The organism is Phocaeicola fibrisolvens, from assembly GCF_025567125.1.
Lineage (GTDB): Bacteria > Bacteroidota > Bacteroidia > Bacteroidales > Bacteroidaceae > Phocaeicola > Phocaeicola fibrisolvens.
Genome location: NZ_JAOQJI010000002.1, coordinates 113,186 through 170,856 on the forward strand (window position 1 = coordinate 113,186; position 57,671 = coordinate 170,856).

Annotated in this window: 52 protein-coding genes, 2 pseudogenes and 1 riboswitch (2 of these 55 running past the window's edge); of the genes and pseudogenes, 30 read left to right on the top strand and 24 right to left on the bottom strand. The window is 49.7% G+C overall.

Features of this window, described 5'->3' with window-relative positions; translation table 11 throughout:
* On the top strand, positions 1 to 854 hold the 3' portion of the coding sequence (locus tag OCV81_RS01270) for an ATP-binding protein (protein WP_004320523.1). It extends 421 nt beyond the left edge of the window; the window shows 854 of its 1,275 coding nt (coding positions 422-1,275); the start codon falls outside the window, past its left edge; the stop codon is at positions 852 to 854.
* Positions 855 to 859: 5 nt separating this feature from the next.
* Here the strand turns inward: OCV81_RS01270 and OCV81_RS01275 are convergent, their stop codons facing one another.
* Positions 860 to 1,513, bottom strand: a complete 654-nt coding sequence (locus OCV81_RS01275) for a M23 family metallopeptidase (protein ID WP_004320525.1) — start codon at positions 1,511 to 1,513, stop codon at positions 860 to 862.
* Positions 1,514 to 1,732: 219 nt separating this feature from the next.
* Here OCV81_RS01275 and OCV81_RS01280 point away from each other — a divergent pair, with 219 nt between their 5' ends.
* From OCV81_RS01280 to OCV81_RS01360, 17 genes and pseudogenes are all read left to right on the top strand, one after another.
* On the top strand, positions 1,733 to 2,491 hold the full coding sequence (locus OCV81_RS01280) for a DUF4099 domain-containing protein (RefSeq protein ID WP_004320528.1): 759 nt from the start codon (positions 1,733 to 1,735) through the stop codon (positions 2,489 to 2,491).
* Positions 2,492 to 2,509: 18 nt separating this feature from the next.
* Positions 2,510 to 2,734, top strand: a complete 225-nt coding sequence (locus OCV81_RS01285; RefSeq protein ID WP_004320530.1) for a hypothetical protein — start codon at positions 2,510 to 2,512, stop codon at positions 2,732 to 2,734.
* Positions 2,735 to 2,750: 16 nt separating this feature from the next.
* On the top strand, positions 2,751 to 4,328 hold the full coding sequence (locus OCV81_RS01290; RefSeq protein ID WP_004320531.1) for a hypothetical protein: 1,578 nt from the start codon (positions 2,751 to 2,753) through the stop codon (positions 4,326 to 4,328).
* A 3-nt stretch (positions 4,329 to 4,331) separates the two neighbouring features.
* Entirely contained in the window at positions 4,332 to 5,720 is a 1,389-nt protein-coding gene (locus OCV81_RS01295) for a toprim domain-containing protein (protein ID WP_004320533.1), read from the top strand.
* Positions 5,717 to 6,214 carry a PH domain-containing protein gene (locus OCV81_RS01300; protein WP_004320535.1) on the top strand — a complete coding sequence of 166 codons (498 nt, stop codon included), beginning with the start codon at positions 5,717 to 5,719 and terminating at the stop codon, positions 6,212 to 6,214. Before OCV81_RS01295 ends, OCV81_RS01300 begins: the two co-directional genes overlap by 4 nt.
* A complete protein-coding gene (locus tag OCV81_RS01305) occupies positions 6,195 to 6,884 on the top strand; it encodes a hypothetical protein (protein WP_004320537.1) in 690 nt (229 codons plus the stop codon). Before OCV81_RS01300 ends, OCV81_RS01305 begins: the two co-directional genes overlap by 20 nt.
* 13 nt (positions 6,885 to 6,897) lie before the next feature.
* Entirely contained in the window at positions 6,898 to 7,581 is a 684-nt protein-coding gene (locus tag OCV81_RS01310) for a hypothetical protein (protein WP_004320540.1), read from the top strand.
* Positions 7,582 to 7,594: 13 nt separating this feature from the next.
* Entirely contained in the window at positions 7,595 to 8,260 is a 666-nt protein-coding gene (locus tag OCV81_RS01315) for a hypothetical protein (RefSeq protein ID WP_004320541.1), read from the top strand.
* A gap of 25 nt (positions 8,261 to 8,285) precedes the next feature.
* Complete coding sequence (locus OCV81_RS01320) at positions 8,286 to 9,116, top strand: M23 family metallopeptidase (RefSeq protein ID WP_148327860.1); 831 nt, start codon at positions 8,286 to 8,288, stop codon at positions 9,114 to 9,116.
* Between the two features lie 23 nt (positions 9,117 to 9,139).
* Positions 9,140 to 9,421, top strand: a complete 282-nt coding sequence (locus tag OCV81_RS01325) for a hypothetical protein (protein WP_004301295.1) — start codon at positions 9,140 to 9,142, stop codon at positions 9,419 to 9,421.
* 8 nt (positions 9,422 to 9,429) lie between these two features.
* On the top strand, positions 9,430 to 11,229 hold the full coding sequence (locus OCV81_RS01330; protein ID WP_004320545.1) for a hypothetical protein: 1,800 nt from the start codon (positions 9,430 to 9,432) through the stop codon (positions 11,227 to 11,229).
* A gap of 27 nt (positions 11,230 to 11,256) precedes the next feature.
* The gene (locus tag OCV81_RS01335; RefSeq protein ID WP_004320548.1) at positions 11,257 to 13,518 is read left to right on the top strand and encodes a MutS N-terminal domain-containing protein; all 2,262 of its coding nucleotides are present in this window, start codon (positions 11,257 to 11,259) and stop codon (positions 13,516 to 13,518) included.
* Between the two features lie 12 nt (positions 13,519 to 13,530).
* Entirely contained in the window at positions 13,531 to 15,087 is a 1,557-nt protein-coding gene (locus tag OCV81_RS01340; protein WP_004320549.1) for a glucosaminidase domain-containing protein, read from the top strand.
* A gap of 272 nt (positions 15,088 to 15,359) precedes the next feature.
* On the top strand, positions 15,360 to 15,968 hold the full coding sequence (locus OCV81_RS01345; protein ID WP_004320554.1) for a hypothetical protein: 609 nt from the start codon (positions 15,360 to 15,362) through the stop codon (positions 15,966 to 15,968).
* Between the two features lie 5 nt (positions 15,969 to 15,973).
* A pseudogene (locus tag OCV81_RS01350) lies at positions 15,974 to 16,474 on the top strand (ArdC family protein); the annotation flags it as partial.
* A 566-nt stretch (positions 16,475 to 17,040) separates the two neighbouring features.
* Positions 17,041 to 18,852 (top strand): reverse transcriptase/maturase family protein, encoded by a 1,812-nt coding sequence (locus OCV81_RS01355; protein ID WP_057258715.1) that lies wholly within the window; start codon positions 17,041 to 17,043, stop codon positions 18,850 to 18,852.
* A gap of 13 nt (positions 18,853 to 18,865) precedes the next feature.
* Positions 18,866 to 20,173, top strand: coding sequence for a zincin-like metallopeptidase domain-containing protein (locus OCV81_RS01360; RefSeq protein ID WP_253280247.1), 1,308 nt, complete (start codon positions 18,866 to 18,868; stop codon positions 20,171 to 20,173).
* Positions 20,174 to 20,225: 52 nt separating this feature from the next.
* On the opposite strand, the gene OCV81_RS01365 is transcribed toward OCV81_RS01360, so the two are convergent.
* From OCV81_RS01365 to OCV81_RS01380, 4 genes and pseudogenes are all read right to left on the bottom strand, one after another.
* Entirely contained in the window at positions 20,226 to 20,600 is a 375-nt protein-coding gene (locus tag OCV81_RS01365) for a hypothetical protein (RefSeq protein WP_004320558.1), read from the bottom strand.
* Between the two features lie 14 nt (positions 20,601 to 20,614).
* Positions 20,615 to 20,869, bottom strand: a complete 255-nt coding sequence (locus OCV81_RS01370) for a hypothetical protein (RefSeq protein WP_004320560.1) — start codon at positions 20,867 to 20,869, stop codon at positions 20,615 to 20,617.
* Positions 20,866 to 21,333 carry a hypothetical protein gene (locus OCV81_RS01375; RefSeq protein WP_004320562.1) on the bottom strand — a complete coding sequence of 156 codons (468 nt, stop codon included), beginning with the start codon at positions 21,331 to 21,333 and terminating at the stop codon, positions 20,866 to 20,868. The genes OCV81_RS01370 and OCV81_RS01375 overlap by 4 nt, the downstream gene beginning before the upstream one ends.
* Positions 21,334 to 21,759: 426 nt before the next feature.
* Positions 21,760 to 22,241: pseudogene (locus tag OCV81_RS01380) on the bottom strand (hypothetical protein).
* A gap of 517 nt (positions 22,242 to 22,758) precedes the next feature.
* Positions 22,759 to 22,950, top strand: a riboswitch (cobalamin riboswitch).
* A 157-nt stretch (positions 22,951 to 23,107) separates the two neighbouring features.
* Between OCV81_RS01380 and OCV81_RS01385 the strand changes: the two are divergent.
* The 10 genes from OCV81_RS01385 to OCV81_RS01430 all read left to right on the top strand — a co-directional run bounded on the left by OCV81_RS01385 (position 23,108) and on the right by OCV81_RS01430 (position 35,251).
* On the top strand, positions 23,108 to 24,076 hold the full coding sequence (locus tag OCV81_RS01385) for a DUF4465 domain-containing protein (protein ID WP_004320565.1): 969 nt from the start codon (positions 23,108 to 23,110) through the stop codon (positions 24,074 to 24,076).
* A 1-nt stretch (position 24,077) separates the two neighbouring features.
* Positions 24,078 to 25,979 carry a PKD-like domain-containing protein gene (locus tag OCV81_RS01390; protein WP_004320567.1) on the top strand — a complete coding sequence of 634 codons (1,902 nt, stop codon included), beginning with the start codon at positions 24,078 to 24,080 and terminating at the stop codon, positions 25,977 to 25,979.
* An 8-nt stretch (positions 25,980 to 25,987) separates the two neighbouring features.
* The gene (locus OCV81_RS01395) at positions 25,988 to 28,042 is read left to right on the top strand and encodes a DUF4971 domain-containing protein (protein WP_004320569.1); all 2,055 of its coding nucleotides are present in this window, start codon (positions 25,988 to 25,990) and stop codon (positions 28,040 to 28,042) included.
* Positions 28,043 to 28,126: 84 nt separating this feature from the next.
* Positions 28,127 to 29,206, top strand: a complete 1,080-nt coding sequence (locus OCV81_RS01400) for a glutaminyl-peptide cyclotransferase (protein ID WP_004320571.1) — start codon at positions 28,127 to 28,129, stop codon at positions 29,204 to 29,206.
* Positions 29,203 to 29,703 carry a transposase gene (locus OCV81_RS01405; protein WP_004320573.1) on the top strand — a complete coding sequence of 167 codons (501 nt, stop codon included), beginning with the start codon at positions 29,203 to 29,205 and terminating at the stop codon, positions 29,701 to 29,703. Before OCV81_RS01400 ends, OCV81_RS01405 begins: the two co-directional genes overlap by 4 nt.
* Positions 29,700 to 31,778 carry a TonB-dependent receptor gene (locus OCV81_RS01410; RefSeq protein WP_004320575.1) on the top strand — a complete coding sequence of 693 codons (2,079 nt, stop codon included), beginning with the start codon at positions 29,700 to 29,702 and terminating at the stop codon, positions 31,776 to 31,778. Before OCV81_RS01405 ends, OCV81_RS01410 begins: the two co-directional genes overlap by 4 nt.
* A 4-nt stretch (positions 31,779 to 31,782) precedes the next feature.
* On the top strand, positions 31,783 to 32,922 hold the full coding sequence (locus tag OCV81_RS01415) for an ABC transporter substrate-binding protein (protein ID WP_004320576.1): 1,140 nt from the start codon (positions 31,783 to 31,785) through the stop codon (positions 32,920 to 32,922).
* Complete coding sequence (locus tag OCV81_RS01420; RefSeq protein WP_004320577.1) at positions 32,923 to 33,903, top strand: FecCD family ABC transporter permease; 981 nt, start codon at positions 32,923 to 32,925, stop codon at positions 33,901 to 33,903.
* The gene (locus OCV81_RS01425; protein ID WP_004320578.1) at positions 33,900 to 34,658 is read left to right on the top strand and encodes an ABC transporter ATP-binding protein; all 759 of its coding nucleotides are present in this window, start codon (positions 33,900 to 33,902) and stop codon (positions 34,656 to 34,658) included. The genes OCV81_RS01420 and OCV81_RS01425 overlap by 4 nt, the downstream gene beginning before the upstream one ends.
* Entirely contained in the window at positions 34,655 to 35,251 is a 597-nt protein-coding gene (locus tag OCV81_RS01430) for a DUF2284 domain-containing protein (RefSeq protein WP_004320579.1), read from the top strand. The genes OCV81_RS01425 and OCV81_RS01430 overlap by 4 nt, the downstream gene beginning before the upstream one ends.
* A gap of 80 nt (positions 35,252 to 35,331) precedes the next feature.
* Here OCV81_RS01430 and OCV81_RS01435 read toward each other — a convergent pair whose 3' ends face one another.
* From OCV81_RS01435 to OCV81_RS01465, 7 genes are all read right to left on the bottom strand, one after another.
* On the bottom strand, positions 35,332 to 36,732 hold the full coding sequence (locus OCV81_RS01435; RefSeq protein ID WP_005680020.1) for an OmpA family protein: 1,401 nt from the start codon (positions 36,730 to 36,732) through the stop codon (positions 35,332 to 35,334).
* A 54-nt stretch (positions 36,733 to 36,786) separates the two neighbouring features.
* Complete coding sequence (gene mobV, locus OCV81_RS01440; RefSeq protein WP_007482776.1) at positions 36,787 to 38,244, bottom strand: MobV family relaxase; 1,458 nt, start codon at positions 38,242 to 38,244, stop codon at positions 36,787 to 36,789.
* Positions 38,245 to 38,461: 217 nt separating this feature from the next.
* Complete coding sequence (locus tag OCV81_RS01445; protein WP_005680022.1) at positions 38,462 to 39,307, bottom strand: helix-turn-helix domain-containing protein; 846 nt, start codon at positions 39,305 to 39,307, stop codon at positions 38,462 to 38,464.
* Entirely contained in the window at positions 39,297 to 39,887 is a 591-nt protein-coding gene (locus tag OCV81_RS01450; protein ID WP_005680023.1) for a hypothetical protein, read from the bottom strand. The genes OCV81_RS01445 and OCV81_RS01450 overlap by 11 nt, the downstream gene beginning before the upstream one ends.
* Positions 39,878 to 40,279 (bottom strand): hypothetical protein, encoded by a 402-nt coding sequence (locus tag OCV81_RS01455; protein ID WP_005680024.1) that lies wholly within the window; start codon positions 40,277 to 40,279, stop codon positions 39,878 to 39,880. Before OCV81_RS01455 ends, OCV81_RS01450 begins: the two co-directional genes overlap by 10 nt.
* Positions 40,276 to 40,722 (bottom strand): hypothetical protein, encoded by a 447-nt coding sequence (locus OCV81_RS01460; RefSeq protein ID WP_005680025.1) that lies wholly within the window; start codon positions 40,720 to 40,722, stop codon positions 40,276 to 40,278. The genes OCV81_RS01455 and OCV81_RS01460 overlap by 4 nt, the downstream gene beginning before the upstream one ends.
* A 27-nt stretch (positions 40,723 to 40,749) precedes the next feature.
* Positions 40,750 to 41,799 (bottom strand): hypothetical protein, encoded by a 1,050-nt coding sequence (locus tag OCV81_RS01465; protein WP_005680026.1) that lies wholly within the window; start codon positions 41,797 to 41,799, stop codon positions 40,750 to 40,752.
* A 238-nt stretch (positions 41,800 to 42,037) separates the two neighbouring features.
* On the opposite strand from OCV81_RS01465, the gene OCV81_RS01470 reads away from it, so the two are divergent.
* Entirely contained in the window at positions 42,038 to 42,649 is a 612-nt protein-coding gene (locus tag OCV81_RS01470) for a recombinase family protein (RefSeq protein ID WP_005680028.1), read from the top strand.
* A 263-nt stretch (positions 42,650 to 42,912) separates the two neighbouring features.
* The gene (locus tag OCV81_RS01475) at positions 42,913 to 43,206 is read left to right on the top strand and encodes an HU family DNA-binding protein (RefSeq protein ID WP_255204174.1); all 294 of its coding nucleotides are present in this window, start codon (positions 42,913 to 42,915) and stop codon (positions 43,204 to 43,206) included.
* Positions 43,207 to 43,293: 87 nt separating this feature from the next.
* Here OCV81_RS01475 and OCV81_RS01480 read toward each other — a convergent pair whose 3' ends face one another.
* The 12 genes from OCV81_RS01480 to OCV81_RS01535 form a co-directional block, all read right to left on the bottom strand.
* Positions 43,294 to 43,674, bottom strand: coding sequence for a single-stranded DNA-binding protein (locus tag OCV81_RS01480; RefSeq protein ID WP_005680031.1), 381 nt, complete (start codon positions 43,672 to 43,674; stop codon positions 43,294 to 43,296).
* A gap of 683 nt (positions 43,675 to 44,357) precedes the next feature.
* Positions 44,358 to 44,615, bottom strand: coding sequence for a hypothetical protein (locus tag OCV81_RS01485; RefSeq protein ID WP_005680032.1), 258 nt, complete (start codon positions 44,613 to 44,615; stop codon positions 44,358 to 44,360).
* The gene (locus tag OCV81_RS01490) at positions 44,599 to 44,958 is read right to left on the bottom strand and encodes a hypothetical protein (protein ID WP_005680034.1); all 360 of its coding nucleotides are present in this window, start codon (positions 44,956 to 44,958) and stop codon (positions 44,599 to 44,601) included. The genes OCV81_RS01485 and OCV81_RS01490 overlap by 17 nt, the downstream gene beginning before the upstream one ends.
* A gap of 11 nt (positions 44,959 to 44,969) precedes the next feature.
* Positions 44,970 to 45,146 carry a hypothetical protein gene (locus OCV81_RS01495; RefSeq protein ID WP_005680036.1) on the bottom strand — a complete coding sequence of 59 codons (177 nt, stop codon included), beginning with the start codon at positions 45,144 to 45,146 and terminating at the stop codon, positions 44,970 to 44,972.
* Between the two features lie 19 nt (positions 45,147 to 45,165).
* Positions 45,166 to 45,459, bottom strand: coding sequence for a hypothetical protein (locus tag OCV81_RS01500; RefSeq protein ID WP_005680037.1), 294 nt, complete (start codon positions 45,457 to 45,459; stop codon positions 45,166 to 45,168).
* A gap of 930 nt (positions 45,460 to 46,389) precedes the next feature.
* Positions 46,390 to 47,688, bottom strand: coding sequence for a sigma-54-dependent transcriptional regulator (locus tag OCV81_RS01505; RefSeq protein WP_148327862.1), 1,299 nt, complete (start codon positions 47,686 to 47,688; stop codon positions 46,390 to 46,392).
* Complete coding sequence (locus OCV81_RS01510; RefSeq protein ID WP_148327864.1) at positions 47,676 to 50,000, bottom strand: hybrid sensor histidine kinase/response regulator; 2,325 nt, start codon at positions 49,998 to 50,000, stop codon at positions 47,676 to 47,678. Before OCV81_RS01510 ends, OCV81_RS01505 begins: the two co-directional genes overlap by 13 nt.
* Before the next feature lie 105 nt (positions 50,001 to 50,105).
* Positions 50,106 to 50,639 (bottom strand): hypothetical protein, encoded by a 534-nt coding sequence (locus tag OCV81_RS01515; RefSeq protein WP_148327866.1) that lies wholly within the window; start codon positions 50,637 to 50,639, stop codon positions 50,106 to 50,108.
* A 6-nt stretch (positions 50,640 to 50,645) separates the two neighbouring features.
* Positions 50,646 to 51,752: a phosphate ABC transporter substrate-binding protein PstS gene (gene pstS / locus OCV81_RS01520; RefSeq protein ID WP_148327868.1), complete on the bottom strand. Its 1,107-nt coding sequence runs from the start codon at positions 51,750 to 51,752 to the stop codon at positions 50,646 to 50,648.
* Positions 51,753 to 52,036: 284 nt separating this feature from the next.
* Positions 52,037 to 53,032, bottom strand: a complete 996-nt coding sequence (locus OCV81_RS01525) for a hypothetical protein (RefSeq protein WP_148327870.1) — start codon at positions 53,030 to 53,032, stop codon at positions 52,037 to 52,039.
* Positions 53,033 to 53,111: 79 nt separating this feature from the next.
* Positions 53,112 to 54,443 carry a hypothetical protein gene (locus OCV81_RS01530; RefSeq protein WP_148327872.1) on the bottom strand — a complete coding sequence of 444 codons (1,332 nt, stop codon included), beginning with the start codon at positions 54,441 to 54,443 and terminating at the stop codon, positions 53,112 to 53,114.
* A 238-nt stretch (positions 54,444 to 54,681) separates the two neighbouring features.
* Positions 54,682 to 57,671, bottom strand: the 3' portion of a protein-coding gene (locus tag OCV81_RS01535) for a TonB-dependent receptor (protein ID WP_262639918.1). 160 nt of this gene lie beyond the right edge of the window; 2,990 of the gene's 3,150 nt are visible here — the last part of the coding sequence; its start codon lies beyond the right edge, outside the window; it ends in the stop codon at positions 54,682 to 54,684.

Genomic DNA, 57,671 nt, shown 5'->3' on the forward strand with positions numbered 1-57,671 from the left:
GTTCGCAGTTTGCCATGCTGAAAAAGGTTACACAGTCTTTGGCAGGACGTACCGCCGTTTTCGAGTTGCTCCCCCTGTCATACTCCGAAATACGGGAGCAGATCACCGATACGCCTCTTGACAACCTGCTGTTTAACGGGTTTTACCCTGCCATTTATTCGGGCCGTAACATACCCAAATTTCTTTATCCGGCGTACATGAAAACCTATCTGGACAAGGACGTGCGCGACCTGCTACAAATCAAGGACATGATGCAGTTCCACACATTCATCAGGCTTTGCGCCGGACGTATCGGATCGCTGTTCAAAGCCTCTGAACTGGCCAACGAAATCGGTGTCAGTTCACATACCGTTACGGCATGGCTGTCCGTCTTACAGGCATCTTATATTGTTTTCCTGCTACCTCCCTATTTCGAGAACACACGCAAACGGCTGACTAAAACTCCCAAGCTCTATTTTACGGATACAGGGCTTGCCTGTCACCTGCTCGGCATCGAATCGCCGGAACAGCTTGCACGGGACAAGATGCGTGGGGCGTTGTTCGAGAACTTCATCGTAACGGAAGCCTTGAAGCGGCGGTATAACCAAGGCAAGGAAAGCAACCTCTATTTTTACAGGGATTCGAACCAGAACGAGGTCGATTTGCTGTTGAAAAAACATTCGGGGCTATACGGTATTGAAATCAAGTCGGCGATGACCTACCATGCGGACTTCGAGAAGGCGTTGAAACAAATGGACGGCTGGGTCAAAGAAACCATACTGGGTAAGGCGGTGGCCTATGCGGGTACACTCGAAAATACTGCTGGAGAAATCAAACTTCTGAATTACAGTCACCTGGATGAGGTGTTGGCTTAACAGCCCTATAACAGTCCAGCTAATGCCGACACACACTCCTGCTGCATGGATTTGATGTAATCGAAGAGAACCGAGGGATTGATATTCTTGCCATTTAGCTTGCAGGTGACGTGCAAGTGCTCGCCTGTACTTCGTCCGGTCGAGCCGGTAATACCGACGGCATCGCGGGGACGGACTACCGTACCCTTGGCGGCCAGCACCCGTGAAAGGTGGCAATAGCTGACGGTGTAATTTCCGTGCCGCAGTGTCACATACTTGCCGGACGTCTTGTCTTGTCCCACTTTGACGACCACCCCCTCCATCATGGCCAATACCTGCTCGCCCCGTGCGTGCAGGTCGATACCCCCGTGAAACTTCCTCTTCCCGGTAAACGGGTCTTTCCGGTAGCCGTATGGCGATGTAATTCTGATGCGCTGCAATGGATAAGACACACTGAGATAACGGTCAATCCACAACTTCTTACTTTCATCGGCAGGTTTTGTCGAAGTCTCCTGTGCAGGAGCCATGCTTTCGGGTGTCGGCTCCGGCTTTTTCATACCCTCCTGCAAGGCTTCTACCTTGTATCTTTCTGGTGTCTTGGCAATCGTGTTGAACTGCGCCTGAACGGGCATCGTGCAGAATGAAATACCCGATATTGCTATCAGTAGAATTTTTCTCATTCGGCAAAGTTATAACGGGAATTTTCATGTCGGAAACAAACTACCGTCATTTCTTGTATTGGTTTGATATTTTGCGTCTATTAGTACGATTTTGATTAGATAATTGTACTAATGAAGATAAAAACAGCATATTACAACCATTTATATAGCTGTATTTTTGTCCGTCATAATAAGATGTCTCTATCTTTGTATAGTACAATTTTATAATATGAATATAGTATGAAAAAAGTTCAGATTGAATTTGATGAATTACCCTTTTCGACACTGGAACGATTCGGTCTTACAAGGGAAATGATCGAGGACTTGCCGATGCGTGTGTTGGAAGACATCTGCAACGGCCGGCATTCTCCCGTGCTTCCCGTGCGTGTCACTGACGAGCATGGCGGGCAAATCGAGAGCCGCAGCCGCTTTGCCTTTATCCGCATGGACGACGGTCAGGTGGATGTGGTGTTCTATCCGGCACTGAAATCCTCTCCACTGGAGCGGTATGACGAAGCACAGCAGAAACAGTTGCTCGACGGCAAGGCGATTGTCGCCGATGTGGAAATGTCGGACGGACGGAGCAGCAAGGCTTTCGTACAGATTGACGCCGAGACGAAACAGGTGATGTATGTCCCCACGCCCATCATCGCACGCAACCTGAAAGTGCTGGCCGAGGTCATGCGCCTCGGTACGGTGGAGGTAAACGGGATGCAGCACGGCGAGCCGCTGACGGTAGTCGTGGGCGGCGAGCCTGCCACAGTGGGCATCGACCTTCATGCCAAGACCGGCATCCGCATCTGTTCGGGCGACGCGCAGCAATGGCGCAACCAACCCAAGCGAGAGTGGGACAAATACACCTTCGGGTGCTACGGCTGCTGGGTCATGGACGATGACGGTAACCTTGACTACGTTTCGGAGGAAGACTACACCGAAGAGCTGTGGAACGAACAGAAGAAGAGCGGCGAGCGCAATCGTGCGACAGCTCTCCATAAGTAAAACATCAATCCGTACATTATGGCACAGAACGAATATTATCCCGAAGACGTACTTGTCGGGAAGATGCAGAGCGGCGAATACGGCTGGCTCGATTACGTCAATCATTTCTCCGCCGACTGGCAGGAGGAATACGCCCGTTACTGCGAGGAAAAAGGGCTTGCAGTCGGCAACGAATCCGCCGCCGAGTTCGTCCGCTTCAAGGACGAACAGTTGGAGGCAGCAATGGAAAGCGGAGACGCATAACGAAAACAATCAGACTATGGCGATACGAACGAATACCAATCCCCGGCAGATGGACTTGCAGCCCGAAATGCGCGATATGCTGATGCGCAACGGGCTTCAAGCCCATGTTGCACTTGACGATGCAGGGTATCGGCTGATCGTGCAGGGACATGACTCGCCCCTGCTGGTCTATCCGATCACCGAACGTCAGATGTTGGCACTCACGGACTGGGGAACGAACACTGCCAACAAGAAGGCCTACAACGTGCTGACGAGCATCGTGGGCAAGGACTTCTATATGCCCAAGAACTTCGTCCATGCCCGCAATGCCAACGGTCGTGTGGCTATGGGGCTGCACGGCTACCGCATCGTCATCGGCGAGTACGGGCGCATGGGGCGTATGGGAATGCCCCCGCCGTTCCTTGGCTGGACACCTCGCAACCAGTTGGGCTTCCACCTTCGCAGGGTCGGCGGCCAACTGTTCTTTCCGGGGCCGTCCATCGTACCCGAACGCCCCGACGGGCGCATGAAGCCCGGCGAACTGCAATCAGGCGGTTACGGCTTCTATTACAAGGGGCATCAACAGGAGCAGCCCGTACAGCAACGGGATGTGCTGCAGGACTTGCAGGCGGCTATCACGCCGATGGTCAGCCGTCCACGCAGCAAGGAACCGGCACGGCCGTACAAGGAGCTTATAGCCTCTCCGGTCTATTTCTCCAACGAGAAATGGGCGGAGTGCCTTGCCTCGCACGGTCTTGTCGTGGATGCGGAAAAGCAGACGCTGACCGTGCAGTCGGAAAGCGTCCAAGCCGATATGGTCTATGACCTGACGGAAGAGGAAGTGAGGACACTGGTTGCCGCACCCATCGAGGAGCAGCCCGTAGAGAAACGTCTGGAACTGCTGAACGGCATTATCGGGGCTGACTTTTCCGACAAAGTGACGATGGAGGCTCTCAACAGCGATCAACGCATCGCTATCGGTCTGCATCCCGAAGTACAGCAGGATTTGAAACAACGCCAACGGCAGGAGCAAGAGGCTTTTATGCCAGTGAAAACCTCGCTGCAACAGCAAGAGGAATCCGTACAGGGAAATATCGGTGCGGTAGTGGACGGGCGTGACCTCCAGTTTTTGAATGAAAACAAGGGATGGTATCGGGAAGAGAAACACGGGCGGGAAGTCGAAGTGAGCCAGATAGCCGTTCAACCGGCACAGACCGAGGGGAAATACAGGATGACCGCCGTTATCGACGGTCAGGCTATCAGCCATGAGATAACCCAACGGGACTACGACAAGTTCCTTGCTGTGGATGACTATCACCGGATGAAGCTCTTTTCCAAGATTTTCAGCGAAGTGGACATGAAAACACGCCCGGAAGCACAGCGGGGTCTCGGCACGAAAATCTTTGCCGCCCTCACCGCAGGTACGGTAGTCGCGGCGGGTGTCGCACACGGCATCCACCATCACTGCCATGCCCCGGAGTTCTACGGCGAGTGTTTCGGCGGTCCGCCACGCCCGTACTTCAAGCCGGGTGTCGATACGCCGAGGGATGTGGCCATCCGTTGTTTCGAGGCAGAGATGAACCGTGAAATCAATGATATGAGAATGGGGAGGTAAACCATGAGAGAGGGCGAACTGACTTATGACGATTTTCTGCGCAGGCTGAACATTCAGGACGTGCTTATCGACGCGGGCTATCACCTGAACCGGCGTGACGGCCTGCGCTATCCCTCGTATGTCCGGTTGGACAGCGAGGGGCGGCGCATCCGCAACGACAAATTCATTGTCACGCAGCAAGGGAAATGTTGTTTCAAACCGCAACAGCAGAAGTCGTATAACATCATTTCCTTTATCAAGGAGCATCCGCATTTTTTCGCGGAATACCATGCCGGTGTGTCTCCCGACCGACTGGTAAACCTTGTCTGCAACCGGTTGCTGAACCATCCCGTCGCTGACCGGGATACCCGGATTATCCAGCCTAAACGGGATGTGAAGCCGTTTGACATGGCGGATTACGACATTCACCAGTTCAATCCGCAGGATCGGGCGACACAAAAGAAGTTCTATCCGTTCTTCAAGCATCGGGGCATCGACCTTTACACGCAATACGCCTTCCACCGGAACTTTTGTCTGGCGACGAAACACCGTGAGGACGGCATGAAATACACCAACCTCGCCTTTCCGCTGACCGTTCCGAAAGATACGGGACAGGTTGTCGGTCTGGAAGAGCGAGGGCGCCCTCGCATGGATGGCAGCGGCAGTTATAAAGGGAAGGCGGAAGGGAGCAATTCGAGCCAAGGGCTATGGATTGCCAGCCCAGCCAAAACTACGCTTACCGAAGCCAAGCATATCTACTGGTTCGAGAGTGCATACGACGCGATGGCCTATTACCAGCTTCATCAGGCCAACGACAAGGATTTGCGGAAAGCGGTCTTCATATCTACCGGCGGTAACCCGACGGTGGAACAGATGCGGGGTGTCCTCACGCTCTCGCTTCCTGCCAAGCAACACATCTGTTTCGATACCGACCTTGCGGGAATCGAGTTTGCCAAGAACCTGCAACAGGAGATGTACCGGGCTGTCCGTTCCACCATCGAGGAGACACCGGAGCGGAAGCCTTATCTGGATTCCGTCGCTGACGGCAAGAACCTCGATGAAGGAGACATAGACCTGCTGCCCGACGCTTTGCGGTCGAGCTACGGGAAATATGAATCCGCATGGGAAGAAGCCATGTCGATGCGTTCGAGCGGCCTGTGCCATCCGGACGACATACGGGAACAGACGGATATCATGAACGGAAATTACAAGGAGTTCCGTGAAGGATTGCGGGAGTTCCTCGGTCTGGACAAGGCGAATGACGCCTCTTTTGTCCGTGAACAGCCTACCTATCCCAACAAGGACTGGAACGAACAGCTTTTGGCCGGGCAGAAACAGGAAGAGACGGTCGATGAGACACAGGCGAGAGAACAGTCACCGGAAGAGGAACAACAAACACACTTTCGCCGATGATGACCGATGCACCCACAGGACATTTCCAAAGCATCGTGCTGCAACCGCACGCCGGACAGTTCGTCATCGACGAGCTGCCCGCAATCGTATTGTGCTGTGCAGCATGGGTGTACGGTGGCATGGAGGGACTGCCTCTGACAGCTCTTGCCGTATCGGTTGCCGCATTGCTTTCTTTGGCATTGCTGTACCGTTTCATCTATCTGCGCCGGACACGCTACCACATCGGTAGCGAGCAGCTTATCAGCAGGCATGGGGTGCTGTCCCGGAAGACGGACTACATGGAACAATATCGTATCGTGGACTTTGTGGAACACCAAAGCCTCATGCAGCAGCTTTGCGGCCTAAAGACGGTACGCATCTTCTCGATGGACAGGAATACACCCCGGCTTGATTTGGTAGGCATCAGACACAACTTCGATGTGGTAACGCTTATCCGGGAACGGGTCGAGTATAACAAACGAAAAAAGGGAATATATGAAATCACGAATCATTAGTCTGGTCATTTTTGCCCTCTGCCTGATGCCACACTGGGCAAAAGCCCAAATCACGGCGTCCAATCCGTTGGAATGGATGGCGTTGGCCGAGGGCAACGAGGTTATCAATGACCAAATAGAGAAACAGATAAATGGTCAGACGAAGACAGCTATGCTGCAGAACAGCATCGCCGCCGAGTTTAACCGCATCCACAAATGGGAGAAGCAGTACAACAGTTATCTCAAGACGGTAAGCGGCTACGCTTCATCGCTGAAAGCCTGCACCCATCTCTACAACGACGGCGTGAGAATCTTTCTCACGTTAGGGAAATTGGGCAACGCCATCCGAAACAACCCGCAGGGCATCATCGCCTCCATGAGCATGAACAATCTGTATATCGAGACGGCAACGGAACTGGTATCGGTCTTCACGCTCCTGAATGACGCAGTGGCCAAGGGCGGCAAAGAGAATATGCTCACGGGTGCGGAACGCAGCAAGACCTTGTGGGCGTTGAACGACAAACTTTCGGTTTTCAGCCGGAAGCTGCACCTGCTCTACCTGAGCATACGGTACTATACCCTCAATGACGTGTGGAACAACGTGACGGCCGGGATGCTCGACCGCAACAACGGAGAGGCGGCACGGATGGCCATGTCCCGTTGGCGCAGGGCTGCCGTCCTTGCACGATAAAATCAGGTGAATGATGAAACGGACGATTTGGATAGGCATCTTATTGCTGTGCATCGGTATCGGCAAGGTTCGGGCACAGAACGACCCCGTGCTTGCCGGGATGATCCTGCTCTATACCGACAAGGCGGAAAAGGAGCTGAAGAACCAGGAGAAGGTCATGCTGATACAGACCACCGGACACCTGTGGACGAAAGAGGAAGTGAAAGCCACGACCGACCTGCAACGGGAGTTCAACAACTATTTGGACTCTTTCCGGTCGATAATCTGCTACGCAGCGCAGATATACGGTTTTTACCACGAAATATCAAGGCTGACGGACAATATGGGAGACTTTACCAGACAGGTAAGCCGCAATAGTCCCAACGCGCTGGCCGTTGCTCTCTCCACGCAACGGAACCGCATTTACCGGGAACTGATTATGAACAGCGTGGAGATTGTGAATGACATCCGCATGGCGTGCCTGTCAGACAACAAAATGACGGAGAAGGAGCGCATGGAAATCGTATTTGGCATCCGTCCGAAGCTCAAGATGATGAACAAGAAACTGCAACGGCTGACCAAGGCGGTGAAATACACGACGATGGGCGACATCTGGCGTGAAATCGACGAGGGGGCACGCCCGGCAGCCGACAAACGGGATATCGTGGAAGCCGCCAAAAGACGCTGGCGGCAGATAGGAAGAAATGTAAGACCTTAAAAACAGACAACGTATGGGCGTTTGGAGTACACTATTGAAATATGGCGGCAAGGCCATGAAAGGTGTCGGTACGGCTACAGCGACTACCGGCAAAAGTATGGGTAAGGCAGTGCTGCACCCTTCGCAGACCTTGCGTGGCGCGGGTCAGGCCGTCAAGACGGCGACCATCGGCGGTGCGGTCGGTTATGTGGGCTGGGAGAAGCTGACCACCGACAAAAGCGTGGTGCGTATCGTGAGCGATGCGGTCATCGGCGAACCGGCAACGAATACCCTCGCGGAGACGGCGGACGGAGTGCGTGAACTGACGGGCAAGGCCGGGGAAGCCGTCAGTTCGGTCAGCGGTGCGGTAACCGGCATCGACAACAAGCTGAACGGTGTGTCGAACTTTTTGCGCCAAGCCTCCGGTGGCGGAGGCCTTGATATGTTCGGCAACTTTTTCCGTAACCTCGGCAGCGGCAACGTGTCGGGGCTGAGTATTGCCGGGCTGGTTGCGGCGGCGTTCCTCATATTCGGACGCTTCGGCTGGCTGGGCAAGATTGCCGGCGCATTCCTCGGCATGATGCTCATCGGCAACAATGCGGGTGTCTTCCGAACGCCGGAGACAGAAAACGTGCAGCGCACCCGGACGCCCGAACTTCCGGCAGAGGAACAGACGCATGGCGGAGGGATGAGAAGATAGGGATATGAATCAATAGGTAAACAGCATGAAATATACAGAAGAAATGATCCTGCAATCCGATAGCGGTTATTGTATGCCTTTCGAGGAACAGCAGGGCAAAGACGTGGAGCTGTCGCTCGGCTACGGCGAACAGACCGACCCGGCGACGGGCGAGAAATTCTTTCATCACGGCATTGACTTCAACGTGCGGTGCTATATGCTTTCTGCCCTCGCCAGCGGCATTGTGTCGGGCGTGGGCAACGATTCCGGACACGGCATCTGCCAGACCATCCGCTACGGGGAGTATGAGGTGGCATACGGAAATCTGTCCAATGTCTTCGCTCAATTCGGACAGCGTGTAAAGGCCGGACAGACGGTAGCTTTGAGCGGTGACAAACTGCACATGACCGTCCGCTTCAAGGGCGAGGAACTGAACCCGCTGGAGTTCCTGACGATGCTGTACGGGAACATACAGGCAATGCGTCAGGCCGGCGGACACGAGACAGACTATTTATCCGGCTTGGAGATGGAACTGAAAACCGATTATGAACGGGACAAAAGGGAGATAGAGGAACTGATGCTGCACTTCCTGCCGCACTATATGGAGGATTTGCGGCATGGAGCATACACCTTGCCCCGGAATACGGAGCAGTCGCTACGCCACATCTTCACGGTGGGCGCGATGAAGGAGTATTTCTACGAGAATATGCCGAGCATGGCCAATCCGCTCGGACTGGGACACAAGGCCATGCCGCTGGCCTGCAAGGTGCAGAACCTCCTTATTGCGGATTTCCTGCATTACCTCGCCCTGCGGCATGATGTGTACCTCTCCACTGCGAGCAGCGACATAAAAAAAAACTCCATGACGAAGCCCTGACCTATGGCGGCATCATAGACCCGTTGGCGGAACTGGACATCGACATACAGAGCTTCGACATACCGAGGCTTGTCACGGTCTATCCCGACCGGGCGGGTGTGCGCTGGTGGACCAAGGCATGGTTCAACAATCGGGAAGAGGGCGAGACATCCGTCGAAATCGAACGGGAGCAGGCGATACGGTTCATGCAGGACAACATCGAAAAGGACGCATGGCTGGAAGAGTTCTTTCCCCGGCAGATGGAGGTTTACCACAACGCCATCGAGCAGACGAAAGAACAGCTATTGAAACAGATAAATATATAATACACAACATGGATGGAATCAGACATAGCCGGCAATTCGCGGAAATAGAACGTCTTGTGAGCGATTATTTCCATTGCCATCTCGCTCCCGTCATGTCGAAAACGCAGGCTTTCCTCACGAAGAAGCAGGGCGAGGAAATGAGGGAGTATTCCACCTCATTGGGCGGCATACTCAGCGCAATGGCGTCTGCGGCACAGCCGATGGGCGACCCGTACCAGGTACTCAAGGTTACGGGCGAATGGAACTCGAAGACGACGGAGGACTACATCGGAATGTGCAAGGCGGAGATTACCGGCTCCAAGGAGATACAGCAAGACCTCGCATACATGGCCGGGCAATGGCGCGATACCGTCGTGCGGGAAATCGGGCGTGAACGGTACAACGAACTGTCGGAACAATTGGGCGGTGACCTTGCCTACGCCTATATGGACTACCGGGTAGAGGAACTGATGATCGACCGGCTGGTCAAGGAGCGAATGCCGAAATCGTCAGCCGACTACATCATCCGCAAAGCCGCAGAATCAAGCTTGCTCGGACTTTCGCAGACCTTGAACCGCTCGCCGCTTGCTGAGGAAATCGAGGCACGGGGCGAAGCGGCCTACCGTCCGAAAGGATGGGAAAAAGGTGCGGGTCGGGTATTGGGCGCAACGGCGGATGCCGTCATGATGGGTGGCGCAGGTTCGTGGGCGACATTGGCAAAGTTTGTCGGGGCGGACGTGGCTATCTCGGCAGTCGCCTCACGCTTCGAGCCTGAAAAGTCGCCCAAGCTCTCTGTGGAGCAATGTATCAGCAAAGGTGTGTTCGGTAGCGAACGGAACGTGTTTACGGACTTCCGTAAGGAGGCTGCAACAGTACAGACGGGTGATAGTGCGCTTATTGTGGCGGCCAACGAGCAGTTGAAGAAAAAAATACCTGTGATGAACTTTAATTTTTTGGAGTGGATGCAGACACCAAAGTTTACCCCTTTCCAAATGTCCGAAAAGCCCGGACACCCTGAAAAGAAAAATGAACGTGCCGAACGGTACAAGGATGTGCCGCTCATCGTCGCTCCCGGACAGGAAGAAGCCTATTTGAAGCATTTGGAGAAATATAAGAATGCAACGGCTGTAAAATCCACAAAGGAATCAACACAGCCGGAAATGGAACAGAGGGAAAAAGTGGAGAAAGAGGAACGGCAGGTGGTTATTCCACATGAGGAAGAAAAGCAAGAGAGAGAGGCTGTGCAGACCAACACGAACGGATGGAGCGGATTGCTCGGTACATTGGGATTAGAGGGATTGGGCGATATCACGGGCAACCTCGGATATGTCATGGCCATGCTGCCCGACATCCTGCTGGGAGCTTTTACCGGCAAGACGCAATCGTTGCGCTTTGGGGACAACCTGTTGCCGATAGCGAGTATTGTGGCCGGTCTGTTCGTGCGTAACCCGCTGCTGAAGATGCTCCTTGTCGGTCTGGGCGGCGCGAACTTGCTGAACAAGGCTGGACACGAGGCGTTGGGGCGTCCCATGCCGTCCGCCGACGTGCATACGGAAAACCAGTACCGCCGTTATCCCGACGAACCGCTCAATTCCCGTATCGTAAACCCTGTACTGCAAGGCAGCACGCTCATCGCCACGATAGACCGTGTGCCTTGTACCATCCAGCTCACGCCGACCGTCGCGGAGGCTTACCGTGCAGGGGCATTGCCGCTGAACACGCTGGCGAACGCCGTGCTTGCCAAGAGCGACCAGTTGCGCCATATTGCCTCGCAGAATTACGACGACGGACAGCGGGAGACGATTGTGCGCACACGGGGCATCCAATAAATCCATGAACAATAAAAGCATGATGATATGAAAGAAAAGTCGCAAATCGAAAAAAAAGCCGAAGAAAAGCAGACGGAACTGCTGTCTGCCGCACTGGGCGGGGCATCGAACGCCGGCGGCCATTGGCTCAACGTATCGGGCAAGGGATTTCCCCGGCTCTATCCGCAAGGGGTCTCGGCCAGCCCGTTCAATGCCCTCTTTATGGCCTTGCATTCGGACAATAACGGATGCAAGACCAACCTGTTCACGCTTTACAGTGAAACCAAGGCACGGGGGGCTGCGGTACGGGAGCATGAGCAGGGCGTACCGTTCCTGTTCTATAACTGGAACAAGTATGTCAACCGGAACAATCCGAATGAAACCATCGACCGTACCGCCTATCTCCAATTGGACGAAGAGCAGAAGGCACAGTTCAAGGGTGTCCACAACCGAGAAATCCGCACGCTTTTCAATATCGACCAGACGACGTTGCCCTACGTGGACAAGCCGGCTTACGAGGATGCGGTAAAGCAGGACGGCAGTGTTCAGGAAAGAGGATATGCCGAGGCGGACAACCGCAGGTTGCGCACTCGGTTCAACGACTTTCTATTGAAGATGCGGGACAACCTCGTTCCCGTGCGCTCGGACGGTAGCGGAGTTCCTCATTACGAGACGGACAAAGATGCGGTCTATATGCCGCGCCAAAAGGATTTTGAGCATTACCACGATTATGTGCAGGAAGCCTTGCGGCAGATCGTGAGTGCCACAGGACATCAACAACGACTTGCCCGTGAAGGCATGGTCATGAAGAATGGTGTGGCTCCGTCAGAGGATGCGGTAAAATATGAAAGGTTGGTTGTGGAACTGGCTTCGGGTATCAAGATGTTGGAACTGGGACTGCCCGCGCGTTTGTCCGATGCAAGCCTGAAGACGGTGGATTACTGGTGTCGGGAGTTCAAGGAAAACCCGTGTATAATGGACGCTCTCGAAAGCGACGTGAACAATGCGCTTGATGTTATCCGAAAAGCGGAACGGGGCGAGAAAATTGAGTACGCCACCCTGCGAAACAGACGGCAGACCACGACCATGCAGGAACAGATGCCCAAGCATTACTTTGTGGCGAATGAAATCCGCCAGCACCCGGACAAGGCGGCGAAAAGCATCGTCCTCGTCATCGACCGGGAGGCGAAATCGGCGGATGTCATTTTGCCGGCAGGAGCTTCGACCGAGGCGAACAACGAGATTCCCGGCATGAACAAGGGGCGTATCGAACGGGCATTGCAGAAAGAGGGTATCGAGCAGGTGCGTTTCTATAATACTGACGGTGCATTGGGTTACAGACCCGATGACAGCTATTTCAATGAAAAAATGGTGACACTGGCCCGGTTAAGGAACTACACGTTGGAAAAGCTCTCCACGCTGGACGTGTCGGAAGCTGTCAGACGGGCGAATGAGGTCGGGTTCGATGCCGTGCAGATGATTCAGGATGACAAGAACCGTTGGGCACTCTATATCAAGCCGGAAAACAAGGAGGGGTACAGCGTCTATCCCGACAAGGAGGATGTGAACCGTTTTTTCTCCACGCTCAAGCAGGCGATGGACAACATCGACAAGGTACGGATGGAGCTGGCGCACAAGTATTATGCACTGGCGGAGGTCAAACCCGACCTGAAAGTGGATTTGTTCGGCAGCGATACGCCGGAGATTGACCTGAACCGTATTCAGCGTGTTGCCATCTTCAAGACCAGGCAGGATGGAATCCAGTGTGTGGCAACCATCGACGGACAAAAGCTGCAGCCCCGCAGCGTCACTCCACAGCAGTGGCAACGGATGTGGGTGGCGGAAGACCGTGACGGCTACAAGCGGCATTTGGCGGCTACGCTGTTTGCCGATGTGCTGCAAAAGGGACAATCCGTCGGGGAACAGAAAGCGGAAGAGCAGGTACGGCAACAGAATGAGGTGGTGGCGGAAAATCGGTCGGAAGAGACGAATGATGAAAATATGTCTCCGAAACGGCAGTTTTGGGACAACCTCAAGGAAAAGCATCCCGACGCCCTGTATCTGATTCGTGCAGGAGAAGTCTATCGGCTTTATAATGAGGATGCGGCAAAGGGAGCTGATATATTGGGGATTACGATGAAGAAATATCCGGAACGTGGATTTTCGGCTTTCGCAGAGTTCCCAAGGACGCAACTGGACAGCTATCTGCCCAAACTTGTCCGTGCTGGTGAGCGTGTCGCCATCAGTGAGATAGAGCTACAGGATAAACGGCAGGACGAGCAGGAAACACATAGGGGTATTCATAGATAAGGAGTGACGATTATGACCAAGAATCAGGAATATGCACTGCAATACGCAGATTATGCGATGGCACAGATGCGAAGGTATGGCATCCCGGCTTCCGTCACATTGGCGCAAGGCATACTGGAAAGCAGCAACGGACAGAGCCGTCTGGCAAGGAACGAGAACAACCATTTCGGCATCAAGGCAACTTCCTCGTGGATTGCCGAAGGCGGCAAATACGGAATCTACACCGATGATAAGCCGAATGAAAAGTTCTGCAGCTATGACAGCGTGGGTGATTCATACGAGCATCATTCCCGCTTTTTGAAGGAGAACAGCCGCTATGCCGGTTGCTTCAAACTCTCCCCGGACGATTACAAGGGCTGGGCACAAAGCATTGAGAAAGCCGGTTACGCCACAGGCGGCAAGTATGCCGAGAACCTGCAGAAAATCATTGAGCAGAACGGCTTGCAGAAGTATGACAGACAGGTGATGCAGGAGATGACGGCACAAGGCCGGCAGTTCGGGGTGGAACACAATCCGCTCCAGACTTCCGAGAGTGCGGAACATGGAACGGGGTATTCGTTCCCGGTGGAACGGGAGGAATTTCTGTTCATTACCTCTCCGTTCGGAACACGGCAAGACCCGTTGGACAGCACAAAGCAACAGATGCACAAGGGCGTGGATATCCGTTGCAAAGCCGACGCGGTACTGGCTACGGAGAGCGGCGGCAAGGTCGTGGCGGTAAACCAGAACAAGAATACACCCGGCGGCAAGTCGCTGACGGTGGAATATGCTCGGACGGACGGCAGCAAGGTACAATGTACCTATATGCACCTCAAGGAGATTTCCGTCAAGGTCGGCGATACGGTACAGGCAGGCGGACGGCTTGGCACATCGGGCAATACGGGGACACGGACGACCGGGGAACATCTGCATTTCGGTGTGAAGAATATCTATGCCGACGGGACGAAACGGGATATAGACCCTGCGGCGTATCTGGCTGAAATCGCACAGAAAGGACATATCAAATTGCAAATGCTGCACAACGGAAATGACCTGCTCGTCAAATACAAGGCGGCGGAAGATACCGTGCCTGAAAAGAACCTTTCGCCAGACGGATGGATGAAAAAACTCCTTTCGTCGGAGGATAGCGGTGTGGGAATATCGGGATGCAACGACCCGATTGTGGAGATGGCGATGACCGCTTTCGCCTCCCTGATGCTTTTAGCCACACAGATTGATAACCGGGAGGAAGAGGAACAGAAGACGGCGATATCCGCCGCGATGGATCTTCGTACCATCGACCTGAAGCCGTTGTTGCCGAATATGAAGAACTGCGACCTGACTATCGGCGAGAACGGCAAGGCCATTCTGAAAGCGGACAACGGGGAACTGCATGTCTCGCGGGAGCTGACCGCTTCCGAGCTGAACCGGTTGTCTGCCACGTTGAACAACGGTACACTCACGGAAGAGGCCAAACAGATGCGTGTAACCGGTATGCTGAATACGGTTATCCTGTCGGAAGCGGCCTCACAGAATTTTGAGCAGGGGATGACCCGGCAACAGGGACAAACGGAAAACCTGCGAAGATAAAGGCATGGCGATATGATAAAATGCGTGATGATACAGCTATGCAAGTGTCTGGCGGGAGTTTCCCTCCTTGCGTTGCACCTCCGGTTCTGCTACCTGCTGTTGGGATGGATCGGGACGCTCGTTGTCGTGGGCGTGCAATTAGCCATCGCCGGATGGATGGTCTGGGCGATGATACGCGCACCCGACTGACCGCACTCTACAACAGTTCAACATCAATCAACCCATGTATCACTTGTCCGGATGATCCATGTATCATTAAAGACAAAAAACAGATGATTAAATGTAATGTTACGGTATGCGGCGTTATCGGCCGCGATGCGTCGGTTCGCAAGAATAAAGAAGAGAAAGAATTTCTGGTGTTTCCGCTCCGGGTACAGATTCCGGCGACGGGTGGCGGGCACACTATCGAGGTGGATGTCCGCAAGGAGGGCTGTCAGGAGGAAGCCGCCGGTTATCGGAACGGCTCCCGTGTAGAAGTGAGGGGTACGATGTATCTCAAACGCCGGGGCGACAAGCTATATTTCAACCTGTTCGCCGATGAAATCTGCAATGCCGCTACGGATGATGCGGATTGCGTCAAGGGCGAGCTGGTGTTTCGTGGTAAGGTCGGCCAGAACATCGAGGAAAAAAGGGATAAGAAAGACCAGCCTTATACGGTGTTCTCGGCGTTTAGCGCAGAGAAGGTCGATGACGGCTTCGAGTACCAGTGGGTGCGCTTCTTCTGTTTCGGTAAGGAGCGCGAAGCGTGGTTGCAGCCGGGTGTAAAGGTGGATGCCAAAGGTGAAATGAACCTGTCGGCACACAACGGGAAAATCAACCTTTCCTGCAAGATGGAGGAACTGACGCAATATGTGGCGGATTCGTCTAACTATAATCAATAAGGGTTATGGCCGGTTACAGAAAGAAGAATGCCGACGGACCGAACAGCGAGGACAAGGCTCTTGACCTGTTCGCCGAAATGATGATCGAGAAAATCGAGGGCATTCAAAAGGACTGGAAAAAGCCTTGGTTTACGGAGGGTACGCTACAGTGGCCCCGCAACCTTCACGGGCGCGAGTACAACGGGATGAATGCTTTTATGCTGCTTTTGCACTGCGAGAACGAAGGGTACAAGATTCCCCGTTTCTGCACGTTCGATTGTGTTCAGAAGCTCAATAAGCCCGGAAAGGATGGAGAGGAACTGCCGCGTGTCTCCGTGCTTCGTGGTGAAAAATCCTTTCCGGTCATGCTCACCACGTTCACTTGTATCCATAAGGAGACTAAGGAGAAAATCAAGTATGACGATTACAAGAAACTCTCCGATGACGAAAAGGAACAATACAATGTCTATCCGAAGATGCAGGTGTTCCGGGTCTTCAATGTCGCGCGTGCGTCCGTAATGGTCGCGTAATAAATATCTCGATAATAAGAGATTAGGTTAGTGTTCAAAGTTTAGAAATAAACAATAGACCTATCCCCGACTGACTTACTCGGAGAGGAAACTCAAAGAGGAACACAGCACGTCAGTAAAGCGATAAGTTAGCTAATTGCCATGCTACGACTGAATTGCAAGGGGAAAGACAGATATGAGGATGAAGCCTGATTGGTTGAATGATAGTTCAGTGACAGAAGTTGAAGTTGTGGCGAAAGGCAGTTATATACGCCACATCATGGTACTACAGCCCATTGCGCGAGGGCAAGTAGCAAGAACAAGCCATGACACGACCGCAGTAAGTGGAGAAAAGAACGAAAGTCGCATCCGACAATCTGTTGCCTATCGAAAGATAGACGTTATTACGTGGTTAAACGGAGATTACCTAAATCGGAACGCCGTAAGGCTATGAGGATTTGCCTCTGAATATCCGACAAGGTAACGGAACTCCCGTAGTAGTCTGAGCAAGGGAAAACCTTGTACATGGCGAAGGGGAGTAGTTAGTAACTTTAATACAAACAAAAGAAAACGAGAGATTCGTTATGAGAAATCCAGAGATTGTATTAAACACATTATGCCAGCACAGTAAGGTCTCGGACTATAAGTTTGAGCGACTGTACCGCATTCTGTTCAACAAAGAGATGTTCTTCATTGCCTATCAGCGCATATATGCGAAGCCAGGCAATATGACTCCAGGCACAGATGGTCAGACTATCGACCAAATGAGCATTGGAAGAATTGAACGTCTCATCGAAACACTTAGGAATGAATCCTACAAGCCGCATCCTGCTAAAAGGGTGTATATACCAAAGAAGAACGGCAAGAAACGCCCTCTTGGTATACCATCCGTAGAGGACAAGCTTGTGCAAGAGGTAGTTCGGATGATTCTTGAAGCCATCTATGAGGGGCACTTTGAAAGCACCTCTCATGGTTTCAGACCTCATAAGAGCTGCCACACAGCTCTGACAAGCATTCAAAGGACTTTTACAGGTGCAAAGTGGTTTATTGAGGGAGACATAAAAGGCTTCTTCGATAACATAGACCACGATGTACTCGCCAGCATTATGCAAGAGCGTATTGCAGATGAAAGGTTTCTTCGTCTTATCAGAAAGTTTCTCAAAGCGGGGTACATCGAAGACTGGAAGTACAACAACACGTATTCGGGAACTCCTCAAGGTGGAATAATCAGTCCTATTTTGGCAAACATCTATCTTGACAGGTTCGACAAGTACATGAAAGAGTATATTTCACACTTCGACAAAGGGAAAGAAAGGGCTCACAACAAAGAATACTGTTGTCTCAACACGAAAACAGTAAACCTAAGGAAGAAATGGAAAGCGGAAACAGATGAAACTGTAAAAGCAGAACTGTTGATGAAAATAAAAGCCATGCACGAAGAGAAAAATAAGATGACATACAGACTTCCAATGGATGAGAATTATCGGAGATTGAAATACGTGAGGTACGCAGACGATTTTCTGATTGGAGTTATAGGGTCAAAAGCAGATTGTGAACGAATCAAGGCAGACATCACAGAATATATGATGAACAACCTTAAACTCGAACTTTCTGCTGAGAAGACACTCATAACTCACGCAAAAGAGAACGCTAAATTCCTCGGTTTTGACATCACCGTTAGGACATTGGATGTGTTTAAAAGGAACAGCAAAGGAATCAAAAAGCGAGAATTTGTTGGAAAGGTCATGCTTATGCTCTCTTCTGAAACAGTGAAAAAGAAGCTTCTTAGCTACGATGCTGTAAAGTTTACGAACGTAAACGGCAAAGATGTATGGAAGCCAAAATCACGGGAGAAAATGGTCGGTATGAAACCCGAAGACATCCTTGCACAATTCAACTTGGAAATCAAAGGCTTCTACAACTATTACTGTATAGCCAACAATGTTTCGTCAACATGTGCCGATTTCGGCTACATTATGGAGTATAGTCTTTATATGACTCTTGGTCAAAAATTAAGAAGACATGTAGGGCAAATCAGAGACAAGTACCGTAAAGGCAAGAATTTTGTCATCCCATATAAGGATGCAAAAGGCAAAGAACGGTTCAGAACACTCTATAAAGAGGGATTCAAACGTAAAAGCTCATTAACGGACGATTTTCTCGACCGTACCCCATGCACTATGTATGTTCCCAAACCAAGCCTTGCAGAAAGGTTGAAACAGCAAACCTGTGAAATGTGTGGTGCAACTGACACTAACGTCGTAATGCATCATATACGCACTCTTGTTGGGGTAAAGGGAGAAACTCCATGGGGCAAGTTGATGTTGTCGAGACATCGTAAGACGCTTGTAGTGTGTGAATCTTGTAATGCTATAATTCAGTTTCATGGGAAATAATGTGAGCTTACTAATGGCAAGCCGTATACACGGAGACGTGTACGTACGGTTTAGGGGCAGGTATGCGGAAACCTGCCGCCGTAAGGCGGTAAGGCGCTGCATACCGAGCCTACAAACTAACTTGCAGGAAGCGAGACCGGAGCTGTGGCAAAAACTGGAGCGAGAAAATTCGCGTCCGGCAATCGAGGAGGGCGAGCATTTCAGTTTTGCCCCAGTCGATACGATGATAAGGGATAACCTGTGGATTTGTCCGATTACGCCGAAATATCAGAATGACGCCTACTATTCCATCACGAAGAACGAAATCATCGTACCCGAAAAGGAGCAGTTCAAATCGGGAGAATCGTTCTACGGGACACTGTTCCACGAGATGACGCACTCCACCGGAGCGGAAAACGTACTTGACAGGTTCAAGCCGACTACTTTCGGTTCTCCTGAATATGCCCGTGAGGAACTGGTGGCAGAGTTAGGCAGCGCACTGGTCGCACAGCGTTACGGCATGACCAAGCATATCAAGGAGGACAGTTGCGCGTATCTTAAAGGTTGGCTTGATGAGCTGAAGGAATCGCCACAGTTCATCAAGACAACGCTTCTGGACGTGAAAAGGGCAACCTCGATGATTACCCAGAAGGTGGATAAGATAGCGCAAGAACTGGAACAAAATGTCGGCGAGAAGCAGGAAAACGGAGCGGCAGCAAAGGAGAATACATTTTATTCTTCTGTTGCGTATCTCCAATTTTCGGATGACACGAGGCAGCTTGACGAACTTCGGGAGAAAGGCGATTACGAGGGATTGCTGACGCTTGCCAAGGAGTATTACGACGGCAATGGCATCAACGAACAGCATACTTATTTATCGGCCACGAACAACAAGGGTGACAGCCTTATTGCCGAGGATGAGAATTTCGCTGTCGTGTACAACGGGAGTGTCGGGGGAACCTACGAGGTGATGTTGAAATTCACGGAGCAGGAAATCCGAGACCATATCCGGCGTTACGGTGTCGATATCGCCGGAGATACAATAAAAGGGGTTGCCAGGGAGATGGCGGCGGAACAGTTCTCCGCTTTGGCGTATCAAAAGATTCCGGCCTTCGAGATGCCGAACGGTGAAGTGCTATATGTCGAATATAACAAGGAATCCGATACGCTTGATGTCGGGCAACCCACCAATGCCGGGCTGGTCGCGCAGCATCGTTTCCCTTACGACCACAATGTCGGGCTGGATGCCAATCTGCAAGCCGTGAACGAGAAGCTGAACGAGCTGGAAGAGTATCGGGCAGAACTACAAGAGGCAGAATACGGCAGCGGTATGCGCCGGTAAGGATGGAAAGAAAAAGATGCGGAACTGGTTGGCTCCGCATCTTTTTTGCAGTTTATTTCCCCAACAAACCGTCTATCATAGACTGTAAATTTGCTATGTCGCAATACTGGTTACATCCCCCTCGGTAGTCCTTTCCATTTTGAGCTGTCCGTATCAGAAACGAATCGAGTTCAATTCTTACGCCGCTGCCCATTCGTGACAGACCGGAAGAGTGGCTGATGTAAACGAACTTGCCGTTGCGCTCAATGAAGCAGGAGGTGTCATAATGCCCTTTTGAATTGGAAGCCACCTTTGCACCAACGGCTGCGGCATATTTGGAAATCTCACGCACCAATGCTGTCTGGAAACTGCGGTACTCTTTTGAAACATAGTCTCCTGCATCTGCAAGTATAGCGTCCTGCCATTTGGTATAAAAATTCTGTGCCATATTGATATTTATTATTATTCGTTCCGCAAATAACTTTTCCATTTCTCGCCGTCAATGGTCAGTTTGCCCATTTCCCAATCGTATTCCACTTCCGGTATATTGGTATAAGGGAAATGAACGGTGTAGCCTATCTGTCCGTAAGAGCAATGCAGAGGGGTAACGCAAATCTCCCAACCGAAGTAAGATTGCGGCGTGCAGTATTTTCGCCAGTTGAAACGACCTGCGGCAATATTGCCGCAAAGTCGTTTGAGTATGTCGTTTGTTGTCATTCTGTACCTCCTTTGCTGAGTATGGTGAGTTGTTCGGGACGGTCTGGAAACCAATAAGCATCACTGTCGATATATACGCATCTATAGCCATTCCAAGGTTTTCTGAAAGCTAATACTTCTTTGGGGCCAAATACCACCCCGTAGTCGTTTGTAAACGCCACCATATCGCCTACAGCCAAATCACTGTCTGTTTCCATGACTTCGGACAACCGGCTGAAAAACTCCATGCCCTCGGCTTCACGCTCTTTCTTCCAGCGCATAAACTCCTCTTTGTGGCTTCTTGATGAGCCAATAGGTAATAACTCCGATGCCAAAACCTCTGTCTCGGAAGAGCTTGTTGAGATTAAGATGATGCTGTCACTATCCACTTTTTCGGGAGTTGAGATAATTCGACATTCTATATCATTATCGGCAGTGTGCCAAAAAAGGAGGTTGCCTTGCTTGATGAAATCGTACTTGCTCATTGTCTTTTGATTTATTGTTTTTTTTATTTCCCTTTTCTTGAAGCCTTTTGACTTCGCCCAAAGGGGTTGTTTTCATGTGCGTCACAAACGGGGGGATGCAAGAACGATGAGCAAGGAACCTGCAATGAAATTTTATGAAATACCGTCATCTCCGATTACGGAAAGTTGTCGTCAAATTTTATTTCAGGTAGCGATAGCGGTACTTGGGCAATGTTCGTCCACCGTACCTTTGCACACGAAAACAGACCTGCGGCGTATGTCGGGGCTGTGAAGGGATTATACCCTTAAAACAGGAATATACCGGCTGTGAAACCGGTGGCGGAAGCTCTGCAGAGCATATTTATAAAAGTAACCGGGGAGCCTGTGCAAAAAAGAGAGCAACCACCCACTTTTGAGGCGGGTGGTTGCCAATGTTTCGGACAAACATCAGAAGTGGTAATCAACAACTCCTCCGATGTAGAGTATCGTTCCCGGTTCAAGCCTACAAACAAACTCCATAAACGTAAAGGACTGTTCGGCAAAAGACTGCAGCCATCGCCATCCAAATAGAAATGATAGGCGACATCCAACGGATTTTCCACTGCCTGTTTGAGATAATAGGTCGAACCCCATTCCAACATATTATCTGCCGTAAGAGCATTCGCTCTTTTTTTGATATTGGCGACATACTCCTCTTTCCATTGCTCTATTCCACCATTATAGCGCATGGTGTCATCGGATATAAGCTCGAACATTCCTTTGGGCAAGGCATGATTGACCAAATTGGCAATATCCTCTTTACGGTCTTCCTCGTCTATTTCTGAACAATAGTCATAGAAGCTCCCGTCTCCTTGCTGGAGTGTGTCCTCATTCAGATAGTTTTCTTTGTCTATCGGCTCCGTTGAAATTTGAAAAATCCTGCTGTGCATAATTGTAAATTTTAGATTGTCAAATATTTTCTTTTTTTTTCCTTTTCTTGAAACTCTTTTGGCTTCTCGTCGGGGAATGATTTTTATGCAGGACTGACAGCGGGAAAAGGACGGATAAGGCAAGTAAACAGTGTACGGGATGAAACGGAATACCCAACCGCCCAATGTAAGAGCACAGTCAGGCTCGTCCGACTATGCCCTGCAACGAGGTGGGGAGTGAAAGTCAATCTTCGATTTGTGGAAGGCTGCCGTGAAGAATATCCGGGAACCGTTAGTGAAAGCGATACTTGACGACCAGACGCACGCTGTACCTTTGCATATAAAATCTCTCCGAAGAGAATTGCCGACGTGAGATGAAAAGAGACCATAATTGAGAAACGCTATTATTCATAAGGGGAAAAGACTATTCGTGGTTGTTATAAATGCTTGATTAACATGAAAATACAATTCGCGCCATAAAATAATCCTTTCTTGAAATAAAAATCACAGAAAAAGAAACAAGATTAAAAAATAACCATTAACTTTGCACCAGTCAAGTTTCCAATCGAAGCGTCGAACGGAATTAAAAGGGAATCCCGGTGAAAATCCGGAGCTGTACTCGCAGCTGTAAGTCCTATTAAAGTTTATCGCACTCTTTGCCACTGGTGAAAGCTGGGAAGGCGCGATAAGCGGGATGAGCCAGAAGACCTGCTTGATGAGATAGATTTAGTGACCACGGGATAATTGGCATTAGATTAAAATGAACAGAGGCTCGTCCACAGGCACCTATATTCTTTTTGATAACCGATTTCTCATTCGTTGCAAATCTGTCGCAATAAAAACGAATGTGTGTTTAAACTTTTTGTTTAACTTTTAATAATTAAGTTATGAAAAAGAATTTTAGATTCTTGGCAATGGCTGTTGTAGCAATGGCCGCCGCAGTGTTCACGGGATGTTCATCCGACGATGACTTCCTTGCTCCGTATGAGGAGAGTGCGATTCAAACCCGCGCGATAAGTTCTACCAATGCGCTTATCGATTTTGATAACGTACCTTCCAGCGTAATGGCTTCTGACCAGTATGGAAACAATCTCTATTCTGCCACGGCCAACGGCAAGCAGGTAACGACCGGCTACATCACTCAAATCGGGCAAACCGGTACGTACATTCAGTTCCCGATTAACTATTTGGAACAAGAATGGGTAAGCGGACAGCCTTGGGAATATGAATTTTGGAATGGTGGTTTTGCCATCTCTAATTTCCATAATCTGACACAGGGGGATTATCAAAACCAATGTAGCGTGTACTGGCCCAACGGCGGTCATAGCGGTAAAAATTTTGCTGTAGCTTTCGGTTATAGCGATTCATACAATGATTCACAAGCAACCTATGACAAATGTGCGAAGATTTACCTGACCGATGCAACCGGCTACAGAGTCGTTACCACAAACACTCCTGTCAAGGGTACACCGAAATATGGTAAATTCAACAGCGTATGGGTTTGTAATACGACTTATACCTACTTAGTCATGAAGGATGGCAACTCGTTTACACAAGGCTCTTTGTCGGCACAAAAAGGATGGTTTAAGGTGGTATTTGTTGCGTTGGATGCGACGGGTAAACCTACAGGTAAGGAAGTAGAATACTATTTGGCAAACTTCGATTCCAGTAAAGATGCAGAATCAGGTTTGACCAATAAAATCCGTACCGGATGGAATCAAGTGGATTTAAGCGGTTTAGGTGACAGCGTATGTACTGTAGCTATCAATTTCGAAGGAAGCGATTCAAGCGCATACGGATTGAACACTCCTGCTTACGTTGCTATAGACGATATTGATGTAACCGTAAACGAATAACATGAATTTGGGGCAAATGCTTTTTAACGGCAAGTGCAAAGTATTTGCCCCTTTTTATTATATCCCAATGGAGATTGGAATCAAATACTTTCTTCAAGGGAATTTCAGCATTAAAATTATAAATATAATGAAGAAGTATTTGCTTTTATTCTCCTTGACGATATTTCTATTTGCATGCAACAAAGACGAAGAAATATCGCAGGACGTGATATTGCCTCCTGTCATTGAGTTGGATAGCGAGGACGGAATCTACGTTGTAAAGATAGGAAAAGAGGTCGTTATTGAGCCGACCTATCAGAATGTCGATTACGCCGTTTATTCATGGAAATGCAACGGTCGTATCATTTCCGACGAGCCTCAATTGAAATACATTTTCAACGAATGCGGTTCGTATTACGTTACCCTGCGTGTGGATACGAGGGATGCCAGCACAGAGGAAGAAATTCGTGTGGATGTCAATGAATTGGCTCCGCCCGTTATTTCATTGGTAACCCCCTCTATAGGGCTTAAAGTTGTCGCAGGACGTGAGTATATCCTTACACCCGACATTCAAAATGCAGAAGGAGCTACTTATTTGTGGACTCTTAACGGAAACGAAGTCGGAACGGAAAATACTTATACATTCAAGCAAGATGAGTTGGGAACTTATGAACTGACCTTAACCGTAACAAATGAAGACGGACAATCAAAGAAGACAGTTTCTATTGAGGTTGTCGATAAACTTCCGATTGAAATCGTAGTTCCGTCATCTTTATATTTTACCGAGAATAATACCAAATACGTAGAATTAGGACGTACTTTGTTTGTCCGCCCCTTTGTATCAATAAGTGCCGAGCCTTCTTATCAATGGAGTTTGGACGGGCAACCGATTGAGGGAGCCAATTCTTTGGTTTACGGTTTCAAACCCGCTAAAACCGGAGAACACACGCTTACCTTTACTGTGAAATACGACAATCAAGATACAAAAGCAGTGCTCACCCGTAATATTTCGGTCTCCGGTGTCGATGAAGTCAGTGTCAATATTCCGGTGAAATGTTGTGAAGCGGCCGGAAAAAGACCTTTTGCTGCCGGAAATTCCATTTACAGCAATAAAGTATATGAATTTGTTCCGGCTCCGGGACAATTTGTAAACGAAACGAATACAGCAGGTTTCAATGGGGAAAGCACGCACGAAGCAGCCTGTGCTTACGCACAAAAACGTCTTGATAATGAACAATATGTTTCTCTCGGAGGTTGGGGAGGATATATTGTAGTAGGATTCGACCACAGTATCGAAAACAAAGGCGGTTATGATTTTTCCATCAAAGGAAATGCCTTTGATTCGTCAAATGAACCGGGCATTGTATGGGTAATGCAAGATGTCAATGGAGACGGCTTGCCCAACGATGAATGGTATGAACTGAAGGGTTCTGAATATGGAAAACCCGAAACCATTCAGGACTATGCCGTAACTTATTTCCGTCCCGGTCCCAACATGGACACCCAATGGCAAGACAACAAGGGAAATAAAGGGGCGATTGACCGTCTCGGCAACTATCACCCGCAAGAGTTTTATTATCCTTTGTGGATTGAAGAGGATTCCTATACGTTATACGGCACATGCCTGAAAGCACGTACCGAACAAAGCCCGTCGACAGGCATGTGGTCCAATAATCCGTTCGGGTGGGGATATGCCGATAATATTGGTGATGATATGCCCAATAAAGACAATCCTAACGCGGGAGCACTTGGAAACTATTTTAAGATTTCCGATGCGCTCAATATCGACGGCACGTCTGCAAACCTTTCCCATATCGACTTTATCAAGGTGCAGACCGGAGTCAATGTAAAAGCCGGATGGTTAGGGGAAAATTCCACGGAAGTTTTCAAGTTCTGTGATGAAAACAACAATAACGACAAATAAAATTCATTATGAACAAAATATATCATTTCATCCTATTCTGTTTCGCTACGCTCTGCCTTGCTGCATGTAGTGATGACGACCCTGAAGTAAGCGGAATAGACGGCAAGGATCACTTCATCTCCGAGTTTGCTCTAACTGTAGATGGCATTACCTATCAAGCCATGATAGTCGGGGACAAGATTACAGTTGAGATACCTTATAATACCAGTCTGAAAGGGGCTACCGTAGAGTATGCCCTTTGCGAGGGAGCCTCTATTAACCCGAATCCATCGACCATAGAGGATTGGGAGAATGAATGGAAATTCGTAGTTACCTCCAAAATGCAGGATAGCAAAGTATATTCCTATACTTATCAATATACAGACATCGAACAGAGCGGCAGCGTAGTACTTGCCACGCAAGCCGAGGTTGATAATTTTGCAAAGACAGGAATAAACAAAATCGAAGGCAGCCTGACCATCGGAACGGCAGACGGAGAAGAAATCACCAATCTGGACGGACTTGCCAACCTGAAACAAATCAGTAACTCCCTTGTCATCAATCCGTCTTACAAAGGAACGGATTTGACCGGGTTGGATAATCTGGAACAACTCGGAAGTTTCAAATTAGGTTCGACAACTTCTGCCAGTAAAAACATAATGCTCAAAACGGTTAATCTGCCCTCTTTGCTTGGAGTGACCGGTGATTTTGTCGTTAACAGTTCTGTCATTGAAAAAATATCTATACCCAAAGTCGAGTTCATTGGTGAGGATATGTATATAACTTCCGATGCTTTACTTGATTTGGATGCAAATGCCGTTGAATCTGTCGGAGCTTCCTTAATTGTCAAAGGTTCGGTAGCACAAAAAGAATCAGCGACAACCGAAGCCATTGTTTTCTCAGCGCTCAAACAGGTCGGGAATGAACTTACAATCCAATATTTTCCCAAACTGCAAGGAATTTATCTACCGGCATTGGAAAGTGTGGCCGGTACTGCCTCATTCTCCGATATGTCCTCCATCGGAAGTCTTGCAATGACCGAATTACATTCGGTTGGAGGACTAACTATAAAAAATTGCAAAGAAATTTCCATTGTTGAACTTCCCGGTCTTATTTCCTGCGGAGAGACCAGTGTGGATGCGAATAAAGTCAATAAACTCAATATAGCTTCTTTGAAAGATGTACTCGGTGATATGACTTTAACTAATCTGCTCATAGAAGAACTGGATTTGTCCCAGATAAATTTTAACGGAAATACACTTACCCTACAATGTAAGCAACTAAATAAAATCGTAGGATCGGAAACATTTAACGGTAGCCTTTTTCTACTTCCTAAAGATTGTCGATTGACAGAATTTACGTTGGAAGGAATCTCAAATATACAGGGTGACTTCCAATGCATAGATTATTTTTATGTAAAAGAATTTGTTATGCCATTTATTCGTGTGGCAGGAGATATGACTATTGCATTGAATTCGGGAAGTGTTAATACGGCGGCGGAAATCGAATTTCCTAAATTGCAGGAAATTGGAGGGACCTTAACATTAGGGACAAATAGGAATGCAAATAATATTACCTTCCCGTTATTGAAAAAAATTCTCGGTTCATGTTCAGTTACGACTTACAAACTTAAGAATGATATTGAGTTTACCAATCTGGAAAGCATTGGAACGGATGGAGCTGATGCACAAATTAAGTTTGAGATTGAGGCTACTAATATTCTATGTCCCAAATTAAAAACGATAAATGGGAAGTTTGATATTGCAACATCTTCTTTTATGTTTGATATGGAAGTAGATAAAGTATCTTATCCTAACGTAGAATCAATATCCGAAAATCTTTCAATAACATGCCCGTATTCTGATTTTGGTTCTAATGGTATTTTGTCCATTGATTTTTCAGGTCTCAAATCAGCAAAAGGGATTAGTATAAGCGGGCAAGGAGATGTTACTGATTTCAGTTCTTTCAAATACCTGTTTGAAAACAATGTTCTAACAGGAGAATCTCAATGGTCTGTCAAAGAATGTGGTTACAACCCCACTTTCCAAGAGATGAAAGACGGGAAGTACAAGCTTGCCGAATAGATAACGAAACAATAAATTTTCTGCCAATCCTCGGTATGCTTACCGTAAGGTAAGCTGCCGGGGATTAACTATAAAAATAACGGTATGACCTATCACCAATTGAAATATCTGCTATGGAGCGTAGTTGTCGGAGTGACACTATCCTTGACATCCTGCATGAAGTGGGACTACGGCGATGCCGTGGAAGATTTCAACGCCACGGGAGCCGGACTGTTCATCACCAACGAGGGCAACTTCCAGTACGGCAATGCTACCTTGTCCTATTACGACCCGGCAACCAAACAGGTGCAGAACGAAATCTTCTTCCGTGCCAACGGCATGAAACTCGGCGACGTGGCACAGTCGATGACCATCTACGACAACAAGGGCTGGGTCGTGGTGAACAACTCCCACGTGATTTTCGCCATCGACCTGAACACCTTCAAGGAGGTAGGACGCATCGAGAACCTGACCTCACCGCGCTACATTCATTTCCTAAGCGACGAAAAAGCATACGTCACCCAATTGTGGGACAACCGCATCTTCATCATCAACCCGAAGAAATACGAAATTACCGGCTATATTCAAGTGCCGGACATGACGATGGAAAGCGGCTCGACGGAGCAAATGGTGCAGTACGGCAAATACGTCTATTGCAACTGCTGGAGTTACCAGAACCGCATCATCAAAATCGACACCGAAACCGATCAAGTAGTCGATGAACTGAAGGTCGGCATACAACCGACATCGCTGGTCATGGACAAGTACAACAAAATGTGGACGGTGACCGACGGCGGTTATGAGGGCAGCCCCTACGGTTACGAAGCCCCGTCGCTCTACCGCATCGATGCCGAGACCTTCACCGTGGAGAAGCAGTTCAAGTTCAAGTTGGGCGACTGGCCCTCGGAGGTGCAGCTCAATGGCGACAGGGACAAACTCTACTGGATCAACAAGGCCATTTGGAGCATGGACGTGACAGCCAGCCATGTGCCGGTACGTCCGTTCCTCGAATACAGCGGCACGATTTATTACGGACTGACGGTAAACCCCGCCAACGGAGAAGTGTACATCGCCGATGCCATCGATTACCAGCAGCAGGGCATGATATACCGCTACTCGCCCGAAGGGAAATTGATAGATGAATTTTATGTCGGGATTATCCCCGGTGCATTTTGTTGGAAATGAAGAATAAATTGCGGCATATATACCATATTATTTTCATCACGAAAAGACAGGAGATGACGATTCCAATGACAACCAAAGGAATGATTCTCGATCAGATGGTACAAATTTTCACAAGGAAAGGCTGTCATGTCTATGCCTGCAATGCTTTTCTCAATCATGTTCATATACTTGTAGAGATACCATCTCCCACGGACTTCGCAAAGATTATCAATAAAGTAAAAAGTTCTACAGGCGTTGTCTATCGAAAATATCCGGAATATGCGGATTTTTCAGGATGGGCAGCCGGATTTGATTCGTTTAGCGTGTCATTCAATGATCTGAATCGGGTAAAACACCACATTGAGAAACAAGAGACGGTTCATCAGGAACTTTCATTCGAGGACGAATACGACCAACTGCTTGAAGAAAACGGATTCAATGCCTATCAAGATTTTATGCGGGCATCATTCTCTGCATATGCTGCGGTAAATAACCATATTAAAAACAAAAGGAAATGACATATACAAAATATTTACTTTTCTCAATATTGGTTGTCTGTCCATCCGTGCTGTCTGCGCAGGGAATCACCCGGCGTATTCACCAGATAGACGAGGTGACCGTATGGGGCAAACGGCCGATGAAGGAAATCGGCGTGCAGAAGACGAAGTTCGATTCACTCGCACTGAAAGAAAATATCGCCCTCTCGATGGCGGACATCCTGACGTTCAACTCGTCCGTGTTTGTCAAGAGCTACGGCCGCGCCACGCTCTCGACCGTCGCCTTCCGAGGCACGTCGCCCAGCCATACGCAGGTGACGTGGAACGGGATGCGCATCAACAACCCCATGCTCGGCATGACCGACTTCTCCACCATTCCGTCCTACTTCATCGACCAGGCATCGCTGCTGCACGGTACTTCATCGGTGAACGAAACGGGCGGTGGACTGGGCGGTCTGGTCAAACTCGGCACGGCTCCTGAAGTCGCTGAAGGGTTCAACGCCCAGTACGTGCAGGGCATCGGCTCGTTCAAGACCTTCGATGAGTTCGCCCGCTTCACCTACGGAAGTGAGCGGTGGCACGTCTCCACCCGTGCGGTCTATTCTTCCTCGCCTAACGATTACAAGTACACCAACCACGACAAAAAGATAAACATCTACGACGAGGATAAGAACATCGTCGGACAGTATCACCCGAAAGAGCGCAACCGCTCCGGGGCGTTCAAGGACCTGCATTTGCTTCAGGAAGTGTATTACAATACCGGGAAAGGCGACCGTTTCGGGCTGAACGCCTGGTATATCAACTCCAACCGGGAACTTCCGATGTTGACGACCGACTATGGAGATGCAACCGACTTCGAGAACCGCCAGCGAGAACAGACGTTCCGCAGCGTCTTGTCCTGGGATCACATGAAAAGCAACTGGAAACTCGGCGTGAAAGGCGGTTACATACACACATGGATGGCCTACGACTACAAGCGTGAGGTCGCACCTGACAACTGGGCGTCGATGACCCGCTCCCGCAGCAAGGTAAACACGTTTTACGGTCAGGCGGAGGGAGAGTATTCTTTGGATAAAAAATGGTTTTTCACCGCCAATGTATCGGCACACCAGCATTTGGTACGGAGCGAGGACAAGAACATCATCTTGCAGGACGGTGGCAAGGCCATCGTGGGCTATGACAAGGGGCGCGTGGAACTCTCCGGCTCCGTATCCGCCAAGTGGCAGCCGATAGACCGCTTGGGTATGTCGGTGGTACTGCGGGAAGAGATGTATGGTTCCGATTGGATTCCACTCATTCCGGCTTTCTTCATTGACGGTATCATTTCCCCGAAAGGAAATGTGATGCTGAAAGCATCCATATCGCGTAACTACCGTTTCCCAACTCTGAACGACCTATACTTTTTGCCGGGAGGTAATCCCAACCTGAAAAACGAACAAGGTTTCAGTTATGATGCCGGGGTGAGTTTCGATGTCGGCAAGAAAGGCATTTACAAGTTGAGCGGCGGTGCGAACTGGTTCGACTCCTACATCGACGACTGGATTATCTGGCTGCCCACCACCAAGGGCTTCTTCTCGCCCCGCAACGTAAAGAAGGTCCACGCCTACGGCGTCGAGGTCAAAGCGAACTTCGCCGTGCAGCCGGCGAAAGATTGGCTCATCGACTTGAACGGGTCCTATTCGTGGACACCCTCCATCAATGAAGGTGAGAAGATGTCGCCTGCTGACCAGTCAGTGGGCAAGCAGTTACCCTACGTGCCGAAGCACTCCGCATCGCTGACCGGACGGTTGTCGTGGCGGACTTGGGCGTTCCTTTACAAATGGGCGTTCTACTCGGAACGTTACACCATGTCGAGCAACGACTATACGCTGACAGGACACCTGCCCGAATATTTCATGAGCAATGTCTCGTTGGAGAAAAACCTGTTTTTCAAACCGGTGGACATCCAGTTAAAATTCGCCGTCAACAACCTCTTCAACGAGGACTACCTTTCGGTACTCTCGCGCCCCATGCCCGGCATCAACTTCGAGTTCTTCATCGGCATTACCCCGAAGTTCGGGAAAAACAAGAAAAAGTCCGAAAATACAAATATGTAACGATATGAAAGCATTAAAGAATTTAAGCCTGCTGTTGCTACTTGTATTGGCATTCACAGGCTGCCACAATAAAAGTTCAAAACTCGCCGATTTCAACCGAACGGTCTATACACCTGAATACGCTTCGGGGTTTGACATAAAAGGTGCAGACGGCAAAAAGAGCGTATTGGTTACCGTCACGAACCCTTGGCAGGGCGCCGACAGCATCACTACGAACCTGTTCATTGCCCGTGATGACGAAGAGGTTCCGGCGGATTTCACCGGTCAGATGCTCAAGGGGGATGCCGAGCGCATCGTCTGCATGTCCTCGACCCATATCGCCATGCTCGACGCAATCGGCGAAACGGGACGCGTAGTCGGCGTGTCAGGCATCGACTACATCTCCAATCCCGACATTCAGGCACGGCGGGACAGCGTTGGAGATGTGGGCTACGAAGGGAACATCAATTACGAACTGCTGCTCTCGCTTGACCCCGACCTCGTGTTGCTTTACGGCGTGAACGGGGCAAGCTCGATGGAGGGTAAGCTCAAAGAGTTGGATATCCCGTTCATGTATGTCGGCGATTACCTCGAAGAGTCTCCGCTGGGCAAAGCCGAATGGCTGGTGGCACTTTCGGAGGTTATCGGAAAACGGGCGGAGGGCGAAAAAGTATTCGCGGAAATCCCCGTCAGATACAATGTCCTGAAAAAGAAAGTAGCGGACAATATCCTCGACGCTCCGTCAGTCATGCTCAACACGCCTTACGGCGACAGCTGGTTCATGCCCTCGACCGAAAGCTATGTCGCCCGGTTAATCAAAGATGCCGGAGGCGATTACATCTACAAGAAGAACACAGGAAACGCTTCCGCGCCCATCGACCTCGAAGAGGCGTATCTGCTGGCCTCGCAAGCCGATATGTGGCTGCATGTGGGGATGGCGAACACGCTTGATGAACTGAAAGCCGCATGCCCGAAGTTCATCGACACCCGCTGTTTCCGTGGTGGACAGGTCTATAACAACAACGCCCGCACCAATGCTGCTGGCGGCAACGACTACTATGAGTCGGCGGTCGTAAATCCCGACCTCGTGCTGCGAGACCTCGTGAAGATATTCCACCCCGAACTGGTCGAGGAAGATTTCGTCTATTACAAGCAACTGAAATAGATGCGCTCCCGTTCCGCCATATTGTTTGCCATGCTGGCCGCCCTCACCCTTTTCCTGTTTCTGCTGGATTTGGCGGTGGGGGCAGTCGCCGTACCGCTCGGCGATGTATGGGCGGCTTTGACGGGCGGCGACTGCCCGCGGGCGACGGCGAAAATTATACTGAATATCCGACTGATTAAGGCGGTGGTCGCGTTGCTGGCCGGAGCAGCTCTGTCGGTCAGCGGTCTTCAGATGCAAACCCTCTTCCGCAATCCTCTTGCCGGCCCCTACGTGCTCGGCATCAGTTCGGGCGCGAGCCTCGGCGTGGCACTCGTCGTGCTTGCAGGCTTCGGTTCGTCGATAGGCATTGCCGGGGCGGCTTGGCTCGGAGCGGCGCTCGTGCTGGTCGTCATCGCCGCCGTCGGCCACCGCATCAAGGACATCATGGTGATTCTGATTCTCGGCATGATGTTCTCGTCGGGAGTCGGCGCGATTGTACAGATATTGCAATATCTCAGCAAGGAAGAATCCCTGAAAGCCTTTGTCATTTGGACGATGGGGTCGCTCGGCGACGTGACCTTCGACCAGCTTGCGGTACTCGTCCCGTCGATTATCGCCGGACTGTTGTTGGCGGTGGTGACGATCAAGCCGCTCAACTTACTGCTGTTCGGCGAGGAGTATGCCGTGACGATGGGGCTGAACATCCGACGCTCGCGCGGGCTGCTGTTCCTCTCCACGACGCTGCTTGCTGGTACGGTGACCGCCTTTTGCGGTCCGATAGGCTTCATCGGACTGGCCATGCCCCACGTCACGAGAATGCTGTTCCGCAACAGCGACCATCGGGTACTCGTACCGGGAACCGTTCTTTCGGGTGCGGCGGTGCTGCTTCTTTGCGACCTCGTTTCTAAAATGTTCACCCTGCCGATCAACGCCATCACCGCATTGCTGGGAATCCCCATCGTGGTGTGGGTGGTCTTGCGCAATAAATCCGTCACCGCATGATAAAGTTACACGATTTTTCCATAGGCTACGGCGAGCGCACCTTGCTCTGCGAGGTGGAAACCACCATAGAAAAGGGCAGGCTGACTGCCCTTATCGGGCGCAACGGCACGGGCAAATCGACACTGCTTCGAGCCATCGCCGGACTGAACCGCCGTTATACCGGCCGAATCCTGCTCGACGGGCATAACGCCGCCGATATGCGAGCAGCAGAAATGGCCAGAACGCTGGCATTCGTCACGACCGAGCGCACACGCATCGCCAATCTCAAATGCAAGGATGTCGTGGCTATCGGCCGCGCACCCTATACCAACTGGATTGGAAAGATGCAGGAGGTCGACAAGGAGATCGTCATGCGGTCGCTCGCCTCGGTGGGCATGGAGGCTTATGCGGAGCGCACGATGGACAAGATGTCGGACGGCGAGTGCCAGCGCATCATGATCGCACGGGCGTTGGCGCAGGATACGCCGATTATCCTGCTCGACGAACCCACCTCGTTTCTCGATATGCCCAACCGCTACGAATTGTGTACACTGCTGGCACGGCTGGCGCATGAAGAAAACAAGTGCATCCTTTTTTCCACGCACGAGCTGGATATCGCCCTCTCGCTTGCCGATGCGATAGCCCTTATCGACCCACCCCAGTTGTCGTATATGCCGACCGAAGAGATGCGCCGGAGCGGCTGCATCGAGCGGCTGTTCCGAAATAATTGTGTGACGTTCGATGCCACGACAGGATTCATAAAAGTGGGACAATGACTAAGGAATATATCATAGAGAATTTCACAGCAAATATCAGCGTGGACGAATATATTTCACGCTTCCGGGACGAAAAACGTTTTGTCGAATTTTGCAAACAATGCCCCAACTACGGTAATAGTTGGGGATGCCCGCCGTTCGATTTCGATACCGGAGAATTTCTGCGCCAATATGAATATGCCCACCTGATGGCCACGAAAATAATTCCGGTCGAGAAAAATATTCCGATAGACAGAACGCAGGAATTGATTAAACCGGAACGGCTCAGGATAGAAAGGGAATTGCTGGAAATGGAGCACAGATACGGAGGTCGGGCATTCGCCTATGTAGGAAAATGCCTATACTGTCCCGATTCCGAATGCGCCCGCAAATGCAACCGTCCTTGCCTGCATCCGGACAAAGTACGTCCCTCGCTTGAAGCATTCGGGTTCGATATGACACGAACACTCTCGGAACTTTTCGGGATAGAGCTGCTTTGGGGAAAGGATGGTATTCTACCGGAATATCTTGTGATTGTAAGCGGATTATTTCATAATTCGGCAGAAAATATTATCAGTCATACGAAGCGTAATCAGGATTCAGGAAACCTATAATCTTATTACCCTCATTGATAACAAAAGTCCCTGCAATCCGAATTATAGATTGAGGGACTCGATGAAAGTGAATGTAAAAACTAAAAGAACAACTCTACTTTCGTATGCCTGTTGACTTCGACCGGTACATGGTCGGCTATGCCGCCTCTGCTTACCTTGACGATGCGTTCGATCGGTATGCCACGCTTTTTCAATTCTGCAACGATATAATCCGCTCTCGATGTACTTAATGAACCATTAAGCACAGGAGTTCCAGTCGAACTGTCGGCCGCACCGGTTACTCTCAAGGATAATCCGTATTTCTTGGCCACGCGAGCCAGTTCATCAAGGTTAAGCATTTGGGAAGCATCCGTCAGGTGCGCCGTATTGAGGTTAAAAAAGAAATAGACAGGCGACCCGATGCAATTCCCGGCTTGTATGAGTTCCGTCCTTTCAGAGACGATTATGCCCGGTTTCTCGGCATCATCTCCGTTGTTGCCATATCCAATACTTGCAGAATCAAGCGGCGAGATTCCATCCCAATGCCGGTTTTTCAATCTTGCCCGTAGTGAGTTCAATCCGCTGTAATTATTTCTGGGATAACCTTGACGGCGGTCGGTCTCATCGTCATTAACCAGATGACCGTACTTGTCAAGCAATCCTTCTATTTCCAGAATTTTCTTCAATTCTGCGACCGTCCGTCGGTTGCGGTCGTACCAGTCTTTATAACGCTTGTTTTCTCCGGATAAGATATTGGCATGATCCACGAGCCACTCATTCTGACGAATGTAAGATGTCGCATCAACCGCGCGTTTCCAACCGACCTTTCCGAGATGAAACGTGAAACCGGCGGTCAGCGATACCATGTGGTCGCCGAGGCGGTTCGGGCGTCCGTAACCATCGAAGTCCTGAAAGGTGGTCGTGCCGGAGAGTTCCAACATGGCACTTACTCGTTTGGAAATCCGATATTCTCCCTGTACGCCATACGAAACAGTAAAGGGATTATTCCCGTTAGAGGCATTGTGCAACAGGCCGACACCGGCAAAGGGAGCAAGATTCCAGCGTACCTGTTCTTGCCGGGCATATCTGCAGCCAAGGACATTCCACAGCAGATCCGCATGGATATGGTGGTAGTCCTGATTGGACAATGTTCCATCTTTGAACTGCACACCGCTGTAATTGATACGTGCGCCGACGGACGGAGTGAACCATTTTCCGACTGCGAAACTGTACGAGGGTTTCAAGCGTCCGAAGAGGTCTTCGCAGCCGAGAGGTGTGCCGAGAAAGGCGGACGTACCCCCGGCAATACTGACAAACCAGTTGCCAGTCAGGGATGCCGGAAGTACCACTCCGTCAAGATAGACGGGCTGTATCGGTTGCAGTTCCTCCGAGACATTATAGTACGGTGTATGTTGTACAGTATCCACCTGTACGGGTTGTATACTTGCCTGTGCCTGCAACGTGCAAAGCACGGCCAATATAAAAAAGATTTGTTTCGTCATATTCCAATGATATTATTCGTTATACTTTTTGATTTGTCATGAGACGTATGCCACTTACCGTTTGGGTTTCTTGCCAATGGCCGGACGCATCATGCGGCTCGCCATCCTCATGCTGCGGAGTGCCCATGCACGGTTGTCCTCGTCCTCATCGCGCCCCCATTTCAGGTCGCTGCCGCCACCTCCGCCGCCACGAGTTTCGGCAAAAGTGGTGGCATCATCGACCATACCGAGAAACAGCATCGTCGCGCAGTGCATCACGTCTGTACCTTGTTCCGCTATGGACTGGACGAGCGAGCCGTCGAACAGTTGCCGTTCCGCCACGTCCATCTGTGCCGATACGTTCCTATACTCGCCGACCACATTTTCCAGCAGGACATCCTTGAGCAACGTGTCCACTTTGGAATGTATATCATGGGAGTATTTGTAGGCTTCCTCCTTGAGTTCCCCGGTACGTTCCTCAATGGCATCCATGTTCTCTTTCAGCTCGGCAAGCTGCCGGTCAGCCGTCTGTAACTTCTCCTGCTTGTCTGCCAGTTGCCTGTTGATGCCTGCCAGCTCTTTCTCCAGACTTTTAACTTGTGCGGCTAATTGTTCCGCATCGCCCTTGTTCGCTTTCAAATCCTGTTCGGCTGCCGATAGCAGAGCCTCTTTTTCGGCTTTCGACTTCTCAAGGTTATCGACCATTGTCGTAAGCCCCTTGACCCTGCGCTCTGCCAGACGGATGTCCGATTGAAGGGTTGCCAGCACCTTTTGGTGGCGGTCTATATTTTCCTCGATGGTCGTACATTCTTCCGATAGCATACGGCGGTATTCTTCGGTAGTCCTGTGCCGTGCGCCTGTTTCGGATATGCTTGTTCCTCTCGACATTCCCCACCTTGTATTGACTTCGGCGAAAAAGTCGGTATGAAGCTGTTTCATCCTTGCGCTGTATTCAAACTTGTCCTTTCCGGCGAATATTTCCTTGTACGCAAAGCGGCCGTCTTTGATTGGCAACAAAGTACAATGCACATGAGGGTTCAATTCGTCAAGGTGTACGATGAATGCGGCGATGTTCTGCTCGCCATATTTGCCACTCACGAATGAATAGACGTCTTTCGCCCAGCGTTCAATATCGCTCATTCTTTTGATACGGGTATTGTTCGCACCTTCATCAAAATCCACGTTCTGCGTGCCGAACGCGAGTTCGTGCATCCGCTTACGGGAACCGCCGAAAATGAAGTTCACCACCGTGCGGTACTTCGGTTCTGCCAGTCCTTCGTTGGGGTCTTTGATTCCACGCCTCTCCAATATGTCCGCCATCCGTTCGGGAATGTTGCGGCTCGTGTCAATGGGACGTACCTTGCCTCCGGGCGCAATCTCGAAGTTCAGGTGTTTGCGTGTGGGGTCGTAATTCCCCTTATTCATAGCGTACTTTTCCGCCCTTTCACTGCGGTCACGCAAATGTTCGTTGCTTTGGGCTGCGGTGATGCCTTTCGACACCTGCATATCAAGTACCTGTTTTTGATCTGCCATACTCTTTTCGTGTTGTTTGGACAATCCGTCCTGTCCCAGCTTGCTGCTTGCCCGGACAGCCTACCGACGGTCGGAGACCTATCGGGGTATTAGGCTCCCCCTTCCCTTTGTTTCGTGGCAGACGGGCAAGCCCGTGTGCCTCCTATAACCGGCAGGATAACCGTTAAGGGATGGAGGTGGATTGTTCGCGTTATACAATCTGTTTTCGACTCCCGGTTCAATCCACCATCGCCTGTGCCTTTGCCAGAAGCGATAAAAAAGGTTTGCGAAGCGATTTGAGGCGTTCTTGGTCTTCGTCCATGTCGAAGTCCGTCACTGATGCCTCGGTGTCGAGAATCAGCCCGGCGAGGTCTTTGGCGGACTCGATGAAAGCAGCCCATTCTTCACCGAGGTCAAACCGGAAGAAATCCACAAGCGGCGAACTGTCATCGAATCTCGACTTGTGCAGGATTTTTTGCAGGGCGGCGTGGGCGATGCAGCACAAGGCTGTTTCACGATGTTCCGTGACCAAAGTGCCGGAATGTGCGGAGGTCGTGTTGGAATGGGTGTCCAAACAGAGTCCGGTGTCACGGTCGGCAATTTCAGTCTTTGCCAGACTTACGAGTTGTCCACATATTACGCCAGTTTCGGCAGCGGTCGTTTTGCCGATTACCCAATCGGACAATACCTCACGGAGCTGTCTGGCAAAGTCCGGCTGCTCCTGTGCATTGCGGGGCTGTGCTGCCTGACCGGATTGTACGGTCATGGTAATGACCACGCTTTTGGGAAGCTGGATGCGGGTCAGCAAACCGAATGCCTCCATTGCACTCAAAAAAGAACGGACGGTAGCCCTGTGCCAATGCCACTCCGATGCGAGGTCGGAAACGGTCAGGTGGCACTGGTTGGGTTGCAGCACGTAGGCCTTCTTTCTTAAAAACGGAGAAACGAAACCTGCCAGTGATTTGTCCAACAGGTCACAGTACGCTTCGGTGCGTGTTTTGCGTTCATCCCCTTTCTCCTTGAGATATTCGAATACCTCCCTGTCTGCCAATATGGAAACAGGTATCTTTTGGTTATTTTTCATTTTCATTCGGTTTTAATGATTCATATTGTGCGGATATATCAGTGTTGCCGCTGTCCGCTTCATGCGGCAGATTTGCGTGATGATTCTCGTGATAGGATTCTGACAACATTCCGGGATGCTTTGCCCATCCGGAAAGTGTGTCCGTATCCTTGCATTCGGACATGACCCGAACGGAGGGATAGAACAGGGCTGCCAGAAGAAGATAGGCAATGGTTATCGCCAAGGTGTACAGATGCGGCACAAAGCCGATGACCAGTGCGCCCGATGCGAGTGTGACAAATGCACGGGGGCGGTCAAGCAACCTGCGTAACCAGTTGTCCGTCCGTCGGAACGAAAACATTGCGGCACAGACACCGGTAGAGAGTAGGATTCCAAACTCACCCATATGTCCACAGGCATATACATAATGGAAAAGAAGCAGGCATATCAGCCATACTTGCACATACAGTTTACGGGCGTTGCCGCTTCGTGCCATTGCCATGTAAAAGGGTGTCATGAACCGCTTGTTGTTCTTGTACAATGACATTGATACCCCGAAAGGTATCGCGCAGAAAATGAGTAGCAGGATATTCAGTAACATAAGTAATAGGGCTTTTCGGGTATGGGAGTGGGACGCACAATGAGTTCCAACTGGACAATACCGTATGTCGCCAGCCGGATAAGGGTTTCGGCATCCTTGGGCGAAAAGTACATGGCCGCTTTCTTGATGCGCTGCTTGAATGTAATGTCTTGCTTTCGGTAGATGGCCAAAGCCTTGTCCAGTTCGTGTTCGGGAATAGTCCATGTCGTACCCTCGGCGTGTATGCCGTTCGTCTTGAAGGCACGCAGTACCAATGTACGGGAAACGAGGTAGTCGGTGCGGTCGGTTCTTGAGATGATATGCTCCTTGTAGAGATTGTCATCGGCAACCTCTATCCACGTCCGGTAGGCATTGATGCAATAGACCATCTGTCGGTATAAGGTGTTTCTCATATAAAATTCATCAGCACGTCGGACTTGTCTTTCTTGTATTTCAGGAACCCGCTTTTGGAGTGTAGTTCCAAGTCGAGGCATAAGTCCCCGTACATCTGCTCCAAAGAATCATAGATGGTGACAAGGATGCTGTTTACATTGCCCTCCGTATCCGTCTTGGCGTTCATCTTGAACATCTGTCCGAAAGCGGGATTCGAGTATGCACAAGTGCTGTGACCGAATTTTTCCGTCCGCATCGGAATATGGTGGTAGAGCGTGATCAACTCCATGTCGTCCTCGAACATATCCATTACTTCGTCCAGTTCGTAAGGGGTGCGCAACGGAAACGTAAGCAGCACATAGTCGCCGTAGAACTGCGGTTCTTCCATCGTCGTCACATCGAGCAACTGCGGAAGTTGCAGGGGGACGAATGCCATGAAGTCATTATAAAAATGTCGTAACATATTCATATCTTTTTCTGTTGTTATATTTTACAGCGTGTGTATGAATGCCTCCATCAGCATTCCGGGCAGCTCGTCCAAGCGGTTGTCTCCGGGGTGCAGCATCCTGCCCAACTCCCTGAAAGCGTCGGGTGTCTGCGAGGCAAGCATATCGAGTTGCTCTCTTTCTTCGGCTGAAAGCAACGCCAGGCAGAAACCGTCCAACGACGAATAAGGCTGGAGAAGCATCCAGATGTAGGCTTGTGCCTGTGCCGGTGTCTTGACTTTTTTATTGCAGATGTCGTCGATACAGGTTCGGATATTCTGAATCAGCCTGCGGTTGGTGCGCATGGCCAGATAAATCATGGCATTGCGATAGGTGATGTCGTTCCGTTCGGCGGCAAGGAATATCTGTGCACAGCATCGTTCCGTGTCATGAGTGATGTCGGAAAGATTCTCGCCGTCGAAATCAGGCAGACGTGAAAGGAATGCCCGGTACACGGCATCCTCCTTTTCGATAAAGGTCGTCAGGTCTGCCATACAATGAATACCGTAATCAATCGTTTCAGCAAGGGTAGTTCGATAAGTGGCAAGAATGTGTTGTCGGTTTCTCTGACTGACGGGCCGGTTATCCAATGAGGCAAAGAACGGTCGGATTGTTTCAGCCGCACGATGCAACTCTTTGTCTTCAAGATGCGGTGAGATTTGTTCTTTTACCCACAGTATATCCTTATAAGTGCGTGTTTGAGACAGCACCATCCGTGAAAATTCCATGCGGATGGAATCATGTATCTGTTCACACTCTTCTCTTACAGTGGAATGAAGCCGGCCAAGCGTATCACATTCGAGATGCAGGAATACGGAATCCCTCAATGTTTGCCATTGCTTGAGGTGTCCGGCCAATTCTTTAATGGAGAGTTTTTTCTGCCTGCGTATGTCGGACAGGTATTCCCTGTATGTTCCGGCAGGGTCATTCTTGGCTTTCGCCAATCGTTTGCCATTGCCGTTGTCGCATGACGCGCATAGGAATATGGCAATCGAAACGGCAATTATTTTGGCAAAGATTATCGGCTGTTTTAAGTTCGATTTTAATGTTTTCATACTATATCATTTCGTACTATTTAGTGCAAAACTATATATTATTTTTGATACTTCGCATCCGAAAAACCGTATTTTGTGCATTTTTTAATATCGTACTTAATAGTATGATTACCAATGAAAACAAGTGAAGATAAAACACGTGGAAATGTACGATTTTCGTTTTTTAATATAGTATGATTCATATACTCGAATAAAACTTGTATATTTGCACTTGTTATCATGAATATTGTATATTGATATGGCAAAAGTCGGTTATATATTCGAGGCTAATTCCTACGATGCGTTTGATGCGGATAAGGAATGGATGCGCCAATATGGGTGTGTACAGGTGGTTGAAGAATCGGTCGGACACGAGACGCTTAGGCCGAGATGGAAACAACTGATGTCGAATCTTGAAAGAGGAGACGAATTGGTGATGTCAAAATTCAGCAATGCCGTTCGTGGTTTACGGGAACTATCGGCATTGATTGAGCTATGCCGCATCAAGGTCGTGCGTATTATCTCCATTCACGATAAAATTGACACCGACAACAAATTGTTTCCGGACACGACACCGGCGGAAGTATTGGCCATGTTCGGGGCATTACCGGAGGAAGTGGCTGTTTTGCGGAAGTCGTCGGATAAAATTATACGCCTGCAGCAGAGTATCAGTATTCCGATTTCCAAAAAAAGTATGAGTAAAACTGAACGGGACAAAAAAATCGTGGATATGTATAACAATGGGTATTCAATCCGTGATATTTGGAAAGAAAGCGGTGTCCAAAGTAAAAGCACCGTGTACAGCATTCTCAATAAATACAAGGTTCAGCTTAACCGAACACCGGGACGAGTGCCGGGCATCCGGAAATAGAACTTATAAATCAATATGGATATTGAAAATCAATAGATTGCTTGCGTAATTCATCGTTTTTTCGTATCTTTAAGTTGGATATAACTATATAAAAACAAGACCTATGGGAGATATTATAATTTTATTGCTGGTGTTCTTGGTAGTGGGCAGGCTTTTGAGGGGCGTGTTCGGAGGATTCAGCAAAAGCAGTTTTCGGGATGACAAATAACTCCGGATTGTTGTAACTGGCAGATATTTGTTAATTTTGCACCGTATTCATAAAAATCAAGAACAATATGACAAAAGCGGAAATTGTCGCTCAGATCTCACGGCAGAGCGGAATAGAGAAAACGGTGGTGATGACTGTGATAGAATCATTCATGGAAAATGTAAAAGAGTCGATGGTTGCGGGAAACGAGGTGTTCTTGCGCGGGTTCGGTAGCTTTATCATCAAACGGAGAGCTGAAAAGACGGCCCGGAACATTTCGAAGAATACGACAATTAAAATTCCCGCTCACAATATCCCTGCATTCAAACCTGCCAAAGCATTTCTGAATGCGGTAAAAGAGAACAAGTAGAGTATAAAAGTACAGATGGTGCAACAACACCGTAATGAGTAAAACAAAAGCGACCCGAAGGCCGCTTTTGTCGTGATAAGGCAAGGATTATTTCTTGCCTTTTTTCGCTGGTTTGGCCGGCTTTTCAGGAGTTTCCTCCTTCTCGACGGGCGGATAGAACTTGACGGCGACCATCACGATACGGTTGTGTTTCACACCGCTTTGGTCGCTCCATTCTTCGGGCTTGAAATACCCCTCGACGGTCAGCATCGTACCCTTGGTCAGTTGGTCGAACGACCCGGTGTTCTCGTTTTTACGCCACGCCTCAAAATTCATAAAGGCGGAAACGCGTTTGGATTCCTCGCCATTATTCTCCAATCGGCTTACTGCCAGAGGGAAACGTGCTACACTTGCGTTGGTGAACTGACGGATTTCTGCATCCTTTCCTACGAAACCGGTTACTACGAAATTGTTTTCAATCTTTTTCATAATGAATTGTTTTTAGAAGTTATTAAATCAATTTTACGCTGCCTCAAAAAGTAGGTGCAGTTAAGGGGATGCACCAAGGCCGGACGCATCAATACTCTTTATTTTTGTCCGTAGGCAAAACCGGAAGGCTCGATAAAGGAAGATTGTACGGCTGTGCCATTGGTCAAGACTTCCAAAGTCGTTCCCGTCTGCATACTATCTTTGCATCGGAAAATGATGATGACTTCGGCGGAAAACTATTCTGAAAATGAGCGGAAAACCGTAGTTGCAGGGGAAGTGAAAGTGCAATCCGTCCACCGGCACAATGGTGCGCGTTTCGGCTGTAAGTCCGCAGAATCGGCAGGTATTTTCGTGTAATTCGGTCGGACTGAATTGAGGTGGCTACAAACAGAACACTGAACTGACAACAGGTTGCGGTACCGCAGAAGGGAATATCAACGAAGTGGCGACAAAAGGCGGAACGGGATATCGGGGTACTGCCATGTTCCCGTCCGGCAGAAAGAAAAGGGGACAAAAGGGAAAAAGGAAAGAACCCTGCTTTTCGGAAAAGCGGACGGAGCTTTTCACGAATGGCTGTTTTTTACAAAAGGATATGGCGCAGCCAAAAGAGAGAGATAGATGTAAAAAAGGGAATGCGGCGTGGCAGGAATGGAAGATTATCCCGTTCCTGCCTGCCTGTATCATCAAAATTCTGCCATGATTACCCGATGCTCGAAAATCTTTTTTTGATTACTGGGACGTCTTTGGCAAACCCATAGGTGATGCTTGCCATAGCCGAAGACGAAATAATCATCAAGGCGTGTTTTTTCTTGTAGGCGTTCCATGCCGGTACGCAGTTCCGCTTCATCGGTTGAGAAAAGAATCGTGTTGATGATACGGAAGTAGAGTTCTGTTACCTCGTCACAATAAGGACAAAAGCTATGCTCAATCGTTGCTTTCATGTTTCTTTGATTTTAATTCTACTTCTACTATGTCTTCTATTCGACCATACAGGACAGAGCGCAACGCTGTTTTGTCAATGGCGTAATACTCGGCGATATGTCCGTGCTGTTTTACGAAATATCGTTTGAGAACATCGGAGAAATCAAAGAAGTAGCCCATCAATGCGATACCTCTTTTGAAATGGATGCACTCTTTCACGTTTCGGGTAATCCAGTTCTTGTCTTCACGGCTCAACTTGTCTCCGTTATCAAGTTGTTCCCGTAACTGGTAAACCCTGCTGTCTTTCAGCTTCTCTAATTCGGGTACGTCCCATTGGACGAATTTCATTGCTATCTGCTGCATCGCTCTTGTATTTAATCGTAAATAATCACTTCATCACGATACTCGACCACCTCTTTGCCACTACTAAGACGCACCACTATTTTATTGCCGAAGTCGCCGACAACTGTTCCCTCAGAGTAGCCTTTATAGGGGGTAAGCAAGGTGCAGTGCGCACCTATAATTTCGCTATTTTCTTCGTATTCGTACATAAGTCATGTCATTTTACGGTTACAACTTGATATCCCATTTCCCCTGTGAGAAGATTCTGAAGCTCACGTATTCGTCTGTAAATTCGTAGGACAGAATTTTGATATAAGTTTTGTCTTTGGCTTCCAACGAAGCTATCAGTCTGTCGATTTCTTCTTCCGGATAAACCCAACGAGAGGTAAACTCCGCATCCACGCTATCGCTGTGTCTATTGACAAAGCCGTCGAAAGTGTCATCCAAGAATGCCTCTATCTTGTCGAGGTCTGCTTTGTTTTCCGTCCTTGCGTAGAAAATGTTTGTTGCATAGTTTGCCATAATCCTAAGTTTTAAGTTTTTTATTTTCCCTCTTTTAGCATTTCAGCTACTTTCGGGCTTGATTGAAAATTATGTCGCCTCAAAAGGTGTTATGGCTCTTTATGCAGGGTTTCACGACCAAATACGACCTCTGCAAAGCGGAGCGTGGAGATTTTGTCGGGAACCGTCAGGCTGTGACCTTGAATACAAGAAAGACATGACAAGTACCTTTGCGACACAATTCTCATCAGGCAGACCGAAAGTTGGGATGCGAGGATAGAATGCCTATGGCAGAAGTTACGATAAAAGGAACTTCCGTAAAATTGGGATGCAGCGAAAAAAGAAAATATCGGTGCGATTATCTTCTCTTTTGACTGTGAATATAAAAGTAAGGGGGAGAACTTCGGTAAAGGTTTAGTTTAGTCTATTAGCTTATATATATGCTAAACTAAAGTAAACTAAATATAGGCAGATATATTGGACTGCCTGTATAGGTGTTTTGAGGGAAATGGTTACCTTTGCAAAAAACAATGTTCCTTGAAAGAAACAGAGATTTGTCCTTTTTTCTTTTGGCTGTGGTTATTCATCCATAGATGACTGCAACAATCACTCTTGGCGAGAGGATGAAAATCGTGTGAAAAGACTTGGAAAAATACTCAAAGTACGAACAAGTGAAGAGAAAGAAAGGTAGTGCAAACAAAAAAACAAGAAAATAAGATAATTCGTGTTTCTGTTCCTAATTTGTTTCTTGATAAAAACACATCACAATATAAACTATTAATTTACAAGATATTATGATGTGAAATTTTGAGATATAACTAAATTTTCCAGATTTCCATTAGAACGTCTTGCGGTCTTATTCTATACAATATCTTTTCGGGGCATGACTTGCATCAAAACCCCGGTTTCTCAAATGTCGCTACAAAGATAGGCATTTGGCTTCAGAATCTTTCATGTTTCGTCCTTTTTCTGTCCTATCCCGTATGCTTTTATCTTTTCATAGAGCGTGGTGCGCCCTATGCCGAGCATTTCCGCTGCCAGCTTTCGGTTTCCACCGGCCTCTTCGAGTGTATGGATGATATGTGCCTTCTCCAAGTCTTTCATGGACGGCGGTTTCCTTCCTTCGCCGTCCTCCGTTTCCAACGCTTCCGCCGTCACCGTCCCGCCTTCGGTAAACAGCACCGCGCGGCGCACGGTCAATTTCAGTTCCCTTACGTTGCCTTTCCACGGACAGGAGAGTAATGCCTTTTTCGCTGATTCGTCAAACCCGGTCGTATGACGGTCAAACTCCCTATTCGCATGGTCGCGGAAAAAGTCAGCAAGCGGGAGAATGTCATCCCTGCACTCACGTAGCGGCGGTATGGCGAGTGTGTATTCTTTCAGCCTGTGGTACAGGTCGTCACGAAAGCGCCTTTCGGCGACGGCCACTTTCATGTCCTCGTTGGTAGCGGCGACTATCCGCACGTCAGCCCTTCTGTCCTCAGTACCACCCACGGGCCTGTAACGTTTAGATTCTAACGCCCTAAGCAGCATCCGTTGCACTTCAGGCGGCAAGTTGCCTATCTCGTCAAGGAACAGAGTTCCACCATCGGCTTCTTCCCAATATCCGGTCTTACGGTTCTCCGCGCCCGTGAACGCCCCTTTCTCGTGTCCGAACAGGGCGGAGGCGGCAAGCTCCTTTGACAGCAGCCCACAATCCACGGACACGAATGGCTTGCCTGCACGTTTGCTCCTTGCATGTATCTTCCCAGCGATATGTTCCTTGCCTGTTCCGCTCTCGCCCAATATCAAGACACTCATGTTAGTAGTGGCGACCAACCTTATCTTGCGGTTTATTTCACGGAAAGCCACGCTCTGCCGCTCGTAAACAGGTTCCTCATACCGCTCTGTCCTTTTCCGCAGGGATTTCAAGAGCGGAGGCAGGTTCGTTTCCAACAGGTTTTTGGGAATGAAGTCTTCCGCGCCCAGTTTCAGAGACCTGACGGCGGCGGAGATTTCGCCGTACTCGGTCATGATTATGTAGGGGTTGTTCCTTCCCAGTTTCCGCAGTCCTTCCAAAAGGGTGATGCCGTCTCCGTCGGGCAGACGGATGTCGGCCAGTACGATGTCATCCTCCTGCATCCTGGCGAACAACCTTCGTGCGCCGTGACAGGTGGAAGTGCTGATATTTTGGAAACCTTTGCTTTCCAGCAACCTGCATACATAGTCGGAGAATACAAAATTGTCTTCTATCACGATTATCCGTCCCATCGTTCCGCCTCCTTCCTTGCCATTTCCATGATGATACTTCCTTGCTCCAACACTCCGTTTATAGCGGACTGCACATTTTCATTCTTTATATTCTCTTTATGGATGGCCTCATACAATGCCGCCAACGGCTGTTCCGCCTTTATCAGCATCCACGAGCTTCTGAGGTGGTGTATCCAGCCGTCCAACGCCTCCATGTCCCCGGCTTCCGCCGCCTTGCGCACTCCGTCCATGTCGGATTGTGTCGTGATTGCCAGTTTTTCCAATGTGCGACGCCTATCACCGAAAGCGAGCAAGTGCGAAAGGTCTATATTGTTTATACCCTTTGGCTTGACGCAATTTTCCGTGACGGCCAGCAACTCGCCTATGGAATAGGGCTTGTACAGCACGGCGGCGAACCCTTTTGCTTTCAGTTCACCTTCTTTCACATAGCCTGCGGCGGTGGCGGCAACTATGGGGATAGTCTGCGAGTTGCCGATTTCCGACGTGCGCAGCAGTTCCAGCACCTCGTAGCCGTTCATCTCCGGCATTTTCAGGTCGGTTATCAGTAAGTCATAGTCTTTCATACGCATCAGGTCGGTCAGTCCGTCCACGCTCTGGCAAGTGTCGCACTCCACGCCGCTTTGCCTGTACATTTCCTTCATCATGTCCAACAGCATCCCGTTGTTATCAATTGCCAGCACGGAGCTGCCGGACAATGCGGGATGCTTCATGCCTGTCTTTCCGCCTGTTGCCGTTTCCTGCGCCACGGGCAATGGCAGAGTCACAGTGAAACGGCTTCCTTTTCCTGGTACGCTCTCCACCCTGACGGTACCGCCCATCAAGCGCACAAGGTGGCGGACTATGGCAAGTCCCAGCCCGAAACCATCTTCCGTCACTGCGTTGCCCAACCGCTCGAATGGCTTGAATATCAGCGTCAGCTGCTCTTCGGTCATGCCCGTGCCCGTGTCATCCACGGTCAGGGTGAATGTGCCGTCCTTATAATCTGTGCTTAATGCGACTGTGCCGCTTGGGGTGAATTTGATTGCATTGGAGAGCAGATTGCTGCCGATGCTCAGGATGCGGCTTCTGTCGCCGCAAACTATCTCGTCCGCTCTGCACTCAACCCTGAGGAAAAGCCGTTTCCCTTCCGCCAGCGGTCCGAACTCTGCCTGTAGGGTTTCGGCGACGGAACGCAGCCTGAACGGTTTGATATTTGGAGTCTCTTTGCCACTGTCAAGTCGGAAATACACCAGCAGGTCGTTTATCATTCCCGCCATGCGTCCGGCGGCGTTCCTTACGGCTTGGGCATGGCGCATGCGGCTGTCCGCCTCCGTGTCGTTCAGCAACAGTTCGGCGTTGCCACCAATGGCAGTCAGCGGAGTCCGTAGCTCATGGGTGACGTTCCGGATGAGGTTGCGCCTGAAACGTGCCAGTTCATCGTTCGTGCGCTTGCTTTCCTGCAGTTCGCCGATAAGCCTCTCCCGTTCCTTCCGTTCGTCGGCGTTCCGTTTCATTTCCCTATGGATGGCGAGATAGGAAAGCAGCAACAGGACGATGGCGGCAGACAGGGTGGCGGTGAACAGCTGCGCGGACAGAGCTTGCGCTTCCGATATCTTTCGCTCCCGTTTTGCAAAGGCTTCCCGTGCCTGTGTGTCAAGGCTGTGTATCAGCCGTTCCAGTTCTGCGTTCAGCGCCCGGTTGCGGACACGCAGGCTGTCAGAGCAGGCATCCATTTCCGCCGCCTGCCGCCGTTGCAGCTCTATCAGGTTGTCGCTGAATTTATGCAGTTCCCCGGCCGACGGAAGCACTTGCACTTTCTTCTTTCCGCCAAACACTCCTGCCAGCCCGCTTTTCTTCCGTGTCACTGTGCGGACGCGCGTCGCCCTCCTCGCTACTTCTGGCAGACGGTTCACCAGAAGGCTGTCAGCCTCGTCCTGCCGTTCCACCGCTTCCATGACATGGCGGAGGTGTGTTTCCTTGTCGGCCAATAGGGTGCGGAGCGTGTCTATCTGTGCCGGGTGCACGTATTCCGCGCAACGCGGCTTTACCGACAGCAGCAGACTGTCCGTGCGCAGGCGATATGTGCAGTAGCAGAGGTAGTCTGCCTCGCGCCAACCCATGACACCCTCGCCCAGCAGAGAGAGCCGGATGATGCGGTCGCGGACGGTATCCATATCGCAGCGCACACGGCGTATGTCCTCCACGCCGGCCTCTATTTTCCTTATTTGCGCACGTTCGTAGAGCATAATGGCGGTCAGCCCTCCGGCGACGGCCAGCAGGGCAAAGTATCCCGCCAATATTCTGTATTGCAGTTTCCTTTCTTTCTTTTCCATTGTATGTTGTCTGTCAGGGCAAAAAAATCCCGGCAGTCGTGTGTTGGCGGCTGCCGGGCGGTATCTTATATGCCGGGCTTGCTTCCGTATGTGCTGTGGCTGTCCTCAGATGTCGTCTTCCTCCACGGCGGCGGTGAGGTGGCGCACCAGCGCCACGCCTCCGTCGTGCACGGTGTAGAACACACACCACGTGACGTGCGGCACGCCCTGCATCCTGAACCGCGTCCAGAACGTGTCCTTGCCGCAGAAACGGATGAACGCATCGGGGGTGGCTTCCCTGCGGCGTGGCAGGGGGCGCAATGCACGGGTTATGCGATGCAACAGCAAGGGCGTGAACTCCTTTTCCCTTATGTTCGTGGGACGTGTGAAGCGCATGGAATAAACTTTTCCCGTTTCTTCGGACAGACGGCGGCGCACTTCGGGCAGGTAGCGAACGTCGCCGCGATCCGCGTCGTCGAAGGCGGGGCACAGCGTGTGCGCCGTCACCGAACGCGCCATGTCGCCCTGCTCCTTCGTGTCCAGCCCGTGCGACCGCAGGAAGGCGTTAAGCTCCCTGCCATGCACGTGCAGGTCGATGTCGATCCGCGAGGGGGTTCCGTCGTCATCCCTGAAGAGCGTGATTCCGTTGTACTGTACCATCACGTCTTACTTGATTTCCTTTCCCTTGTACGTCACCTTGTCTAATGTCTCCAGAGCCTTGGCCGCCACCTCGGTGGGCAGGGGCGCGTAGTTCAGTCGCGAGGCGATGACCTGCGCTTCGGGACCCGCCAGCCAACGGAGCACGCACACCGTGGCTTCCGCCTCACCCCGGCTGCGCCCGGCATAGTCCTGCTCCTTGTAAAGCATCACCCACGAGAAGCAGCTGATGGGGTACGCTTCCGGAGCCGTGCTGTTGGTGATCATGATGTTGGTGGCCGACGCTTCGCGGGCGGCTGCGGCTATGCTCTCTGCCGTGGGGAGCATGAAGTTGCCCGCCGCATTCTGTATTTCAGCGCGTTGCAGGTTATAGGCCACCGAGTAACCCGATGAGGCATAGCCTATCGCGCCGGGGATTTTCTCTATCAGTGTGGCAATGCCGGGTGTGCCAGTGGCGGCCACGCCGTGAGGAAACTGCGGGTGCATGCCCGTGCCCACCGATGACTTCCATTCTCCGCTCGTCTGGCTCAAGTAGTAGGTAAAGGCGTAGGTCGTACCGCTACCGTCCAGTCGGAAGATGGGGTAGATTTCCTTGTCGGGCAGTTGCTTGCCGGGGTTCACGGCGGCGATGCGCGGGTCGTTCCAGCGCGTCAGCTCGCCGAGGTAGATGTCTGCCAGCAGTTCGCCCGTCAGCCGCAAGTTGTCCACGCCCTCCAGGTTGTAGGCTATCTCCACCGCACCCACGCACATCGGCACGACCACGGCCTGTGCGGGCAGACTGTCGAGCTGCTCGCGGGTGGGCGGCACATCGATGCCTACAAAGTCAGTTTGCAGGTTGCGCAGGCTTTCCATGCCCTTACTGGAACCGATGCCTGCGTAGGTGACGGGTACGCTGTTACGCTGCCAGTAGGCTTTGAACGCCTCGTTGTAGAAAGGCAGGGGGAAGGTGGCTCCGGCAGCGGTCACTACCGTGCGGCTTCCGGCCGGCACTTTGTCTTTCGTCTCGCCGGAGGCCGTCATCGCCGAGGCCAGCAGGATGAACGCCACGCACAGCGCGCTGATTGCAGCCGTCGGAAGTGTTCCGCCCGGCTTGCTGAAGATGTTTCTGAATTTCATAATCGTTGAATTTTTTAATTTGTTGTTATAGTATTTTTATGTTTCCGTTTCCTTGTCCGTTTCCGCTTTCCGACGTGGTTTCGGGTCTTGCCCGGCATCATTTGCAGCCGTGTGGCATAGGGGCGGGGCGGCACGTATGCCATGCGGTTGCGTCTTTGTGCCATCTGGATACCCCGACAAGTGCTCCTGCCGTTGGCCGGACTGGTTTCGTGGTCGTTAAGGAAAGAGGAAAAAGCTCCTCCGACGCTCTGCGTCGTTGATGCCTGTCGCCGGAGGGGCTTCGGTTATTGTTGCTCCCAAGGTATACTTAATCCCGTAAGAACCTCAATAGTATTTCCGCCACCACTAATCATAACAGTTGCTTTTTTCCATCCCAAGAAACTCCAAGTATCATCACCATACAAATAATCACTAATAAACATCTGACTATCATAATCTATGATGACTTCACCTGTTGGAAGTTCTATACTATAAATATAATAATCATTGTTGATATCTGTCATATTAAATTCTACATACTCCGAGATTACACCTCTCTGTAGAGTTAAGGTGTATGTTACTGGTACCTGTGAAGACCAATCCCAGTTAACATCGACTTTATATAACTTCAATATGATTTCATCAGTGTTTAATATTTCGTCTCCTGTATAAAGGAATCTGACTTTTGAAGTGTTGTAAACTGTCGGTTCTGGTTCTGTATCTTCTGGAATATCTAAAAATTCAGTGTCAGACAGTTGCATAATGTTTATTGACATGCCAGCTGTGATTGTCACTTCTGTTGAGAATATTGGAGTTGTCTCACCTGTTTTCCTGATTTCCAAATCACCTGTCAAATTTTCGGTCGGGATGTAATTTATTACATTATTCTGTAGTTCTTGGTCGTTAAACCAAATAGTATAGCTATCGGCCTCATTTGTAAATATGACAGATGGAGTCATCGGGATAAATTTGTCCTCACTGTAAATGTCAATCCTATCTCCGATTTTTATAAATTGTATATTTTGTCGTTCTTCCAATGAGATATTTTGACTGAATACTATATTCCCATTTTCTTTTTCATGAATTTCAAGAAGTCCGTTTGGAGTATTCCGTGGAACTATGCCGTTGGCTCCTTCTTTCCCTTCAAACACAAAAGTATAATTTTGCTCTATGTCTTCAGGATAGAAAAAGGAAAATGAATATTCATAATATCCAACATCCCAATTATCTCCTTCTGTATCGCATCCAAAAAATGACAAAAAGCAGATAAGCAAACAAGTAAAGCAAACGTATTTTTTCATTTTCTCTTTTTTAAGAGCGGTTGAAGAGTGTGACTTAAAAAGATACACACTCTATCAACCGCTCAGTTAGTTACATTTGTCATCTAACCCAACTTTCTGTCAACCAGTTGCTATTTGCCGCAATAGCACCACGATAAGTAGTGGGGGTGAACCAGCTGTCCAAACCGTTAAAGTCGGCACCTTCATTAGCAGGACTTGCGTTAGGTCTTAATGCTCTGGCATTTTTATATGCTCCCCATTCAGAGGTTAAACCAATACCAGATGCATCAACTAAATCATTGTTGTTACCAATTATGCCTCCTACAATTTCATTACCAGAAGGCTGAGAACTAATGATATTATTTTCTAATACACTATTATCCAAACGAGGTGAATCTGTAAAATAAATTCCTATGGGATAGCCATAAAGAATACTGTTCTTTAATGTAAACTCACATCCTCTACGGAAATTTGCAGCAGATTTCAAAGATTTACCATCGCTCATAGCAGAAGCTGCAACTTGACCTGTACTTGTACCTATAATTGTAAGATTACTGATGGTAGGATGAGTGTAAGGGGTAGAAGCGTAAGGTTCGTCCCCTTCATTGTCACATTCGATACCGTTCGGGTCTTTGGTAAACAGAGTACCGCTTGCATCTACTGTAGCCACAAGGAACTGAAGCTTGCCACGATAACCAAAATCGAAATCGAAAGCGTCATCGTGTGTGCTGGTAGAAACCAAATACTTGCCATTTACTGTACCACCGAAGAATTCGAAACCGTCATCCTCGCCATAATAAGCCTGGCAGTGGTCAAAGGTAGTACCTGCACCTACTCCACCAAAGGTAAAGGCATTCAATTCATTGTCTGTATGTACATTAGCACCGGCATACTCTACACGTACATACTGAATAGTTCCGGAATTGTCGTTAGCATTGTTGCCACCATAAGAAACATCAACTCCGGCAGGAACAGATGCCTGCTCAATACCTTCGATGTATTGTGTTTCTGTCTGGTTGATAGGAGCATCACCCAATATTACGAGACCACCCCAACCGCCGGGAGTCTGATGTCCTGACTCAGCAGTCATGACAATCGGGTTAGATGCTGTACCACGAGCATCAATCATACCGTCACGGGTAATAATCAAAGCCGATGCTTGTGCAGGGTCGGCATTGTACTTACCGATGATTTTCGTTCCGGCAGGAATCGTCAAGGTGGCACCACCTGTAACATACACCTTTCCATTCAATGTAACCTCATCGTAATTCCACGTGGTGTTGGTGTTGATTACACCAGACACGGTAATGGAACGGGCTGCACGGGTGTCCACACTGTTAATCACCTCGTCTTCGTTCGAGCACGAAGTCATGCTCATGCCAGCTGTAAGCACTCCGGCTAACAGCAAGGCTGAAAAAATGGAATTTTTCATTTGTTAATTAAAATTTTAATTGAACATATTGGAAACTCCGTCAAAGAAAAGCGGAACCGTGAACCACTGCTTTGCTTTTAATGTCTATATCGGGGACAAATGGCAGATGTAACTTGTCCGCATGACAAGCATATAGGCACTGTCGATTGTCCATAGACACCATTCTGTTACTTGACTGGTATTGGTCGGCTTTCTTGTCTTCGTCTCCATTTTTTATTTTGTATCTTAGTATATTTATTTAGAATTTATATCCTACCGACAACGAAAGGTTTACGCCTTTTTTGATGCGGCTCATCACCCAATCTCCGTTGTTATAATTCATATCTGATGTGAGGTCAGTATTTGAGTAGCTACAATTCCGGTAAACTACGATGTCCTCGTTGAGAATGTCGCTGGCATTGAACTTCACTTCCAATTTATCATTAAGGAAATGTCCGGTAAGCTGAATGTCGAGCACATTGCGCGGAGCCTCATACTGGTCGTGCATTGTCGCATCTCCTGCATAAACCAACTTGCGTCCGTTACGCCCATAATTGATGGCTGCACCGAACATTTTGCCGTCATAAGCCAAACCTGCGTTAATGGTATAGGGAGCCAAGCCTTGCAAAGGGCGGCTACGGTCTTCCATTTGCGAACGATTTTCCGTTCCGGCCGCCTCGCTCATTAACTTGTCCAAGTTGTAAGTGACATCACCTTTCAGAAAAGTGGCGTTACCGCTCAAGTAGAGGTCTTTCAGGAACGAACCGGGAGCAAGGAAACCGAGCGACTTGCGCACGTTAATTTCAATGCCTTTCACCGAAGCGTCATCTATATTGAACGGATAGAGCACATACTGCAATTCGTTGGTCTGGCGGGTTACCATTTCGATAGGGTCTTTGAATTTCTTGTAGAATGCGCTGACCGAAAGCACTTCACCCGCCTGCGGATACCATTCCAAGCGGAGGTCAAAATTATCGGAATGCGATTGACGGAGCTGCCCCATACTTCTAATCTCCACACGATCGTCCACGTTGTAATACGTACATGGCGTTAATTCTCGGAAATCCGGACGAGCTATGGTGCGGCTGTAAGCGAAACGGGCGTTCAGGTTATCCGTGATATTATATACCAAAGTGGCGGCAGGCAGCCAGTCGGTTTTCTTTACAGTTACTGTGCTGTCTTTTGTTACTTGCTCATTTCTGTCAAAAAATGTAGTGTACACTTCCGTATTGGCATCTTCCATACGCACACCGGCAGTAAGGTGCAGCTTGCGGAAGAAAGTGAACTCACCCATCAGATAGGCGGCATGGATATTCTGCTTTCCTTCATAATAATCAGCAACACTTCCACCAAGACCGCTTGTCACATAATGGATGGCGCCACTTGCAAAGTTTTTAGGGTCATACAATTCTGTTAGGTTAAAATGAGCATCTCTTAAGGCAACCCAAGTCTCCCAATTTTCACTATCGCCGGATGGAGGCATACCATGCAGGTATTGTTGCTCATAATCAGAAGTGCGGAAGGTACCTATATATCCTGCTTTAACAATCTGTTTATTACCTGAGATAACAAAAGGATGTTCAAGATTCAATCCTATATTTTTCTTGCGTTCTTTCAGATTGCTGTACATCAGATGTCCTTGCTGTATCTCAAATGGACTAGTAGTTATACTTTGATTCCAGCTAATTATACCTTCTTTCATATCGCCTTGTACAATACCTTGTGCGTAACGATCGTCGGGATTGGTACGCTCCACCTGATTGAACGAGGCATTCCATGTCACGATAAGGTTTTCGTCAAAAAGTTTGTGCTCACCGTCAAGCTGGGTCTGCCAAAGCTGGCTACGCATGGGTACGCTGTATTGCTCATAAGTATTAAATTTTGTAGTATATCTATGTATGTAACGTTCGAGATTGGTATGCGTAAATCGGTTGTTGAACATATTGCGCCACGTGATTTTATGATTGGGCATTTCCCAACCCACATTTGCCACCGCACCTATGGCGGAAACCATCTTGTAACGCTTGCCAGGTCCGTTCAGGCTGTCATTTGATATGGTCTTCATTTCCTTGTATTCCTCCACGGTCTGCTCGTTGCGGTATGTGAGGGCGGCCACGAAGCCGATTTTCTGGTTGTAGCCGAACTCAAAAGGCGCACCTACGGTCAGCGAATAGTTCTGTACGGGCATGCCCTTGTAACGCTTCATGCCGAAAGTGTTTTTCAGCGCGGCGTTCTGTGCACCTAATTCCAGCGCGGCATCATCGCGCCCGGCATACCATTTGCGGTCGTCCACGTTGCCGAAGAACCAGTCGGACTTGAAACGTGTGTTGCTCATGAAGTCCTTGCCTGTGCTAAGCGTGTTCATGCCCGTGCCGAGAGAGAGGTTAAAAATCTTCTTGTTGGGTACGGCGAGCGTGTTCACCTCCACAAGACCGCCCGTGAACTCACCCGGAAGGTCAGGGGTGAAGGTCTTGGCGATAGTCACGTTATCCACCAGTCCGCTCGGTATCACGTCGAAAGCGAAGTTGCGGCGATTAGGTTCCGTGGAAGGCAGCGATGCGCCGTTGAGCTGCACGTTGTTGTAGCGTTCGCCCATGCCTCGCACGTTGACATATTTACCGTTGTCGATATTGACACCTGCCACACGGCCCAATACCTGCGCCACGTTGTTGTCCGATGTCTTTTTCATCAGGTCGGCACTGATACCGTCGCTCATCGCCACCATGTTCTTCTGCTTGGCATATAGGGCGTTGGCGCTGGCCTTGTTGTAGGTGGCTGTCACCACCACTTCACCCAACATCTCGCTTGCCTCCTGCAAAATCACATCCAGCGGAGTGCTTTTCCCGGAATTGATTTTCACGTCACTCACGCGCATGGTCTGATAGGAGATGCAGGACACTTCCACCGTAAAGCTGCGTGTGGGAAGCCCGCTGACGGTAAAATTGCCGCGCAGATCGGTAGCTGCCCCTTTGCCCGATAGCTCAACAATGCGCACCGTAGCGCCCACGATGGGGAAGCCGTCCTTATCGACCACCGTACCCGTCAGGCTTCCGCTGCCCGTGCGGGGCTGCTGGCCGGAAGCCGAAGCCGTGCTCCCTGTCTTATAAACGGCATACGTGCGTTCGCCCGTCTTCTTGTAAGAGTAGGCCGTACCCGAAAGGCTGGCCGCCAAGTCCTTTTCAAGGGATGAACTGCGCAGCGGCGCGGCACTGACCCTTGCCATCTGTGCGGCATCGTAACCGATGTCCA

Bases quoted from the DNA above. Each gene is read 5' to 3' on its own strand.
- pstS (WP_148327868.1), bottom strand. From the start codon at position 51,752: ATGAAATTCAGAAACATCTTCAGCAAGCCGGGCGGAACACTTCCGACG.
- OCV81_RS01495 (WP_005680036.1), bottom strand. From the start codon at position 45,146: ATGTACGAATACGAAGAAAATAGCGAAATTATAGGTGCGCACTGCACC.
- OCV81_RS01370 (WP_004320560.1), bottom strand. From the start codon at position 20,869: ATGACAACAAACGACATACTCAAACGACTTTGCGGCAATATTGCCGCA.
- OCV81_RS01410 (WP_004320575.1), top strand. From the start codon at position 29,700: ATGACATATACAAAATATTTACTTTTCTCAATATTGGTTGTCTGTCCA.
- OCV81_RS01365 (WP_004320558.1), bottom strand. From the start codon at position 20,600: ATGGCACAGAATTTTTATACCAAATGGCAGGACGCTATACTTGCAGAT.
- OCV81_RS01435 (WP_005680020.1), bottom strand. From the start codon at position 36,732: ATGACGAAACAAATCTTTTTTATATTGGCCGTGCTTTGCACGTTGCAG.
- OCV81_RS01275 (WP_004320525.1), bottom strand. From the start codon at position 1,513: ATGAGAAAAATTCTACTGATAGCAATATCGGGTATTTCATTCTGCACG.
- OCV81_RS01335 (WP_004320548.1), top strand. From the start codon at position 11,257: ATGAAAGAAAAGTCGCAAATCGAAAAAAAAGCCGAAGAAAAGCAGACG.
- OCV81_RS01360 (WP_253280247.1), top strand. From the start codon at position 18,866: ATGGCAAGCCGTATACACGGAGACGTGTACGTACGGTTTAGGGGCAGG.
- OCV81_RS01305 (WP_004320537.1), top strand. From the start codon at position 6,195: ATGAAATCACGAATCATTAGTCTGGTCATTTTTGCCCTCTGCCTGATG.
- OCV81_RS01485 (WP_005680032.1), bottom strand. From the start codon at position 44,615: ATGAAAGCAACGATTGAGCATAGCTTTTGTCCTTATTGTGACGAGGTA.
- OCV81_RS01375 (WP_004320562.1), bottom strand. From the start codon at position 21,333: ATGAGCAAGTACGATTTCATCAAGCAAGGCAACCTCCTTTTTTGGCAC.
- OCV81_RS01395 (WP_004320569.1), top strand. From the start codon at position 25,988: ATGAACAAAATATATCATTTCATCCTATTCTGTTTCGCTACGCTCTGC.
- OCV81_RS01340 (WP_004320549.1), top strand. From the start codon at position 13,531: ATGACCAAGAATCAGGAATATGCACTGCAATACGCAGATTATGCGATG.
- OCV81_RS01400 (WP_004320571.1), top strand. From the start codon at position 28,127: ATGACCTATCACCAATTGAAATATCTGCTATGGAGCGTAGTTGTCGGA.
- OCV81_RS01470 (WP_005680028.1), top strand. From the start codon at position 42,038: ATGGCAAAAGTCGGTTATATATTCGAGGCTAATTCCTACGATGCGTTT.
- OCV81_RS01345 (WP_004320554.1), top strand. From the start codon at position 15,360: ATGATTAAATGTAATGTTACGGTATGCGGCGTTATCGGCCGCGATGCG.
- OCV81_RS01310 (WP_004320540.1), top strand. From the start codon at position 6,898: ATGAAACGGACGATTTGGATAGGCATCTTATTGCTGTGCATCGGTATC.
- OCV81_RS01280 (WP_004320528.1), top strand. From the start codon at position 1,733: ATGAAAAAAGTTCAGATTGAATTTGATGAATTACCCTTTTCGACACTG.
- OCV81_RS01480 (WP_005680031.1), bottom strand. From the start codon at position 43,674: ATGAAAAAGATTGAAAACAATTTCGTAGTAACCGGTTTCGTAGGAAAG.
- OCV81_RS01460 (WP_005680025.1), bottom strand. From the start codon at position 40,722: ATGTTACGACATTTTTATAATGACTTCATGGCATTCGTCCCCCTGCAA.
- OCV81_RS01320 (WP_148327860.1), top strand. From the start codon at position 8,286: ATGAAATATACAGAAGAAATGATCCTGCAATCCGATAGCGGTTATTGT.
- OCV81_RS01525 (WP_148327870.1), bottom strand. From the start codon at position 53,032: ATGAAAAAATACGTTTGCTTTACTTGTTTGCTTATCTGCTTTTTGTCA.
- OCV81_RS01300 (WP_004320535.1), top strand. From the start codon at position 5,717: ATGATGACCGATGCACCCACAGGACATTTCCAAAGCATCGTGCTGCAA.
- OCV81_RS01445 (WP_005680022.1), bottom strand. From the start codon at position 39,307: ATGAAAAATAACCAAAAGATACCTGTTTCCATATTGGCAGACAGGGAG.
- OCV81_RS01425 (WP_004320578.1), top strand. From the start codon at position 33,900: ATGATAAAGTTACACGATTTTTCCATAGGCTACGGCGAGCGCACCTTG.
- OCV81_RS01515 (WP_148327866.1), bottom strand. From the start codon at position 50,639: ATGGTACAGTACAACGGAATCACGCTCTTCAGGGATGACGACGGAACC.
- OCV81_RS01450 (WP_005680023.1), bottom strand. From the start codon at position 39,887: ATGTTACTGAATATCCTGCTACTCATTTTCTGCGCGATACCTTTCGGG.
- OCV81_RS01315 (WP_004320541.1), top strand. From the start codon at position 7,595: ATGGGCGTTTGGAGTACACTATTGAAATATGGCGGCAAGGCCATGAAA.
- OCV81_RS01430 (WP_004320579.1), top strand. From the start codon at position 34,655: ATGACTAAGGAATATATCATAGAGAATTTCACAGCAAATATCAGCGTG.
- OCV81_RS01385 (WP_004320565.1), top strand. From the start codon at position 23,108: ATGAAAAAGAATTTTAGATTCTTGGCAATGGCTGTTGTAGCAATGGCC.
- OCV81_RS01505 (WP_148327862.1), bottom strand. From the start codon at position 47,688: ATGGGACGGATAATCGTGATAGAAGACAATTTTGTATTCTCCGACTAT.
- OCV81_RS01295 (WP_004320533.1), top strand. From the start codon at position 4,332: ATGAGAGAGGGCGAACTGACTTATGACGATTTTCTGCGCAGGCTGAAC.
- OCV81_RS01405 (WP_004320573.1), top strand. From the start codon at position 29,203: ATGAAGAATAAATTGCGGCATATATACCATATTATTTTCATCACGAAA.
- OCV81_RS01490 (WP_005680034.1), bottom strand. From the start codon at position 44,958: ATGCAGCAGATAGCAATGAAATTCGTCCAATGGGACGTACCCGAATTA.
- OCV81_RS01465 (WP_005680026.1), bottom strand. From the start codon at position 41,799: ATGAAAACATTAAAATCGAACTTAAAACAGCCGATAATCTTTGCCAAA.
- OCV81_RS01355 (WP_057258715.1), top strand. From the start codon at position 17,041: ATGAGAAATCCAGAGATTGTATTAAACACATTATGCCAGCACAGTAAG.
- OCV81_RS01415 (WP_004320576.1), top strand. From the start codon at position 31,783: ATGAAAGCATTAAAGAATTTAAGCCTGCTGTTGCTACTTGTATTGGCA.
- OCV81_RS01420 (WP_004320577.1), top strand. From the start codon at position 32,923: ATGCGCTCCCGTTCCGCCATATTGTTTGCCATGCTGGCCGCCCTCACC.
- OCV81_RS01285 (WP_004320530.1), top strand. From the start codon at position 2,510: ATGGCACAGAACGAATATTATCCCGAAGACGTACTTGTCGGGAAGATG.
- OCV81_RS01455 (WP_005680024.1), bottom strand. From the start codon at position 40,279: ATGAGAAACACCTTATACCGACAGATGGTCTATTGCATCAATGCCTAC.
- mobV (WP_007482776.1), bottom strand. From the start codon at position 38,244: ATGGCAGATCAAAAACAGGTACTTGATATGCAGGTGTCGAAAGGCATC.
- OCV81_RS01290 (WP_004320531.1), top strand. From the start codon at position 2,751: ATGGCGATACGAACGAATACCAATCCCCGGCAGATGGACTTGCAGCCC.
- OCV81_RS01390 (WP_004320567.1), top strand. From the start codon at position 24,078: ATGAATTTGGGGCAAATGCTTTTTAACGGCAAGTGCAAAGTATTTGCC.
- OCV81_RS01330 (WP_004320545.1), top strand. From the start codon at position 9,430: ATGGATGGAATCAGACATAGCCGGCAATTCGCGGAAATAGAACGTCTT.
- OCV81_RS01510 (WP_148327864.1), bottom strand. From the start codon at position 50,000: ATGGAAAAGAAAGAAAGGAAACTGCAATACAGAATATTGGCGGGATAC.
- OCV81_RS01500 (WP_005680037.1), bottom strand. From the start codon at position 45,459: ATGGCAAACTATGCAACAAACATTTTCTACGCAAGGACGGAAAACAAA.
- OCV81_RS01530 (WP_148327872.1), bottom strand. From the start codon at position 54,443: ATGAAAAATTCCATTTTTTCAGCCTTGCTGTTAGCCGGAGTGCTTACA.